General features: G+C 73.0%; 52 protein-coding genes (2 of these 52 cut by a window edge). 19 read left to right on the top strand and 33 right to left on the bottom strand.

What is annotated here, in order from left to right; all coding sequences use genetic code 11:
• Nucleotides 1-733, bottom strand: the 5' portion of a protein-coding gene (locus ACZ5GP_RS10970) for an AAA family ATPase (protein WP_468750543.1). The gene continues 137 nt to the left of window position 1, outside the view; 733 of the gene's 870 nt are visible here — the first part of the coding sequence; its start codon is at nucleotides 731-733; the stop codon falls past the left edge of the window.
• 936 nt (nucleotides 734-1669) lie between these two features.
• Here ACZ5GP_RS10970 and ACZ5GP_RS10965 point away from each other — a divergent pair.
• Nucleotides 1670-1945 (top strand): hypothetical protein, encoded by a 276-nt coding sequence (locus ACZ5GP_RS10965; RefSeq protein ID WP_468750542.1) that lies wholly within the window; start codon nucleotides 1670-1672, stop codon nucleotides 1943-1945.
• A gap of 45 nt (nucleotides 1946-1990) precedes the next feature.
• On the opposite strand, the gene ACZ5GP_RS10960 is transcribed toward ACZ5GP_RS10965, so the two are convergent.
• The 3 genes from ACZ5GP_RS10960 to ACZ5GP_RS10950 form a co-directional block, all read right to left on the bottom strand.
• The gene (locus ACZ5GP_RS10960) at nucleotides 1991-2431 is read right to left on the bottom strand and encodes a nitroreductase family deazaflavin-dependent oxidoreductase (protein WP_468750541.1); all 441 of its coding nucleotides are present in this window, start codon (nucleotides 2429-2431) and stop codon (nucleotides 1991-1993) included.
• Nucleotides 2432-2536: 105 nt separating this feature from the next.
• Nucleotides 2537-2944 (bottom strand): CoA-binding protein, encoded by a 408-nt coding sequence (locus ACZ5GP_RS10955; protein ID WP_468750540.1) that lies wholly within the window; start codon nucleotides 2942-2944, stop codon nucleotides 2537-2539.
• A gap of 55 nt (nucleotides 2945-2999) precedes the next feature.
• Complete coding sequence (locus ACZ5GP_RS10950) at nucleotides 3000-3575, bottom strand: TerD family protein (RefSeq protein WP_361082143.1); 576 nt, start codon at nucleotides 3573-3575, stop codon at nucleotides 3000-3002.
• 154 nt (nucleotides 3576-3729) lie between these two features.
• Here ACZ5GP_RS10950 and ACZ5GP_RS10945 point away from each other — a divergent pair, with 154 nt between their 5' ends.
• Nucleotides 3730-4140 carry a BlaI/MecI/CopY family transcriptional regulator gene (locus tag ACZ5GP_RS10945; RefSeq protein WP_468750539.1) on the top strand — a complete coding sequence of 137 codons (411 nt, stop codon included), beginning with the start codon at nucleotides 3730-3732 and terminating at the stop codon, nucleotides 4138-4140.
• A gap of 23 nt (nucleotides 4141-4163) precedes the next feature.
• Nucleotides 4164-5096, top strand: a complete 933-nt coding sequence (locus tag ACZ5GP_RS10940; protein ID WP_468750538.1) for a M56 family metallopeptidase — start codon at nucleotides 4164-4166, stop codon at nucleotides 5094-5096.
• A 40-nt stretch (nucleotides 5097-5136) separates the two neighbouring features.
• Here the strand turns inward: ACZ5GP_RS10940 and ACZ5GP_RS10935 are convergent, their stop codons facing one another.
• Genes ACZ5GP_RS10935 through ACZ5GP_RS10910 form a run of 6 tightly spaced genes read right to left on the bottom strand, consistent with a single transcriptional unit; the run spans nucleotide 5137 to nucleotide 10252 of the window.
• Nucleotides 5137-5592, bottom strand: coding sequence for a tellurite resistance TerB family protein (locus ACZ5GP_RS10935; RefSeq protein WP_468750537.1), 456 nt, complete (start codon nucleotides 5590-5592; stop codon nucleotides 5137-5139).
• 45 nt (nucleotides 5593-5637) lie between these two features.
• On the bottom strand, nucleotides 5638-7554 hold the full coding sequence (locus tag ACZ5GP_RS10930; protein ID WP_468750536.1) for an ABC transporter ATP-binding protein: 1917 nt from the start codon (nucleotides 7552-7554) through the stop codon (nucleotides 5638-5640).
• Nucleotides 7551-7994 (bottom strand): lasso peptide biosynthesis B2 protein, encoded by a 444-nt coding sequence (locus tag ACZ5GP_RS10925; protein ID WP_468750535.1) that lies wholly within the window; start codon nucleotides 7992-7994, stop codon nucleotides 7551-7553. The genes ACZ5GP_RS10930 and ACZ5GP_RS10925 overlap by 4 nt, the downstream gene beginning before the upstream one ends.
• On the bottom strand, nucleotides 7991-8245 hold the full coding sequence (locus ACZ5GP_RS10920) for a lasso peptide biosynthesis PqqD family chaperone (protein WP_468750534.1): 255 nt from the start codon (nucleotides 8243-8245) through the stop codon (nucleotides 7991-7993). Before ACZ5GP_RS10920 ends, ACZ5GP_RS10925 begins: the two co-directional genes overlap by 4 nt.
• Nucleotides 8246-8276: 31 nt before the next feature.
• Nucleotides 8277-10115, bottom strand: coding sequence for a lasso peptide isopeptide bond-forming cyclase (locus tag ACZ5GP_RS10915; protein ID WP_468750533.1), 1839 nt, complete (start codon nucleotides 10113-10115; stop codon nucleotides 8277-8279).
• A 26-nt stretch (nucleotides 10116-10141) separates the two neighbouring features.
• Nucleotides 10142-10252: a keywimysin-related RiPP gene (locus tag ACZ5GP_RS10910; RefSeq protein ID WP_358584124.1), complete on the bottom strand. Its 111-nt coding sequence runs from the start codon at nucleotides 10250-10252 to the stop codon at nucleotides 10142-10144.
• A 574-nt stretch (nucleotides 10253-10826) separates the two neighbouring features.
• Here ACZ5GP_RS10910 and ACZ5GP_RS10905 point away from each other — a divergent pair.
• Together ACZ5GP_RS10905 and ACZ5GP_RS10900 are read left to right on the top strand one after the other, a co-directional pair.
• Complete coding sequence (locus tag ACZ5GP_RS10905; RefSeq protein ID WP_468750532.1) at nucleotides 10827-12281, top strand: APC family permease; 1455 nt, start codon at nucleotides 10827-10829, stop codon at nucleotides 12279-12281.
• Between the two features lie 85 nt (nucleotides 12282-12366).
• Nucleotides 12367-13989: an amidohydrolase gene (locus tag ACZ5GP_RS10900; protein WP_468750531.1), complete on the top strand. Its 1623-nt coding sequence runs from the start codon at nucleotides 12367-12369 to the stop codon at nucleotides 13987-13989.
• Here ACZ5GP_RS10900 and ACZ5GP_RS10895 read toward each other — a convergent pair.
• On the bottom strand, nucleotides 13968-14651 hold the full coding sequence (locus ACZ5GP_RS10895) for a 4'-phosphopantetheinyl transferase family protein (protein WP_468750728.1): 684 nt from the start codon (nucleotides 14649-14651) through the stop codon (nucleotides 13968-13970). The two genes, ACZ5GP_RS10900 and ACZ5GP_RS10895, sit on opposite strands and share 22 nt — an antisense overlap.
• 160 nt (nucleotides 14652-14811) lie before the next feature.
• Here ACZ5GP_RS10895 and ACZ5GP_RS10890 point away from each other — a divergent pair, with 160 nt between their 5' ends.
• The 4 genes from ACZ5GP_RS10890 (at nucleotide 14812) to ACZ5GP_RS10875 (ending at nucleotide 20792) form a co-directional block, all read left to right on the top strand.
• Nucleotides 14812-15438 (top strand): YigZ family protein, encoded by a 627-nt coding sequence (locus tag ACZ5GP_RS10890; RefSeq protein WP_468750530.1) that lies wholly within the window; start codon nucleotides 14812-14814, stop codon nucleotides 15436-15438.
• A gap of 95 nt (nucleotides 15439-15533) precedes the next feature.
• Entirely contained in the window at nucleotides 15534-16697 is a 1164-nt protein-coding gene (locus ACZ5GP_RS10885; RefSeq protein WP_468750529.1) for an exonuclease SbcCD subunit D, read from the top strand.
• Nucleotides 16694-19744, top strand: coding sequence for an AAA family ATPase (locus ACZ5GP_RS10880; protein WP_468750528.1), 3051 nt, complete (start codon nucleotides 16694-16696; stop codon nucleotides 19742-19744). Before ACZ5GP_RS10885 ends, ACZ5GP_RS10880 begins: the two co-directional genes overlap by 4 nt.
• A 136-nt stretch (nucleotides 19745-19880) precedes the next feature.
• Nucleotides 19881-20792 (top strand): glutaminase, encoded by a 912-nt coding sequence (locus ACZ5GP_RS10875; protein WP_468750527.1) that lies wholly within the window; start codon nucleotides 19881-19883, stop codon nucleotides 20790-20792.
• A 53-nt stretch (nucleotides 20793-20845) separates the two neighbouring features.
• Here the strand turns inward: ACZ5GP_RS10875 and ACZ5GP_RS10870 are convergent, their stop codons facing one another.
• Nucleotides 20846-21292, bottom strand: coding sequence for an Lrp/AsnC family transcriptional regulator (locus ACZ5GP_RS10870; protein WP_125510884.1), 447 nt, complete (start codon nucleotides 21290-21292; stop codon nucleotides 20846-20848).
• A 94-nt stretch (nucleotides 21293-21386) separates the two neighbouring features.
• Here ACZ5GP_RS10870 and ACZ5GP_RS10865 point away from each other — a divergent pair, with 94 nt between their 5' ends.
• Nucleotides 21387-21923 carry a rhodanese-like domain-containing protein gene (locus tag ACZ5GP_RS10865; protein WP_468750526.1) on the top strand — a complete coding sequence of 179 codons (537 nt, stop codon included), beginning with the start codon at nucleotides 21387-21389 and terminating at the stop codon, nucleotides 21921-21923.
• A gap of 79 nt (nucleotides 21924-22002) precedes the next feature.
• Here the strand turns inward: ACZ5GP_RS10865 and ACZ5GP_RS10860 are convergent, their stop codons facing one another.
• Together ACZ5GP_RS10860 and ACZ5GP_RS10855 are read right to left on the bottom strand one after the other, a co-directional pair.
• A complete protein-coding gene (locus tag ACZ5GP_RS10860; RefSeq protein WP_468750525.1) occupies nucleotides 22003-23709 on the bottom strand; it encodes a DUF885 domain-containing protein in 1707 nt (568 codons plus the stop codon).
• 35 nt (nucleotides 23710-23744) lie between these two features.
• Nucleotides 23745-24257, bottom strand: coding sequence for an Lrp/AsnC family transcriptional regulator (locus tag ACZ5GP_RS10855; protein ID WP_468750524.1), 513 nt, complete (start codon nucleotides 24255-24257; stop codon nucleotides 23745-23747).
• A gap of 60 nt (nucleotides 24258-24317) precedes the next feature.
• On the opposite strand from ACZ5GP_RS10855, the gene ACZ5GP_RS10850 reads away from it, so the two are divergent.
• Entirely contained in the window at nucleotides 24318-25562 is a 1245-nt protein-coding gene (locus ACZ5GP_RS10850; RefSeq protein WP_468750523.1) for a trans-sulfuration enzyme family protein, read from the top strand.
• Here ACZ5GP_RS10850 and ACZ5GP_RS10845 read toward each other — a convergent pair.
• Together ACZ5GP_RS10845 and ACZ5GP_RS10840 are read right to left on the bottom strand one after the other, a co-directional pair.
• Nucleotides 25468-26955, bottom strand: coding sequence for a GNAT family N-acetyltransferase (locus ACZ5GP_RS10845; RefSeq protein WP_468750522.1), 1488 nt, complete (start codon nucleotides 26953-26955; stop codon nucleotides 25468-25470). The two genes, ACZ5GP_RS10850 and ACZ5GP_RS10845, sit on opposite strands and share 95 nt — an antisense overlap.
• 112 nt (nucleotides 26956-27067) lie before the next feature.
• The gene (locus tag ACZ5GP_RS10840) at nucleotides 27068-28648 is read right to left on the bottom strand and encodes an alkaline phosphatase D family protein (protein ID WP_468750521.1); all 1581 of its coding nucleotides are present in this window, start codon (nucleotides 28646-28648) and stop codon (nucleotides 27068-27070) included.
• Between the two features lie 306 nt (nucleotides 28649-28954).
• Here ACZ5GP_RS10840 and ACZ5GP_RS10835 point away from each other — a divergent pair, with 306 nt between their 5' ends.
• Nucleotides 28955-29365: a VOC family protein gene (locus tag ACZ5GP_RS10835; protein WP_468750520.1), complete on the top strand. Its 411-nt coding sequence runs from the start codon at nucleotides 28955-28957 to the stop codon at nucleotides 29363-29365.
• A 35-nt stretch (nucleotides 29366-29400) separates the two neighbouring features.
• On the opposite strand, the gene ACZ5GP_RS10830 is transcribed toward ACZ5GP_RS10835, so the two are convergent.
• Entirely contained in the window at nucleotides 29401-30231 is an 831-nt protein-coding gene (locus ACZ5GP_RS10830; protein WP_468750519.1) for an alpha/beta fold hydrolase, read from the bottom strand.
• Nucleotides 30232-30419: 188 nt separating this feature from the next.
• On the opposite strand from ACZ5GP_RS10830, the gene ACZ5GP_RS10825 reads away from it, so the two are divergent.
• Nucleotides 30420-31325, top strand: coding sequence for an RNA polymerase sigma-70 factor (locus ACZ5GP_RS10825; protein ID WP_468750518.1), 906 nt, complete (start codon nucleotides 30420-30422; stop codon nucleotides 31323-31325).
• 293 nt (nucleotides 31326-31618) lie between these two features.
• The gene (locus ACZ5GP_RS10820) at nucleotides 31619-32380 is read left to right on the top strand and encodes a GntR family transcriptional regulator (RefSeq protein WP_468750517.1); all 762 of its coding nucleotides are present in this window, start codon (nucleotides 31619-31621) and stop codon (nucleotides 32378-32380) included.
• 24 nt (nucleotides 32381-32404) lie between these two features.
• Here ACZ5GP_RS10820 and ACZ5GP_RS10815 read toward each other — a convergent pair whose 3' ends face one another.
• Nucleotides 32405-33562, bottom strand: coding sequence for an ROK family transcriptional regulator (locus tag ACZ5GP_RS10815; RefSeq protein WP_468750516.1), 1158 nt, complete (start codon nucleotides 33560-33562; stop codon nucleotides 32405-32407).
• Nucleotides 33563-33676: 114 nt separating this feature from the next.
• Between ACZ5GP_RS10815 and ACZ5GP_RS10810 the strand changes: the two genes are divergently transcribed.
• On the top strand, nucleotides 33677-34144 hold the full coding sequence (locus ACZ5GP_RS10810) for a hypothetical protein (protein WP_468750515.1): 468 nt from the start codon (nucleotides 33677-33679) through the stop codon (nucleotides 34142-34144).
• Here the strand turns inward: ACZ5GP_RS10810 and ACZ5GP_RS10805 are convergent.
• The 5 genes from ACZ5GP_RS10805 to ACZ5GP_RS10785 all read right to left on the bottom strand — a co-directional run bounded on the left by ACZ5GP_RS10805 (nucleotide 34122) and on the right by ACZ5GP_RS10785 (nucleotide 41248).
• Nucleotides 34122-35189 (bottom strand): enoyl-CoA hydratase/isomerase family protein, encoded by a 1068-nt coding sequence (locus ACZ5GP_RS10805; protein WP_468750514.1) that lies wholly within the window; start codon nucleotides 35187-35189, stop codon nucleotides 34122-34124. The genes ACZ5GP_RS10810 and ACZ5GP_RS10805 overlap by 23 nt on opposite strands.
• Nucleotides 35190-35234: 45 nt before the next feature.
• Entirely contained in the window at nucleotides 35235-36242 is a 1008-nt protein-coding gene (gene meaB, locus ACZ5GP_RS10800) for a methylmalonyl Co-A mutase-associated GTPase MeaB (protein WP_468750513.1), read from the bottom strand.
• Between the two features lie 18 nt (nucleotides 36243-36260).
• Complete coding sequence (scpA, locus tag ACZ5GP_RS10795) at nucleotides 36261-38468, bottom strand: methylmalonyl-CoA mutase (RefSeq protein ID WP_468750512.1); 2208 nt, start codon at nucleotides 38466-38468, stop codon at nucleotides 36261-36263.
• The gene (locus ACZ5GP_RS10790; RefSeq protein ID WP_468750511.1) at nucleotides 38468-40315 is read right to left on the bottom strand and encodes a methylmalonyl-CoA mutase family protein; all 1848 of its coding nucleotides are present in this window, start codon (nucleotides 40313-40315) and stop codon (nucleotides 38468-38470) included. Before ACZ5GP_RS10790 ends, scpA begins: the two co-directional genes overlap by 1 nt.
• Nucleotides 40316-40459: 144 nt before the next feature.
• Entirely contained in the window at nucleotides 40460-41248 is a 789-nt protein-coding gene (locus ACZ5GP_RS10785) for a GNAT family N-acetyltransferase (protein WP_468750510.1), read from the bottom strand.
• Between the two features lie 463 nt (nucleotides 41249-41711).
• Here ACZ5GP_RS10785 and ACZ5GP_RS10780 point away from each other — a divergent pair, with 463 nt between their 5' ends.
• Together ACZ5GP_RS10780 and lysA are read left to right on the top strand one after the other, a co-directional pair.
• Nucleotides 41712-42137 carry an SAV_915 family protein gene (locus ACZ5GP_RS10780; RefSeq protein ID WP_468750509.1) on the top strand — a complete coding sequence of 142 codons (426 nt, stop codon included), beginning with the start codon at nucleotides 41712-41714 and terminating at the stop codon, nucleotides 42135-42137.
• A 25-nt stretch (nucleotides 42138-42162) separates the two neighbouring features.
• Nucleotides 42163-43548, top strand: a complete 1386-nt coding sequence (lysA, locus tag ACZ5GP_RS10775) for a diaminopimelate decarboxylase (protein ID WP_468750508.1) — start codon at nucleotides 42163-42165, stop codon at nucleotides 43546-43548.
• A 63-nt stretch (nucleotides 43549-43611) separates the two neighbouring features.
• On the opposite strand, the gene purB is transcribed toward lysA, so the two are convergent.
• The 7 genes from purB to ACZ5GP_RS10740 all read right to left on the bottom strand — a co-directional run bounded on the left by purB (nucleotide 43612) and on the right by ACZ5GP_RS10740 (nucleotide 52538).
• Nucleotides 43612-45054: an adenylosuccinate lyase gene (purB, locus tag ACZ5GP_RS10770; protein WP_468750507.1), complete on the bottom strand. Its 1443-nt coding sequence runs from the start codon at nucleotides 45052-45054 to the stop codon at nucleotides 43612-43614.
• Between the two features lie 102 nt (nucleotides 45055-45156).
• A complete protein-coding gene (locus tag ACZ5GP_RS10765; RefSeq protein WP_468750506.1) occupies nucleotides 45157-45936 on the bottom strand; it encodes an SGNH/GDSL hydrolase family protein in 780 nt (259 codons plus the stop codon).
• Nucleotides 45937-45990: 54 nt separating this feature from the next.
• Nucleotides 45991-47004: a hemolysin family protein gene (locus ACZ5GP_RS10760; protein WP_468750505.1), complete on the bottom strand. Its 1014-nt coding sequence runs from the start codon at nucleotides 47002-47004 to the stop codon at nucleotides 45991-45993.
• A complete protein-coding gene (locus ACZ5GP_RS10755; RefSeq protein ID WP_468750504.1) occupies nucleotides 47001-48332 on the bottom strand; it encodes a hemolysin family protein in 1332 nt (443 codons plus the stop codon). Before ACZ5GP_RS10755 ends, ACZ5GP_RS10760 begins: the two co-directional genes overlap by 4 nt.
• 186 nt (nucleotides 48333-48518) lie before the next feature.
• On the bottom strand, nucleotides 48519-48944 hold the full coding sequence (locus ACZ5GP_RS10750; protein WP_468750503.1) for a GNAT family N-acetyltransferase: 426 nt from the start codon (nucleotides 48942-48944) through the stop codon (nucleotides 48519-48521).
• 143 nt (nucleotides 48945-49087) lie between these two features.
• Nucleotides 49088-51652, bottom strand: a complete 2565-nt coding sequence (locus tag ACZ5GP_RS10745; RefSeq protein ID WP_468750502.1) for an ABC transporter permease — start codon at nucleotides 51650-51652, stop codon at nucleotides 49088-49090.
• 13 nt (nucleotides 51653-51665) lie between these two features.
• Nucleotides 51666-52538, bottom strand: coding sequence for an ABC transporter ATP-binding protein (locus ACZ5GP_RS10740; protein ID WP_468750501.1), 873 nt, complete (start codon nucleotides 52536-52538; stop codon nucleotides 51666-51668).
• Nucleotides 52539-52702: 164 nt separating this feature from the next.
• Here ACZ5GP_RS10740 and ACZ5GP_RS10735 point away from each other — a divergent pair, with 164 nt between their 5' ends.
• Together ACZ5GP_RS10735 and ACZ5GP_RS10730 are read left to right on the top strand one after the other, a co-directional pair.
• Complete coding sequence (locus tag ACZ5GP_RS10735) at nucleotides 52703-53002, top strand: antitoxin (protein WP_468750500.1); 300 nt, start codon at nucleotides 52703-52705, stop codon at nucleotides 53000-53002.
• Between the two features lie 4 nt (nucleotides 53003-53006).
• Entirely contained in the window at nucleotides 53007-53378 is a 372-nt protein-coding gene (locus tag ACZ5GP_RS10730) for a fic family toxin-antitoxin system, toxin component (RefSeq protein WP_358584676.1), read from the top strand.
• A gap of 37 nt (nucleotides 53379-53415) precedes the next feature.
• Here the strand turns inward: ACZ5GP_RS10730 and ACZ5GP_RS10725 are convergent, their stop codons facing one another.
• The 3 genes from ACZ5GP_RS10725 to ACZ5GP_RS10715 all read right to left on the bottom strand — a co-directional run.
• Nucleotides 53416-54087, bottom strand: a complete 672-nt coding sequence (locus ACZ5GP_RS10725; protein WP_468750499.1) for a class I SAM-dependent methyltransferase — start codon at nucleotides 54085-54087, stop codon at nucleotides 53416-53418.
• Nucleotides 54088-54325: 238 nt separating this feature from the next.
• Nucleotides 54326-55066, bottom strand: a complete 741-nt coding sequence (gene bioD, locus ACZ5GP_RS10720; protein ID WP_468750498.1) for a dethiobiotin synthase — start codon at nucleotides 55064-55066, stop codon at nucleotides 54326-54328.
• Nucleotide 55067: 1 nt separating this feature from the next.
• Nucleotides 55068-55507, bottom strand: the 3' portion of a protein-coding gene (locus ACZ5GP_RS10715) for an adenosylmethionine--8-amino-7-oxononanoate transaminase (protein ID WP_468750497.1). 841 nt of this gene lie beyond the right edge of the window; only the last 440 of its 1281 coding nucleotides appear in the window; its start codon lies beyond the right edge, outside the window; its stop codon occupies nucleotides 55068-55070.

The raw sequence follows: 55507 nt of genomic DNA, 5'->3' as shown, positions 1-55507 counted from the left end.
CGATGGTCTCGGCGACCGAGGGCACCTTGCGCAGGTCCATGGCGCGCAGCGCGCCCACCACCCGCACCACCGACTCGGCGAGCGCCTCGTCCAGGCCCGACACCTTCAGGGAGACGATGCGGCGCTCCAACTCCTCCTCGGGGAACCCGATGTGCAGGAACAGGCAGCGCCTGCGCAGCGCCTCCGACAGTTCCCGACTGGCGTTGGAGGTGAGCACCACGAACGGGCGGCGCTCCGCGCTGATCGTGCCCAGCTCCGGCACCGTGACCTGGAAGTCGCTCAGGACTTCCAGGAGCAGGCCCTCCACCTCGACGTCGGCCTTGTCGGTCTCGTCGATCAGCAGGACCTTCGGCTCGGCGCCGCGGATCGCCGTCAGCAGCGGGCGCGGGAGCAGGAACTCCTCGCTGAAGATGTCCGTGCGCGCCTCGTCCCACGACTCGTCGCGGCCGGCCGTGATGCGGAGCAGCTGTTTGGCGTGGTTCCACTCGTACAGCGCGCGGGACTCGTCGACGCCCTCATAGCACTGGAGTCGGACCAGGCGGGCGCCCGCGACCCGGGCGACGGCCTTCGCGAGCTCCGTCTTGCCGACGCCGGCCGGGCCCTCCACCAGGAGCGGCTTGCCGAGCCGGTCGGCCAGGAAGACGGTCGTGGCGACCGCGGGCGAGGCCAGATAGCCGCTCTCGGCAAGGCGGGCCGCGACGTCGTCGACGGATGTGAAGTACCCGGTCGTCATGGTCAGTTCTCCTGGTTCGTCCATCCGGCCCGCGCCGCGCTGCCCTCGTGCGGCTCGCCCTCGATCCGCCACTGGTACCTGATCAGCTCCGAACGCCGCCCACAACACGCGGACGCGGTTTGCGGCGCACGTCACGGTCGGCGGCATGACCCGGCACCTCGACCGTGCAGTAGTTCGGCAGAAGTGCAAGCGTCATGAGTCTTTCGCTGATCTCGTGCGCGGCTAGACCACAGGGATCCGCTTACGGACAGCCCTACCGACACCGTCGGCGACGGCCGACACCCCCGCACCGACCGCCTTCTCTGAAGGCCCTTCCCGGCCTCGACGGCATTAACTGTCTTGCGCGCACGACGTGACGAGGACGGTGTCGCACGCCGGGAGCCCCGCAGTACCGGCGGGTACCACCTCGTCGCGCTGGCCCTCGCGGCGTTGTGCGACGGCCAGAATGCGGACACGGCCGGCCGCCTCAAATCCTGGCACAACCCCAGGTGCAGCGTCACCTTCGAAGCCCAGGGGAACGCCGCGAACCTACAGGTGTGCCAGGCCCTCCGGCATTGCACCCCGACACCTGACGTGACTGTCGCGCCTGCCTCTGGGCTTTCGGCATGAGGTAGGTTCGCCGGGTGTGCCGCAGCCGCCGTCTGCTGAACGGTCGGCGCCAGGTGTGGACGTATGGTTGGGACGCTGAGGACCGACTCACCTCCGTGACGACGCCGGACGGGGCGACCTGGCGCTACATGACGACCCCCTGGGGCGCCGTGTCTCCAAGCAATTGGTCGGCGAGGACGGCACAGTCACCCGGTGCATCACCTTCATCTGGGACGGTAGCCTGCTCGTCGAACAGGCTGCTGCCGACGGCACCGTGACAACCTGGGACTACGAGCCGGATTCGCACCGGCCACTGACCCAGGTCGACCGACACAGGACGACTACGACGTGCGATTCCACGCCGTTGTCACCGATCTGGTGGGCACCCCTACGGAACTGGTCACCACCGGTGGTGATATCGCGTGGCAGGCGCTCACCACCTTGTGGGGATCGGATCTCCGGCCTATGTCGACGATTTCCCACGCGGACTACGAAGCGTCGATCGACTGGATGGAGGCCATCACTGTCCTGCTCGACGAAGTGCTGCCCCATGAGGACGGCATCGAGCACCGGACCGGGCTGACGGACGCGACGATCACGGTGACGTGGGAGACCTCGCCCTGACAGGCGCTCAGAATGTGACGGCCGCTCTCCGGACGAGATCTGGACTCAGGACTCGACGGGGGTCAGGACGAAGACCGGGATCTCGCGGGTCGTCTTCTTCTGGTAGTCGCCGTAGTCCGGCCACACCGAGACCGCCCGCTCCCACCACGCCTTCCGCTCCTCGCCGGTGACGACGCGCGCGTGGTAGTCCTTCTTCACCGGGCCGTCCTGCAGTTCCACGAGCGGGTGGGCGACGAGGTTGTGGTACCAGGCCGGGTGCGCGGGGTCGCCCCCCTTGGAGGCCACCACCGCGTACTCCCCGTCGTGTTCGACGCGCATCAAGGGGTTCTTGCGCAGCTTGCCGCTCTTGGCGCCGACCGACGTCAGGACGATGACGGGCTTGCCCCGCATCGTCGTGCCCTCGGTGCCCCCGGAACTCTCGTACAGCTCGGCCTGCTTGCTGACCCAGTCCCACGTACCCGGCTCGTACTCTCCAGTCAAAGGCATGCCCTGCTCAACGGAGCGGTGGGCGTTCCGTATTCCCCGCGGGCGGAAAGACATCGGCCCACAAGACGGCAAGAGCGGGCGGAACGCTTCGGACCGCGGCCGGCCTCAGCCCAGCCGCGGGATCTCGATGGCGGGGCAGCGGTCCATGACCATGGCCAGGCCCGCCGCGCGTGTCCGCGCGTAGGCAGCCTCGTCGATCACGCCGAGCTGGAACCACACCGCCTTGGCGCCGGCCGCCACCGCCTCGTCGGCCACCTGGCCCGCCAGGGAGCTGTTGACGAACACGTCGACCACATCCACCTGGAACGGCACGGCGGACAGGGACGGATAGCCCTGTCCGCCGTGGACCGCCGCGGCCTTCGGGTGGATCGGGACGACGCGCTTGCCGAAGCGCTGCAGGACGGCCGCGACGCCGTACGCCGCCCGGTCGCGGTTGTCGGACAGGCCCACCACGGCCCAGGTGTCGCCCAGCCCCGTCAGGATCTCGCGCACCGTCTCCTGGTCGCCGTACATGACCTGCCTCCTCGACACTCGAACACCCGCGGCCGGATGCCGCCCGGGACCTCGGTCAGACGTTCACGCCGAAGTCCGACGCGATGCCCCTCAGCCCACTGGCATAACCCTGGCCGACCGCACGGAATTTCCACTCGGCGCCATGGCGGTACAGCTCGCCGAAGACCATGGCGGTCTCCGTCGAGGCGTCCTCCGAGAGGTCGTAGCGCGCGATCTCGACGCCGTCCGCCTGGTTCACCACGCGGATGAAGGCGTTGCGGACCTGGCCGAAGCTCTGGCCGCGGTTCTCGGCGTCGTGGATCGACACGGGGAAGACGATCTTCGAGATCTGGGCGGGCACCTGGGCGAGGTTCACCTTGACCGCCTCGTCGTCGCCCTCGCCCTCGCCGGTGAGGTTGTCGCCCGTGTGCTCGACCGAACCGTCCGGGCTCGTCAGGTTGTTGTAGAAGACGAAGTGCTGGTCGGAGACGACCTTGCCGGAGTCGTCGCAGAGCAGCGCGCTGGCGTCCAGGTCGTAGTCCGTGCCGGTCGTGGTGCGCACGTCCCAGCCCAGGCCGACCAGGACGGCGGTGAGGCCCGGGGCCTCCTTGCTGAGCGAGACGTTGCCGCCCTTGGCCAGGGAAACTCCCACGATGTCCTCCTGAGATCCGAGTTCCGGGTGCTTGCTTTCGTAGAATCTGAGCACGGAATCTACAGGAATGTAGAAGCGGGTGGGGTGCTCATGGCCCGTTACGATGTGGCGTTCCCGGCCGCGGAGCACCATGAGGCTGGAGGGAGAACCGGGCATGGAGCGTGACGACCACGAGCGCGAGGAGCGCCGGCCACGGCTGCGCCGCCGCGCGCAGGGCGAGCTGGAGCAGCAGGTGCTCGCCGCGCTGCACGCCGCCCGCGGCCCCGTCAGCGCCGCCTGGGTGCAGGAGCGGATCGGCGGCGACCTCGCGTACACGACCGTGATGACGATCCTCACCCGGCTGCTCGCCAAGGACGTGGTGAGCCGGGAGCGCGCGGGCCGGTCCTTCGCGTGGACCTCCTCCTCGGACGAGGCGGGTCTCGCCGCCTTCCGGATGCGCAAGGTGCTCGACGCCGAGAGCGACCGCGAGGCGGTCCTCGCCAGCTTCGTCACGACGCTGACGCCCGACGACGAACAGCTCCTGCGTGAGCTGCTCGGGCGGGCGGGCGCCGGAACCGACGACTGACGGCCGATGGGAGCCTGTGCCTGATGGGCGTCTTCGTCTTCCTGCCCCTCGTGCTGCCGTTGACCGCCTGGCCCGTCGCCCGCCTCGCCGAGCAGCATCTGCACCCGCGCACCGCCACGCGCGTGCTCACCGCCGTCGCCGGTGTGATGGCCCTGTGCAGCACGCTGTGCCTGGCCCTCCTCATGGTCGTCGGCACGGCCCAACTGCCGGGCAACCCCTTGCCGGACGGCTGGTCGGACCCCGAGGTGCGCGCCGCCGTGCCCTACGACGAGTTCGCGGGAAAGGCCGCGATCCCCGCGCTGCTCGCCGTGTGCGCCGCGTGCGCGCGCACCCTGCTGCGGCACGCGCGTGTCCGGCGCCGGGGTCATCGCGCGCTCGCCGCGCTCCCCGGTACGTCCGTCGCCGTGCTGCCCGACGAGGCCCCCTACGCCTACGCCCTCCCCGCGCGGCGCGGGGGCCGCGTCGTCGTCACCACCGGCATGCTGGCCGGGCTCGCGGCATCCGAGCGGCGCGCGCTGTTCGCGCACGAACGGGCTCATTTGGCGGCCCGTCACCACCGGCATCTGCTGATCTCCCAACTGGCGGCCCGCGCCAATCCCTTCCTGCGGCCGCTGCGCACCTCCGTCGCCTTCACGGCGGAGCGGTGGGCCGACGAGACGGCGGCGCTCGCCGTGCGGGACCGGCGGGTCGTCGCCCGCGCGATCGGCAAGGCGGCCCTGGTCTCGCGGGGCGTCCCCGCGCCGGCCCTCGCGGGATTCGCCGCGCCGGGGCCCGTGCCGCGCCGCGTCGCCGCGCTGCTCGCCCCGGCGCCCGCCGCGCGCACGCGCCCCTCCTTGTTCACCGCCGTGGGACTCGCCCTGTGGGGCGCGGCGTTCGGCACCGCCGTGTCCGCCATGTCCTCGGCGAACTCGGCGGTCACGATGGTGCTCATCCTGCGCGCGGCCACGCCGCTGTGAAGGGGCCCGCCGCCGGGCCGACGCGACGTACGACTGACGCCTACAGGTCGAACTCGTGCGGCGGCAGGTCGAGCGCGAAGCACGCCTCGCGCACCACGGCCTGCTCGTCCTTGTCGAAGTCGCCGTCGGCGCCGCCGATGACTATGCCGATCTGAATGACGGCACGGGCCTCCGCGGGCTTCTTCCTCGCCTTGGCGACCTCCTGGAGGAGGCTCACCTTGCCGAACGCGAAGTCGGCGGTCAACTTGTCGACACAGGCGTCGAAGCGGCGGCGCAGGTCGTCCGCCGGGAAGTTCTGCAGCACCTCGTTCGTGCCGATGAGCTGCGCCACGCGCAGGCGTTCGGCGGCGTCCACGGTGCCGTCGGCGGCCGCCACCAGGGCGCACATCGCCATGCTCGCGTCGCGGAAGGCGCCGCTCTTCAGGTCGTTCTTCTTCGCCATCAGCTGGGTCTGCATCGTCGACGCGGACTCCTTGAACCGGTCCCACAGGGCCATGAGGAACTCCCCAAACATATCGGTGTTTCTACAACACTGTAGAAACTAGCAGTCGGGCCGAGAAGTTCCCGACCCGGCCGACGGCCTGGGGGCCCACTCATCCTTCTCATCCTTGGGTGCGGCGGCCGGGTGCAGCATCTGACCGGCCGCCAGTTCGCGGTACAGGGGGCTGACGGCGAGCAGCTCCTCGTGGCCCGCGCACGCGGTGGCGCGGCCGTCCTCCAGGACGACGATCTGGTCCGCGTGTTGGACCGTGGAGAGCCGGTGCGCGATCACCAGCAGGGCGCATTCCCGCGCGGCGTCCCTCAGTACCGCGGTGAGCGCGGCCTCGTTGATGGCGTCGAGGTGGGAGGTGGGCTCGTCGAGCAGGAGGAGTTCCGGGCGGGCGAGCAGGGCGCGGGCCAGGGCGACACGCTGGCGCTCACCGCCCGAGAGGGTGTTGCCGCGCTCGCCCAGCATGCCGGACAGGCCGCCCTTGAGCCGCCGTACGACAGCGTCGAGCTGGGCGAGTTCGACGACACGCCGCACCTCGGACTCGGGGGCGTCGGGCACGGCGTAGGTGATGTTGTCGCGCAGAGTGCCGTGCACGACGTGGGTGCTCTGGTCGACGACGGCGATCCGCTCGCGGCATTCGGCGCGGGTCAGGTCGGTGGAGGGCCGCCCGTCGAAGAGGAGGGCCCCGGAGTCCGGTTCGTAGAACCTCGCCACCAGGGCGAAGATCGTGCTCTTGCCGGCCCCCGACCGGCCGACCAGCGCCGTGTGACGTCGGTGGGGGACGGAGAAGCTGACGCCGCGCAGGACGGGCCGGCCGGGGTCGTAGCCGAAGGTGAGGTCGCGCAGCGCGAGGGCGGGCACGCCGTCGGAGGCGGTTCGCCGCGTCGCCTCCCGAGTGCGCGCCCGTACGGTCCGGAGGCCGGGGTCGACCTGGCCTCCGGGCCTCTCCCCGCGCTCCGGATCGGTCCGCCGTCCGGCGGGGGAGGGCTCCGCGGGCAGGTTCAGGGCCTGCTCGATGCGCTGGTAGGCGCCCATGCCCCGCTGGATCAGACCGGCCGCGCGGAACACCGACGACAGGGGTAGGACGAGGTAGGAGGCGTACAGCAAGAAGGCGACGAGGTCACCGAGGGAGTTCGCGCTGCCGGTGACGCGCAAGCCGCCGATGACCAGGACGAGCAGGAAGGAACCCTGGACCGCCAGTTCGACGGCCGGACTCATCAGGGAAGCGAGCCTCGCTGTCCGTACGCCCGCCTCGTACGCGGAGTCGACGCGCTCGCCGACGCGCCGGGCCTCGCGGTCCTCGGCCCTGTGGACGCGGACCATCGGCAGTGCCCCGAGGGCGCGTTCGAGGTCGGAGGCGATCGCGCCGACCGAACCCTGCATGTGCTCGGAGGCGGCACGGATGCCCTTCAGGAGCGAGGCGACGACGCCGGCCGCGACGGCCACGGTCAGGGCGACCAGGACGAGCAGCAGCGGATCGAGCCACATCATCAGGGCGATCGCGCCGGCGGCCACGAGAGCGCCCGTGACGAGGTCGACGAGGGCCTGCGAGACGACCTCCCTGAGCAGGGTGGTGTCGGCGGTCACGCGGGAGATCAGGTCGCCGGTGCGATGCCGGTCGTACTCCCGCATCTCCAGCCGCAGCAGCCGCGCGACCAGGCCGTGGCGGAGCTGTCGCACGACTCTTTCGCCCATGCGTTCCAGGACGAAGCGGCCGACGGCGCCCGTGGCCGCCTCGCCGACGAACAGGGCGGCCAGAAGCAGCAGAAGGGGCCAGTACGCCCGTCCGTGGTCGCCCGCGTCCACGATGTGCTTGGCGACGAGGGGCTGGGCGAGCCCGAGCGCGGAGCCCACGAGGGTGAGCGCGCTCGCCACGGTGACGGAGGCCCGGTGCCCGCTGGTGAGCCCGTACATGGTGGCCACCGCGGCCCGTGTCGAGCGGTCGGGCGCCTTCGCGGCCGCTGTCATGGGCGGCGCGACCGGCTCGTGACCAGGGGGCTGACCGCCAGCAGCCGCGCGAAGTAGTCGTCCGGCATGTCCTCGCCGACGGGCCGGCCCTCCGCCTCGATCCACGCGTGCGCGTTGAACGGCGGGACCACGCTCGCCCCCGTGCACCACGTGGCCCAGCCGCCCGTCAGCCGGCACAGCAGGACCGCGCCCAGCGAGCGGGGCAGGCACCCTTTGGGCCCGGCGCACAGCAGGCTGACCGCGCACATCGCGTCCCGGGCGTTCTTCGCCTGCGCGGCCGTGGCCGGCGCGGCTCCCCGGCGTGCGACAGCCAGGACGGCGCGGATCCTGCGCGGGGGCAGCAGCGACAGCACGACGGCCGGCAGCAGGACGAGGCGAGCCCCCAGGCGCCGGGTGAAGGGCACGCCGGTGGGCCGCACCAGGGCGCTCGGCGTCGTCATGACACCAACCCCGACTCCCGAAGCCCCCGCACGAGATCCGCGACGTCCTGCTCCGCGCGGGTCCGGCTGATGTCGAACTCCGCGACGAGCGCGTCGACGGCCGCCGCTTCCCCGCCGCCGTCCAGGAGGGTCCGCACGACCAGGGTGCCGGTGGGGTTGAGTTCCCAGTAGTCTCCGCTGCGCTGATCCAGCAGGACCGTGCCGTAATCGGTCTTCGTGGTGCAGACGTCGGGGCCGAACCGCAGTGCCATGGTGGGTGTCTGCCTTTCTCCGGGGGCGTGCCTAACGGGTACGGGCGGGGGACAGGCCGCGCAGCCATACTTCGGCGGCGATGGTGGAGTACAGGATGGCGTCGCGCAGCCCGGGAGCGGAGGGCCGCTGCGCGAGGCGGCGCAGCGCGTCGCCGTCGACCAGGCCGAGCTCCTCCAGCCGGGAGTTCTCCCACAGGGACAGCAGGTCGGCGCGGTGCCGGCGCAGACCGTCGGCGGCGTCCATCGCGGCGGCGGCCTTGGTGGTGCGCCGCAGGCACGCCTCGGGCACGATGCCGCGCATCGCGCTGGTGAGCACGGGCTTGTAGGCCCAGGGCGTGACGCGTTCCTCCGGCCGGATCGCCAGGCACGCCTCGATGACGCGGTCGTCGAGGAACGGCGAGGCCATCGGCACGCCGGCGCGGGCCGCCATGCGGTCCCACTGGCGGATGATGCGGGTGCAGGAGCGGATCTGCTCCAGATCGGCGTGCATGCCCCGGTCCGGGTGCAGCGGGGCGACCGTCGAGGCGGCCTCGCGCAGCGCCCGTTCGGCCATGCGTCCGGCGTCGGGTGTCACCCAGTCGAAGAGGCGCGGCGGCATGCCCCAGCCGAGGCTGGTGGCGACCGACGCGGGGAGCGGGTCGCGCAGGTGACCGGCGGCGTCGGCGAGGCATCGCCCGTACGGACGGGAGTCGGCGAGGGCGCGGACCGTCCCGCCGAGCGGCCACTGCCACAGGGCCCGGAAACCGCGGAGCTGCCGCAGCGCGAGGAGCGGACGGGCGCGCGCCAGCCGGTGGTAGTACGCCTCGGAGCACCAGGCCACGTGGTCACCGCCGATGCCCGTCAGGTGCACCCGGCTGCCGCGCGCCGCCATCGCCGGCAGGTGGCGCAGCACCCGCGAGCGGTCCATGACGCCGATGGTCGGTTCGTCCAGCAGGTCGTCGATGCCCAGGAGGTCGTCGTAGACCAGCGGCGAGGCGTCCGCGTCCCACACCACGTGCTCGACGTCGGGCAGATGTTTCGTCGCCTGCTGGGCCCAGTACAGATCGGTGTCGGCGGGATCGCGCCCCGGCCAGGTACTGGCCACGACCTTGGCCGGGGACCGGTCGGCCAGGAAACAGACGGAGGTCGAGTCCAGGCCGCCGGACAGGTCGCAGCTGACCACGCCTCCCCGGCGGGTGCGGGCGCTCACGGCGGCGCCGAGCGCCTCGCGCACCAGCGGGGCGCCGTCGGCGAGCGTACGGACCGGACGCGGCGGATGCCACCACCGCGAGTGGCGCACGGTCCGGCCGTCGGCGGCGACGACCAACGCGCTGTCCGGCGGGACAGCGGTGACCTCGCGCCAGAGGGAGGTCTCGAAGAGCGGGTAGGGGACCGGCCACAGCAGCCGGACGGCGAGCCGTTCCACATCGGGTTCGCTGCCCAGCGCGGCGGCGAGGACATCGGCACGGGTGGCGGCCACCGGCACCCCGTCCACGACCGCGTGGAACACCAGCCGGAGCCCGGACGCGGTGCCCTGCACCCTGAGCTGCCGGTCCAGGGCGGCGACGAGGTGGAAGCTGCCGGGCAGCGAGCGGGCCAACGCGTCCAGTTCGGCCAGATCGCGCAGCCGCCGGGCCCGGGCCTCCAACTCGGCGGCCTCGACGGGACAGCAGCCGATGACGGCCAGCGCGGCACGGCCGGCGCGGACCGTGACGATCTCCTGGTCGTCCCACTGGCCCACCAGCCATGGCCGGCCTGAAGGGTGGTGGAGGGTCCGTGTTCCGGGGCGGGCGAAGGTGCGGGCCACGGCGGCCGCCTCCGCACGGTCGTGGAAGACCGTGAAGTGCGTGTCGCCGGGGCCCGTCCCCGCACTCTCGTGCAGTTCAGTCATGACGTCGTGTCAGAACCGTCGCTCCGTCAGTTCTTGCTCAGGATGAGCCGGTCGTTGCCGGAGCGCGCCAGGAGCCCGGTCTTCTTCCGGAACGTTCCGAGCCGGACGAGTGCCGGTGCTTCGTAGGCCTTCTTCATGACCCCTCCTCGGGTTGCGGATCGACACCCCTTCCCTCGGCGGCGGTGCGCTGGGGCTCCGTCGGCCTGCCCTGGCCCCATCGGGGGCCGGGGCGAGGAAGTGGGCGCACCAACCAGCTAGGTGCATGACCGGAAGGTGCGGCAAGAGCATGAAAGAAAGTGTGACGATACGAAAAAGGCATATGTGGGCCGGTGTTCGCGTCGCCACTCGCGGATCGAGTCGGAACCGGACAACGTGTCGACCGCGGGCGGACAAGTGGAGACAAAACGTTTCCACCTGCGCATCGGACAACCCCTGCGATGGTCCGGTCGCACGGGGACGACAGCCGGGTCGGGAGGGGAGCCGCCGGGGCGCATTCGCCGGCGCCGTCGCGCTCCATCTTCTTCGGCCCCCGCCGTGACCCGGGCGGCCGTCGAGATCCCCGACCCACGGCTTCTGCCCCGGACCCACTCTCCGGTGCCCTCTTCCCAGGCACGCGTGCCGCGGAGTACGGTCCAGCGAGCCCGGGCAGGAGCGTGTGGTCTCCCGGCGATTCCGCCCGCGTCGGCGGTGACGGACTCGGGGAGGACACGCGTGACCGGACCCACTTCCCCCGCGCCGTCCACTCATCGCCTGAGCGAGGGCGCGGTCGGCACCGGGGACCTCGTCTTCTTCGTGGTGGCGGCCGCCGCGCCGCTGACGGTCATGGCGGGCGTGGCCCCGCTGGCCATCGGCATGGCGGGCCCGGCGGCACCACTCGGCTACCTGCTCTCGGGGCTTTTGCTGATCGTCTTCGCCGCGGGGTTCACCGCGATGAGCCGCTACGTGCGCAACGCGGGCGCCTTCTACGCGTACATCGGCCGGGGCCTCGGCCGCGCCGCGGGAGCGGGATCCGCCTGCGTCGCGCTCTTCTCGTACAACGCGATCGAGGTGGGGCTGCTCGCCGCCTTCGGCTGGTTCACGGAAGGGGGCTTCGCGGACCTGACCGGGGCCCATGTGCCCTGGTGGGTCTGGTCATCGGGCGGGCTCCTCGCCATCGGCGTGCTCGGGTACCTCAAGGTCACGCTCAGCGCCAAGGTCCTCGGCATCGCCCTGCTCCTCGAAGTGCTGGTGCTGCTCGTCTTCGAGGCGGGCGTCCTCGCGGACGGCGGCGGTCCGCGGGGGCTGGACCTCGGGACGCTCTCGCCCGCCCACCTCGGCGCCTCCGGGACGGGCGGCATGTTCGTGCTGGCAGTCGGCGCCTTCATCGGCTTCGAGGCCACCGCCCTCTACGCCGAGGAGGCACGGCGGCCCGAACGGACGGTGCCGCGCGCCACGTACATCGCCGTCGCGTTCCTCGCGCTCTTCTACACCTTCACCGTCTGGACGATCGTCGACGCGTACGGCGCGGACCGCGTCCGGGCGGTCGCGAACGGGGAGGGCGGCGCCGACATGGTGTTCACGGCGACCGAACGCTTCGCAGGGGCCTGGGCAGCCGACTCCATGCACGTACTGATCATCACCAGCACCTTCGCCGCCACCCTGGCCTTCCACAACGGAGCGGCCCGCTACTTCTACGCGCTCGGCAGGGAAGGGCTGCTCCCCGCCCGCCTCGGCACCGTCTCCGCGAGGACCCGGGCGCCGGGCGCCGCCGTGGTCGCCCAGTCCCTCGTCGCGCTCGCCGTGATCGTCGTGACGATGATCAGCGGGGCGGATCCGTACACGGTCACGTTCCTGTGGAGCAACGGCTCCGGCATCCTCGGCGTGATGCTCCTGCAGGCGCTCGCCGCGCTCGCCGTCCACGGATTCTTCCGGCGGGACCGGCGCGCGATGCCGGCCTGGCGCGTCACCGTCGCCCCGCTCCTCGCCTGCGCGGGCCTCACCGTCATGATCGTCCTCGTCTGCGCCCACCTCCACCTGCTCACGGGTGCCTCCACCGGAGTGAACGCGGCCCTGATCCTCCCCCTGCCCGCGCTGTTCGTCGCTGGGGTGGTATCGGCGCTGCGGATCAGGGGGCGCGACCCGGTGGCGTACGAGCGGCTGACGACCGTCGACGCCGAGCGCGCCTGACGGCGCACCCCCGAACAGACCGGGCGGCGCCACCGCGGGCGCCGATGCCCCACCGACCGAACGCGAACAAGGAGAAATCGACGGCATGACGGCGACGACCCTGGTCTTCCTCGGCCCCACCCGCACCGGCGGCCACGCCCACCGGGACACCACGGCGCTCGCCGTGCGGGCCGGCCGGATCCTCGCCCTCGGCGACGAGGCACGCGCTCTCGCCGCCGACGCCGACGAAGTCGTCCGCATCGGGGACGGGCTGCTGATGGCCGCCTTCGGAGACGGCCACGCCCATCCGCTCTTCGGCGGCCTGGAGAGCTTCGGACCGCAGATCAAGGAGCTGGACTCCGTCGCGGCGATCGTCTCCGAAGTCGGCCGGTGGGCCAAGGAGCACCCCGGGACCGAGTGGATCGTCGGCGCCTCCTACGACCCCGCACTCGCGCCCGACGGCGCGTTCGACGCGCGCTGGCTGGACGCCGAGGTCGCCGACCGGCCCGTCGTCCTGCGCGCGCAGGACTACCACACCCTCTGGTGCAACACCGAGGCACTGCGCAGGGCCGGGGTGAGCGAGAGGACGCCGGAGCCCCGTCTCGGCCGGATCGTGCGCCGCCCGGACGGCACACCCCTCGGCACACTGCGGGAATGGCACGCCTGCGACCTCGTGCTCGACCAGATCCCCGCCCGCGCGACGGACGAACTGGTCGAGGCGCTGCGCCGCGCCGGGCACGCGTACGCGCGCGCGGGCGTCACCTGGGTCCAGGACGCCTGGGTCGAACCGGACATGATCGACGCCTATCTCACCGCCGTCCGACGCGACGCCCTGGCCGTCCGGGTCGACCTGGCCCAGCGCGCCGACCCCGACCGGTGGCGCGCGCAGCTCGAGCCGTTCGTCGAGGCCCGCGCGCGGGTGGCCGCCGAGGGCGGGGACCTGCTGAGCGCGCGGACGGTGAAGTTCTTCAGCGACGGCGTCATCGAGGGCGGAACGGCCGCGCTGCTCGCCCCCTACCTCGACGCGCCGCACAGCTGCGGCATGCCCGTGTGGGAGCCCCGCGCGCTGGCCGAGGCCGTGCGGGCCTTCGACGCCATCGGCTTCCGGACGCACATCCACGCGATCGGCGACGCGGGCGTGCGCGCCGCGCTCGACGCGATCGAGGCCGCGGGCGAGGCCAACCCGGCCTGGGACCGGCGCCCGGTGATCACCCACGTCCAGCTCGTCGACCCCGCCGACCTGCCCCGGTTCGCCGCGCTCGGCGTCATCGCCAACTTCGAGCCGCTGTGGGCGCAGCCGGACCCGGTCCAGACCGAGCTGTCCGTCCCGCGCATCGGCGCGCACCGGGCGGACCTCCAGTACCCCATGGGGGAGCTGGCGCGGGACGGCGTACGCCTGTCGTTCGGCAGCGACTGGCCCGTCAGCTCGCACGTCCCGCTCGAAGGCGTCCAAGTCGCCGTCACCCGGCGCACGTTCGCGGGAGAGCCGCGAGAGGGCTGGCTCCCGCACCAGCGGCTCACCGTCGAGCAGGCGCTGACGGCCGCCACCACCGCGGTCGCCCACCAGGCGGGCGCCGACGAGCGGCTGAACCTCGCGCCGGGCGCCCCCGCCGACCTGGTCCTGCTCTCCGCCGACCCGCGCACCGTCGACCCGATGGAGATCCGCCACGCGCGCGTGCTGGGCACCTGGCTGGCGGGCCGCCCCACCTATCGCGCGACGGCCGCCTGACGTACGCCGACCGGCAGGACGATCGCCGTGGCGGCTACCCCGTCGCGGACCGTCCACCGGCCGGAGAACACCGTCAGCTCGGCGCCCTCCACCACGGGCCCCGCCACGAGCAGCCGCGCGGTGAACGTGCCGGCCGGGTCCAGCTCCAACCGGGCGTCCTCGAAGCCGAGCCAGCGCCCGGTCAGGGGGAACCACGTCTTGTAGACCGACTCCTTGGCGCTGAACAGCAGCCGGTCCCAGGGCGTGCCCGGATACCGGGCGCCCAGCGCGGCGAGCGCGGCACGCTCCGTCTCGTCGGCGATCAGGTTCAGGACATCGGGGTCCCGCAGCGGCTCGCCCGGCTCCGCGTCGATCCCGAGCGAGATCACCTCGCCGGCGCGGGCCACGACGGCCGCGCGGTACCCCGCGCAGTGCGTCATGCTCCCGACGACCCCGGACGGCCAGCGGGGCGCCCCCCGCTGCCCCGGCAGGATGGGGGCGGGCGGCACGCCGATGTGCCGCAGCGCGGCGCGGGCGCAGTGCCGCACGGTGGTGAACTCGTGGCGCCGCTTGGCCACCGCGTTCGCCACCACCGCCTCCTCCTCGGGGAAGAGCACGGCGTCGGCCGGGTCGTCACGGGTCTCGACGACGGTGACGGGCGCGGCGGCCAGCAGGGATGCCAAGGGGCCGGGGGATTCCGGGACTTGGCGCACGGATATCGAAGGGGACGTCACGAGAGATCACCGTACCCGGCCGGGGTGCCCTCGCGCGGGGACAGTGACGTGTGCCACCCGGCGCCGCTGCCGGCTCGGGCGGCGCCCGCCGAGCGCCTACGCTGGCGTGATGCAGGACGAGTACCGCACAGTGGCCCGCGAGGGCGTGCACGAGACCGAGATCAACCGCTCGCGATTCCTGTGCACCCTGGCGCCCGCGGCCACCGAGCGGGAGGCGCAGGACTTCGTCGCGCGCGTCCGCAAGGAGCACCCGACGGCCACGCACAACTGCTTCGCGTACGTCATCGGGGCCGACGCCGCGATCCAGCGGGCCAGTGACGACGGCGAGCCCGGCGGCACCGCGGGCGTCCCGATGCTCCAGATGCTCACCCGCCGGGACATGCGCTACGTCGCCGCCGTCGTCACCCGCTACTACGGCGGCGTCAAGCTCGGCGCGGGCGGTCTCATCCGCGCCTACGGAGGAGCCGTCGGCGAGGCGCTCGACGCCCTTGGCACCGTCACCCGCCGCCGCTTCCGCCTGGCCACCGTCACCGTCGACCACCAGCGCGCCGGCAAGGTCCAGAACGATCTGCGGTCGGCCGGCCGCGAGGTGCGTGACGTTCGTTACGGCGAAGCCGTCACCATCGAGATCGCTCTGCCCGACGCCGACGTCGCCGCCTTCCGGGGCTGGCTGGCCGACGCCACCGCGGGTACCGCCGTGTTCGCACTCGGGGGAGAGGCGTACGGGGACGCATGACGTCGCGGGTGCCCCCGGGAGCCGGGGCACAGGAGGCGTACGGATACGGCGGTAGCCGCCCGTGATGTCCGACCCGCCCGTTAGTCTCGGGGATCATGAGGCTGCTGCACACGTCCGACTGGCACCTGGGCCGCTCGTTCCACCGCGTGAACATGCTCGACGCCCAGGCCGCGTTCATCGGTCACCTGGTGGCGACCGTGCGCGAGCGCGAGGTCGACGCCGTCCTGGTGGCCGGTGACGTCTACGACAGGGCGGTGCCGCCGCTCGCCGCGGTCGAACTCTTCGACGACGCCCTGCACCGGCTCGCGGACCTCGGCGTGCCCACCGTGATGATCTCCGGCAACCACGACTCGGCACGCCGCCTCGGCGTCGGCGCGGGCCTCATCGACCGTGCCGGCATCCACCTGCGCACCGCCCCCGCCGCCTGCGCGGACCCCGTCCTCCTCACCGACGACCACGGGGACGTGGCGTTCTACGGCCTGCCCTACCTCGAACCCGTCCTGGTCAAGGACGAGTTCGGGGTGGACAAGGCGGGCCACGAGGCCGTCGTCGCAGCCGCCATGGACCGCGTGCGGGCCGACCTCGCCACCCGCGTGCCGGGCACCCGCTCCGTCGTGCTCGCCCACGCCTTCGTCAGCGGCGGCCGGGCCAGCGACAGCGAGCGGGACATCACCGTCGGCGGGGTGGCGTCGGTGCCCGCCTCGCTCTTCGACGGCGTCGACTACGCCGCGCTCGGTCATCTGCACGGCAGCCAGACACTGGGCCCGCGCGTGCGCTACTCCGGCTCGCCGCTGCCGTACTCCTTCTCCGAAGCGGACCACCGCAAGAGCATGTGGCTGATCGACCTCGGCCCCGAAGGGGAAATAGCGGCCGAACGTCTCGACTGCCCGGTGCCGCGCGCGCTGGCCCGTATCCGGGGCACCCTGGACGAGCTGCTCGACGACCCCGCCCTCACCCGGCACGAGGAGGCGTGGATCGAGGCCACCCTCACCGACGCCGTGCGCCCCGACGACCCCATGGCCCGGCTCTGCGCGCGCTTCCCCCACACCCTCAGCCTTCTCTTCGACCCGGACCGGGCCCCCGACGACCCGGACCTCTCCTACGCCCGGCGCCTCGAGGGCCGCAGCGACCAGCAGATCGCCGAGGACTTCGTGGCCCATGTGCGCGGCGCCGGGCCCGACCCGTACGAGCGGACGGTCCTGCGGTCCGCCTTCGACGCCGTCCGCACCGACGACACCGTCCACGAGGTCGCGCGATGAGACTCCACCGGCTGCGCCTCACCGCGTTCGGGCCCTTCGGCACCACCCAGGACATCGACTTCGACAAGCTCTCCGCCGCCGGCCTCTTCCTGCTGCACGGGCCGACCGGCGCGGGCAAGACCTCCGTCCTGGACGCCGTGTGCTACGCCCTGTACGGCTCCGTGCCGGGCCCCCGCCAGGGCGGCGGACAGGGCATGACGCTGCGCAGCGACCACGCGCGGCAGGACACCCGCACCGAGGTGTGCCTCGAACTCACCGTCGCCGGGCGCCGCCTGGAGATCACCCGCATGCCGCCCTGGGCACGCCCCAAGAAGCGCGGCACCGGCACCACCACCGACAAGGCCCAGAGCTGGCTGCGCGAGCGCACTCCCGAGGGCGGCTGGAAGGACCTGAGCCGCTCCCACCAGGAGATCGGCGAGGAGATCACCCAGCTGCTCGGCATGAGCAAGGAGCAGTTCTGCCAGGTCGTGCTGCTGCCCCAGGGCGACTTCGCACGTTTCCTGCGCGCGGACGCGGAAGCGCGCGGCAAGCTGCTCGGCCGCCTCTTCGACACCCGCAGGTTCGCCGCCGTCGAGCAGCGGCTCGCCGAGCAGCGGCGCACCACGGAGACCGAGGTCAAGGACGGCGACGCGGCACTCCTCGCCGACGCGCACCGCATGCAGCAGGCGGCCGCCGGCGACGGCGGGGAAGCCGAGCTGCCCCTGCCCGACCTCGCGCCCGGCGACCCGGGGCTGGCCGCCGAGGTCCTCTCCTGGGCCGCCGTGGCCCGCGCGAGCGCCCGCGAACGCCTCACCATCGCGCGGTGCGCCCTCACCACCGCCGAATCCGCGCAGGCCGCCGCCGAGCGCCGGCTCGGTGACGTACGCGAACTCGACCGGCTGCAGAACCGCTTCGCCGAGGCACGGGAGCGCGCGGCGCGGCTCCGGGCCCGCGAAGAGGAGCGGCGCGAGTACGAGCGGCGCCTGGAGCGGGCGCGCAAGGCCGAGACCGTGGCCCCCGCGCTCGCCCTGCGCGACGCCGCCGAGGCGGAACACCGCCGGGCCGCCCAAGAGGAGACACACGCGCGGGGCCGCCTCCCCGAGACGTTCGCGCAGTCCGGCGCGTCGGGGCTGGCCGCCGCCGCGCGCAAGGCGGCCGAGGAGCTGGGCGGCCTCGGCGCCGCCCGGCGCGCGGAGCAGCGGCTCGCCGACATCGCCGCCGAACGCGCTGCGCTGGACCGGCAGGAGCGCGCCGACGACGACCTGCTGCGGGACGCCTCCGGCTGGCTCGACGGCTGGGAGGGGACCCGGGCCGCCCTCCAGGAACGCGTCGAATCCGCGCGGGAGGCCGGGACACACGCCGAGCGGCTGGCGGGCCGCCTCGAACCGGCCCAGGACCGCCTGGACGCCGCCCACCGCCGCGACCACCTCGCCCGTGAAGCGGCGGCGGCCCACGAGCGCGCCCTGACCGCGCGCGAACACGCCGGGGCCACCCATGAGCACTGGCTCGCTCTCAAGGAACAGCGCCTGACGGGCATCGCCGCCGAACTCGCCGCGCGTCTGACGGACGGCGAACCGTGCGCCGTGTGCGGGGCCACGGAGCACCCCGCCCCGGCCGGCAAGAGCGCCGGACACGTGGACCGGCGCACCGAGGAAGAGGCGCTCACCGTCCACCGCGCCGCGCTGGAAGCCCGCACGGCCGCCGAGCGCGCGCTCGGTGACGTCCAGGCCTCCCTGACCGCGGCCACGGAGGCGGCACGCGGTGGCGCGGGGCGCCGGACCACCGGCGAACCCGGGGAGGCGGAACCGACCGTCGAGGAACTCGACCGGACCGTGGGGGAGTTGCGGCGGGCGCACGCCGAGGCCCGCGACCGCGCCTCAGGGCTGCACGCCGCGCGGGAGGCGCTCGCGCGGGCCGAGCGCGAATACGACCGCAGGACCGCCGAGCAGCAGAAGGCCGCCCGCCGCGCCGCGTCCCGCGCCACCCTGCGCGAAGCACTCGACCGCGAACAGGACGCGCTGGAAGCCGAGTTGACCCGGGCACGCGGCGCCACCGGCAGCGTCGCCGCCCGCGCCGCCCAGCTCGAACGGCAGACCGCGCTGCTCACCGAGGCGGCCGACGCCGCACGCGTCGCCGACGACACCGCCGAGCGCCGCAAGGCGGCGGACGCGCGCCTGGCCGACGCCGCCTTCCGCGCCGGCTTCGACACACCGCGGGCGGCGGCCGAGGCCCTGCTCGACGACGCCCACTACCGCGAGCTGCAACACCGCATCGACGCCTGGCGCGACGAAGAGGCCGCGGTGCGCTCCGTCCTTGCCGAACCGGACACGGCCGCCGCCGACCGGCAGCCGCCCGCCGATCTGCCGGCGGCGCGGGCCGAGGCCGGGGCCGCGGCACGGCGGCTGCGGACGGCGGCCTCCGCGCGCGACGCCGCGGCACGCCGCTGCGCCGAACTGGACCGGCTCTCCGCCCGCACGGCCGAGGCGACGCGCGAACTGGCGCCGCTGCGCGCCGCCCACGACCGCGTGGCCCGGCTGGCCGGCCTCGCCGCGGGTACCTCGGCGGACAACGAACGCCGGATGCGTCTGGAGTCGTACGTGCTGGCCGCCCGCCTGGAGCAGGTGGCCGCCGCCGCGACGGTCCGGCTGCGTCGGATGTCGTCCGGGCGCTACACCCTCGTGCACTCCGACGACCGTACCGGGCGCGGGCGTTCGGGCCTCGGTCTGCACGTGATCGACGCGTGGACGGGCCGGGAGCGCGACACGGCGACCCTCTCGGGCGGCGAGACGTTCTTCGCCTCGCTGGCGCTGGCGCTGGGCCTCGCGGACGTCGTCACCGACGAGGCGGGCGGCGTACGGCTGGACACGCTCTTCATCGACGAGGGCTTCGGCAGCCTGGACGACCAGACCCTGGACGAGGTCCTGGACGTCCTGGACTCACTGCGTGAGCGGGACCGCAGCGTGGGCATCGTCAGCCACGTCGCCGACCTGCGCCGCCGGGTGCACGCGCAGCTGGAGGTGGTGAAGGGGCGGGGCGGGTCGGTGGTGCGGCAGCGGGGCGTGGGATGAGGCGGAAGGGCGGCCCGGCCCCGCCGAGGGTGCGGCCCGGGCAGGCGCTATCCTGACCGCGGCCGCCGACATACCCCGCAATCAGCGGATTTTCGGGTCGAAACGGCCACCCCCGTACAGGCAGAAAGCGCAGGTTGTGGACTACCAGGCCGTTCTCGAGGAAGTCGCCGCCTTCGCCCGGCCGCTGGTGGGCCGCGGTCAGGTCGCCCGCTACATCCCGGCGCTCGCCGACGTGGACGCCGAGCGGTTCGGCATCGCGGTCGCCGACGTCGACGGCGAGGTGCACGGGGTGGGGGACTGGCAGGAGCCGTTCTCCGTCCAGTCCATCTCCAAGGCCTTCAGCCTCGCGCTCGTCCTCGCGGAGGGCGGTGAGCGGATCTGGGACCGGGTCGGCACGGAACCGTCCGGCAACCCCTTCAACTCGCTGGTCCAGCTCGAGTACGAGAACGGCATCCCGCGCAATCCCTTCATCAACGCCGGCGCGCTGGTCGTCACGGACCGGCTGCAGAGCCTCACCGGAGACGCCGGCGCGACGATGCTGGAGTTCCTGCGCGCCGAGAGCGGCAACCCGGACGTCGCCTTCGATCCGGTGGTGGCCGCCTCCGAGGCCGAGCACGGCGACCGCAACGCCGCCCTGGCCCACTTCATGGCGAGCTACGGCAATCTCGACAACCCCGTCAGCACGGTGCTCGACCACTACTTCCGGCAGTGCGCGATCCGGATGAGCTGCCGCGACCTCGCCCTCGCGGCGGCCTTCCTCGCCCGGCACGGGCTGCGTAACGACGGCACGCGTCTGCTGCCCGCCCGCGAGGCGAAGCAGGTCAACGCGGTCATGCTCACCTGCGGCACCTACGACGCGGCGGGCAGCTTCGCCTACCGCGTCGGGCTGCCGGGCAAGAGCGGCGTCGGCGGCGGCATCGTCGCGGTGATCCCCGGACGCTGCACCCTGTGCGTCTGGAGCCCAGGCCTGGACTCGTACGGCAACTCGGTGGCGGGCGTGGCGGCGCTCGACCACTTCACCACCGTGACGGGCTGGTCGGTGTTCTAGCCGCCGCACCCGGCGCACCCGCCGCACCCGGCCTGCCCGAGGTGACAGCGCCGTCAGCGTCCCAGCGGGCGTCTCGGCAGGGGAGAGGAGTAGACGACGCTCGTCGTCACCGAACCCAGGGCGCCGATCCGGCCCGAGACCTCTTCGAGATGGTTCATCGACCGCGCGGCGACCTTGATCACGAAGCAGTCGTCGCCGGTGACGTGATGCGCCTCGAGTATCTCCGGGGTGGCCTCCACCAGGTCGTGAAAAGGCTTGTAATTCCCCGTCGGGTAGCGCAGCCGCACGAACGCGAGAATCGGCAGCCCCAGCCGCTCCGGGTCGACCACGGCCGCGTAACCCTGGATGACGCCCGCCTCCTCCAGGCGCCGCACGCGCTCGGTGACGGCGCTCGCGGACATCGAGACGGCGCGCGCCAGTTCGGCATAGCTGGCGCGGCCCTCGCGCTGGAGGACGTCGAGGATGCGCCAGTCGGTGGCGTCCGTGGAATAACCGGTCATGCCCGAGAGGAAACAGGGAAATCCCCGGCTGATCAAGAGGGATGCCGGGGATCGCCGCTTCAGCCTTCCGGCCGCGGCACCTAGATTTTCTGCCATGGACACCACGAATGTGCAGGTCAGCGCCCCTTCCTTCCCTTCCGCCACCTCCGCCGCCGCACTCCCCGCCGCCGTGAATTCCGTTCTGCGGATCCCGCCCGCCTCCCCGGCCGCGGCCGCCGCGTATTTCGGGGCGAACCTCGCCTTCCACGCCGATGTCTCCGACGTGGCCGCCGCTCTCGCCGAAGGCGGCGACCCCGGCTTCGTGGTGATCGACACCCGCAGCACCGCGTCGTGGGACCAGGGGCACATCCCGGGCGCGCTCCACCTGCCCACCGCACTCATCCCCGAGCAGGCCGAGGCGCTCCTGGACAAGTCGGTGCCGGTGATCACCTACTGCTGGGGCCCGGGCTGCAACGGCGCCACCCGGGCGGCCCTCGCCCTCGCCCGGCTCGGCTTCCCGGTCAAGGAGATGCTCGGCGGCTTCGAGTACTGGGTGCGGGAGGGTTTCGCGTTCGAGACGTGGGAGGGCCGGGAGCGACGCGCCCCGGACGGCCTCACGGCGCCGGTCGACGCCGCCGACTGCGGCTGCTGACCCTGAGGGCGGTGGACGGAGGCGGAACCACGGCCGCCCACCGCCCCCTTGGTCACAGCCGGGACAGCTCATCCACTGGTCACAGCCGGGACAGCTCGTCCACCAGGTCGTCCAGACCCAGCGAGCCCTGGGAGAGCGCCGCCATGTGCCACGCCTTCGCGTCGAACGCGTCGCCGTGGCGCCGGCGCGCGTTCTCGCGGCCGAGCAGCCACGCCCGCTCGCCCAGCTTGTAGCCGATGGCCTGGCCCGGGATCGTGAGGTAGCGCGTCATCTCGCTCGCCACGTACTCCGTCGGGCGGCTGCAGTGCGCGTCGTAGAACTCCTGGGCCAGGTCCGGTGTCCAGCGCTCGCCCGGGTGGAAGGGGGAGTCCGCCGGGATCTTCAGCTCCAGGTGCATGCCGATGTCGACGATGACCCGCAGTGCGCGCATCATCTGGGCGTCCAGATAGCCGAGCCTGCGCTCGGGGTCGGTGAGGAAGCCCAGCTCGTCCATGAGCCGCTCGGCGTACAGCGCCCAGCCCTCCGCGTTCGCGCTGACGGTGCCGACGGTCGCCTGGTAGCGGGAGAGGTCCTGCGCGACATGGGCCCACTGGGCGATCTGGAGGTGGTGGCCCGGCACACCCTCGTGGTACCAGGTGGAGACCAGGTCGTAGACGGGGAAGCGGGTCTCACCCATCGTCGGCAGCCAGGTGCGGCCGGGGCGCGAGAAGTCCTCGGACGGGCCCGTGTAGTAGGGGGCCGCCGCGCCGCCGGGCGGGGCGATGTGGGACTCCACCTTGCGGACGCGCTCGGCGAGTTCGAAGTGCGTGCCGTCCAGCGCCTCGATCGCCTCGTCCATCAGCTCCTGAAGCCACACCCGCACCTCCGCCACGCCCTCGATGTGCGTGCCGTGCTCGTCCAGGTGCGCCAGCGCCGCCCAGGGCGTGGCGGCCCCCGGCAGGACCTTCTCCGCCTCGGTGCGCATCTCCGCGAGCAGCCGGTGGAACTCCGACCAGCCGTACGCGTACGCCTCGTCGAGGTCCAGGTCGGTGCCGTTGAAGTAGCGGGACAGCAGGGCGTAGCGCTCGCGGCCCACGGTGTCGGGGGAGCCCTCGATCGTGGGCGCGTAGACGTCCCGCATCCAGTCGCGCAGCGAGACCACCGAGGCGGTGGCGGCCCGCGCCGCGTCGTCCAGCTCGGAGCGCAGCGCGTCCGGCCCCGCGGCGGCGAACTCCTCGAACCAGCCGCCCTTGCCCGGTTCGCCCGCCCACTCGGTGAGCTGCTCGACGAACGTGGCCGTGGGGCGCGGTGCCCCGAACAGCTTGCGGTCCAGGCCGAGTTCGAGTGAGGCGCGATAGCCCTCCAGGGCGGTGGGTACGGCCCGCAGCCGCTCGGCGATGGCCGCCCAGTCCTCCTGCGTCTCCATGGGCGTCACGGTGAAGATCTCCCGCACCTGGTGCGGCACCGTGTGCAGATTGCCGACCCAGCGCAGGCCCTCCCCGGCGTCGTGCACGGCCAGCTCCGCGGTGAGCCGCTCGCGCAGCAGCCTGCCGCAGCGGCGCTCGATCTCCCGGTCCGCCCCGGGCCGGGCCTCCGCCTCGGCCAGCCGGACGAGGGTCGTCCGTGCCAGCCGGGCGAGCGCCTCCTGACCGGCGGGCGAGGTGTCGGGGAGCCTGCTGTCGCTCTCCCGTACGCCGAGGTAGGTGCCGGTGATGGGGTCGAGGGCGATGAGCTCGTCGACGTACGCGTCGGCGACCTCGCGGGGCAGGGGGCCGGCGTTCGGATGTGGGTTCTTCGTCACTGACATGCGGACATCCTCGTACGAGGGGACGGTGCGCGTCATCAAGGTTTGGCGGGATTCTCGCGTGGTCCGGCGCCGGCGTCCTCGGCCGGCAGCAAGGGGCCGCACTCCCACTGCTGGAAGATCAACCTCGTCTCCACGCGGGCCACTTCGCGCCGCGCCGTGAACTCGTCGAGCACGAGCCGCTGGAGATCCGCCGGGCCGGCCACCGCCACATGCACCAGGAAGTCCTCCGGGCCCGTGAGGTGGAACAGCGACAACGACTCGGGCAGGGCCCGGATCCGTTCCACGAAGGGCACCACGAGGTCGCGGCGGTGCGGCCGCACCTGCACCGAGAGCAGGGCTTGGAGGCCGCGCCCGAGTTTCGCCGGATCCAGGCGCAGCTGGTGGCCGAGTATCACCCCCGAGCGCCGCAGCCGCGCCACCCGGTCGAGGCAGGTGGACGGCGCCACGCCGACCTGCGCCGCGAGGTCGCGGTAGGTGGTCCGGGCGTCGTTCTGCAACAGCCGCAGAATGTGGAGGTCCACCGGGTCCAGTGCGACAGAGTCGGCCATCGGGCGAACGTAACACGGGATGTGCCGCCGTTGGTCCGGGTCCTGTTCAGCCTGTGGGGCATGGACGCGAACACGGAGAAAGCCATGCGGGAGGCACCGCGTGCCCTGGCCACCGAGGCCGTGCACGCCGGGCGGGACGATCTGGCCGAACTGGGCCTGCACGCCCCGCCGATCGACCTCTCCACGACCTACCCCTCCCGCGACAGCCGCGGCGAGGCCGCCCGCATCGACGCCTTCGCCGCCGAGGGGGTCCTCGACGACGGGCCGCCCGTCTACGCCCGGCTCGGCAACCCGACCGTCGCCCGATTCGAGACCGCGCTGGCCCGCCTCGAAGGCACCGAGAGCGCCGTCGCGTTCGCCAGCGGCATGGCCGCCCTCACCGCGGTCCTGCTGGTGCGTGCCGCCGCCGGCCTGCGGCACGTCGTGGCGGTGCGGCCGCTGTACGGCTGCAGCGACCACCTGCTCACGGCGGGCCTGCTCGGCACCGAGGTGACGTGGGTGGACACGGCCGGCATCGCGGACGCCGTCCGTCCCGACACCGGTCTGGTGATGGTCGAGTCACCGGCCAACCCGACCCTCGCCGAACTCGACCTGGCCGCCGTGGCCCACTCCTGCGGCGAGGTGCCGCTGCTCGCCGACAACACCTTCGCCACCCCCGTCCTCCAGCGGCCCACGGAGAGCGGCGCCCGCCTGGTGCTGCACAGCGCCACGAAGTACCTGGGCGGCCACGGTGACGTCCTCGCCGGAGTCGTCGCGTGCGACGAGGAGTTCGCGCGGCAGCTGCGCCAGGTGCGGTTCGCCACCGGAGGGGTGCTGCATCCGCTCGCCGGGTACCTGCTGCTGCGCGGCCTCGCCACGCTGCCGGTCCGGGTGCGGGCGGCGTCGGAGAACGCGGCGGAGCTGGCGCGGCGCCTCGCCGGGGACCCGCGTGTGGCGCGCGTCCACTACCCCCGGCTCGGCGGCGCCATGGTCGCCTTCGAGGTGTGCGGCGACCCGCACGAGGTGATCGCCGGGGTCCGGCTGATCACCCCGGCGGTCAGCCTCGGCAGTGTCGACTCGCTCATCCAGCACCCGGCGTCCATCAGCCACCGCGTGGTGGACGCCGCGGACCGGCACTCGTCCGGCGTCAGCGACCGCCTGCTGCGCATGTCGTGCGGTCTCGAGGACGTCGAGGACCTGTGGCGCGACCTGGACCAGGCCCTCGGCCCGGTCAGCGCTCCGCCCGCTGATGCCGCTCGGCCCGGCCGTCGTGCGACCGTGCCCCCTCGTGCGGGTGGGCCTCGCCGTGCGGCTGCCGCGCGCTGACGGACGGCGCGTCGAGGCGGGCGGTGATCACCAGCGTGCCCTCCTCGATCTGGTAGTCGAGCGGCAGACCGAGACCCCGCATCGCGGCGACCATGCCCGTGTTGGACGCCTGTGTCACCGCGTACACGCTCTCGCAGCCCGCCTCGGCCGCCATCGCCACGAGCCGGCCGAGCAGCTGTCCGCCGATGCCGCGCCGCTGCCACTCGTCCTCCACGAGCAGCGCGATCTCGGTCTCGTCGCCGTCCCAGAGCAGATGGCCGACGCCGACGATGCGGCCGGAGGCCGTCTGCACCGCGAGGGTGCGGCCGAACCGCGGGCTGAGCAGGTGGCCCAGATAGCGGTCGGCGTCCCGTACCGGGCCGTGGTAGCGCATGCTCAGGGTGCGCTGCGAGCAGCGGTCGTGCATGGCCTTGGCGGCCTGGATGTCGGCCGTGTCGGCCCGGCGCACGGTGATGGAGTTGCCCTCGGGCAGGGTCAGCACGTCCTGGCTGCGCGGGACACGCGGACCGAGTCGTGTGTCGAGTTCCACCAGGGCACGCGCGCGGGCGAACTCCGTCGGGGTGAACGGCAGATGGGGCCGCTCGACGGTGATCACCTCGCCGTCCGGGCCGTTCAGGCGCAGCACGGTCCCTTCGAGCGCGCCGTCCACCGGTGCCGCGGGCGGCGTCGGGGTCTGGCGTCCCACGGCTCGGGAGGTGGCGGGCAGCGAACGGATGGTGCAGCGGCCGAGAAGCTGTCGCAGGGCGAGCGGCAGCTCGGCGGCGTCGAGCGCGGTGCGGGTGGCGAGGCCCAGGATGCGGGTGGGGGCGTCCACCAGGTCGTGGGTGTCGGCCCGTTCGATCCAGGTGCCCGCGCCGCCCGCGCGGGCGATCGACCGGGTGATCTCGGCACCGGCCAGGGCTTCTGGGGCGCGCAGCAGGAACTCGTCGACCGTGCCCACGGCCAGGGGGTGTGCCTGGAGGCTCAGGATGTCCACCCCCAGCTCGGCGAGCGCCCCGCAGAGCGCGGCCAGGGAGCCCGGCTCGTCCCGTACGGTCGTACGCATCCGCCACAGCGTCGTCGCTCCGGGCGTGGCCGGGTGGCTGCTCGGCGAGGTGGTGGCGGGCCCGGCCTGCTCCGCCTCGGCGGGTGGCCGGGCGCCGATATCGGGTGCCGGCGGGGCGTGGTTGTGGCGCCGTGCCCACCAGAGGTGGAACCCGGTCGTGGCGAGGAGTACCACGGCCGAGATCACGAGCAGGGCAGGCCCGTCGGGGCCGTGCCCGATCATGTTGGCCACCGCGTCCGCCACCGCGACGGCCGTGAAGAGAGCGGCCAGCTCGACCACGTCGCGCCGCCAGTGATGAACGGGGCGGCCGTGCTTGGTGCGGGTCACATCGGTCGGTTCAGTTCGCATGCGACCACTGTGGGCGACCGGTGTTGCGTGATCACGAACGTCGTGTGACTGATGGGTTAAGAGGCCATCTGTCCTTTTCGTGCCCTTCGCCGGACTGTGTCGCCGGGCCGGGTCACTGCCCCACCCGGCCCGGCCGCAGGACCTTCGTGAACAGGACGCCGCCGCCCTCCTGCCGCAACCGGACGGTCAGGTCCCCGCTGCCCCCGTCGATGTCCACCTCGCCGAAGTACTGCGGTGTCTCGGCCGGCGAGGTGTTCGCGCGGCTCGGCGCCTTGACGTACTTCTGCTCGGGACCGAACGTCGCGTCGAGCTTCGTCGCGGGGAACCCACCGGCGGCCAGCGGCCCGGACACGAACTCCCAGAACGGCGCGAAGTCCTTGAACGCCGCGCGCGAGGGGTCGTAGTGCTGCGCCGAGGTGTAGTGCACGTCGGCGGTCAGCCACAGCGTCCCGGTGATCCTCCGGTGCTTGATGTGCCGCAGGAGCTCGGCGATCTGCAGCTCGCGGCCCAGTGGCGCGCCGGGATCGCCCTGCGCGACGGCCTCGAAGTTCGCCCTGCCGTCCGGCACGACGAGCCCCAGGGGCATGTCGGAGGCGATGACCTTCCACACCGCCCGGGACCGCGACAGCTCCCGCTTCAGCCAGGCCAGCTGCCGGGCGCCGAGGATGCCGCTGGCGTCGTCGGGCTGCCTGTTCGGCGAGTTGGCGTTGCGGTACGAGCGCATGTCCAGGACGAACACGTCCAGGAGCGGCCCGTGCCGCAGCACGCGGTACACCCGCCCCTCCTCGTCGCCCGGCGGCAGTGTCGAGACGGGGAAGTACTCGCTGAACGCCCGCAAGGAGCGGCCCGCCAGGACGTTCACGTCCTTCTCCGTGTAGCGGGCGTCGTCCAGGATCTGGCCCGGATACCAGTTGTTGCGCACCTCGTGGTCGTCCCACTGCACGAGGGAGGGCACCTGCGCGTTGAACCGGCGCAGGTTCTCGTCGAGGAGGTTGTAGCGGAACGCGCCGCGGAACTCCTTGAGGGACTCGGCGACCTTCGACTTCTCCTCCGTCGTGACGTTCCGCCACACGGAGCCGTCGGGAAGGGTGACGCTCGGCTGGATCGGCCCGTCGGCGTAGATGTTGTCACCGCTGCACAGGAAGAAGTCGGGGTCGCGGCGGCGCATCTCCTCGAAGACGCGGTAGCCGCCCCGGTCCGGGTTGATGCCCCAACCCTGGCCCGCGATGTCGCCCGACCACAGGAAGCGCACCCCTTCCTTGCGGCTCTTGGGCGTCGTGCGGAAGGTGCCGGTGACCGGCCGCCCGGTGCGGCGCGGGTCGTCGGGGTCCGCGAGCAGCACCCGGTAGTGGATCTGCTCGTCGGCCGGCAGCCCCCGCAGCCGGGTCGTCCCCGTGAAGTCCGTATCCGGTCCGAGCAGCGGCCCGCGCCAGCGCCGCGCGTCGCGGAACGACTCCGTGGCCGCCGTCTCCACGATCATCCGGGCCGGACGGTCGGACCGGACCCAGACGAGCCCCGCGTGCGCGGTCACGTCCCCGGCCTGCACGCCCCACCCGGCCTCCGGGCGGCCGGACCTGGCGAACGCGGGAGCGGCCCCGGCGAGCCCCGGCACGGCGAGCGCCGCCGGTGCGGCCAGCGATCCGAGCAGCAGGCTGCGGCGGCGGGGGGACGGGCTCGGCTGACGTCGTGACATGAATGCGCCTCCAGTTGACGGGTGCGACCAGTGTGCGCGCCGCTGACCAGGGGCGCGCCACAGCGCCCACACGAACCACAAGTGAACAACTCCCGCCCGCCCCAGGGAACCGGCGCGCACGGAACACCTGGGCCCGGTCCGGAGTCGCGGGCCTTCGGGCGGATGCCGGGAGACCTGCGCACGAGGACGTACGACCGATGTCCTGATGATCGACGGCGACTACGCTCATGGCGTCAGGGCGTGCGACCGGCGCGCTCCCACAGCCGTCGGGCACGCGTTCCGTGCCGCACCCCGAAGGGGCCCCACATGCCTGTCAACGGTCGGAGCCACATCCGGATCGCCCGCCCGTCCCGGGACCTGGCGGCGGCGGAGCGCTTCTGGGTCGATGGGCTCGGGCTCACGGTGCTGTACCGGGCCGAGGGCGGCGACGCCACCGGGGAACACGATTTGCTCATGGTGGGGTGGCCCGACGCCTCCTGGCACCTCGAACTCGTCCATGACTCCGCCGCTCCCGTCGGGCCACGGCCCACCGAGGAGGACCTGCTCGTCGTCTACGTCGACGGGGAGGTCCCCGAAGAGCTGGTGGCGCGCCTGGAGGAACGCGGCGGCAAGCGGGTCCCGTCCCCCAACCCCTACTGGAACGAGTGGGGCATCACGGTCGAGGACCCCGACGGCTACCGCTTGGTGCTCTCGACGCGCGGCTGGTCCAACTCCTGACGACGCGCGTCCGGTCGCGGCGGTGGGCCCCCGCCTCAGCGGCAGGTGTCGCGGATGACCCGGGCGACCAGGGCCGGGTCGTCGTTCATCGGGACGTGCCCGCAGCCGGGCAGCCGTACGAGCCGTGCGCCGGGGATGACGTGCTTGGCCCGTATTCCCTGGCGGCGCAGGAGCACCCGGTCCCGGGTGCCCCAGGCGACGGTGACCGGCAGCCCCCGCACGTCGTCGCGGAAGAGGACGTCCCGGCCGGCCGTCAGCGTCGCCTCGAAGCCCGGGGCATGGCGCAGGGCGAGCGTCTCGGCGACGACCGCCTCCGGTGAACGGCGCCCCGGACGGGCGTAGATGGCACCAGTGAGCACCGCGCGACCGGCCGCGCTGCTGGACAGCCTCTCGATCATCGGCAGCGGCAGCAACCGCGCGCCCTGCCGCAGCGCGAGCAGGGTGTAGAAGGCGTACCGGCGTTCGGCGGCCGACCAGAAGCCGCCGGGCGACAGGGCGGTGACGGAGCGCACGAGTCGCTCGCGGCCCAGCTCCAGGGCGAGCAGCCCGCCCAGGGAGTTGCCCGCCACATGGGGGCGCTCGATCTGCAGGGCCGCACACAGCGCACCGAGCGCCGAGACGACTGTGGAGAGGCCGTACGTCAGCCCGTCCGGCAGTGCGGGCGACTCCCCGAAGCCCGGCAGGTCCACGGCGATCACGTCGTGGTCGGCGGCCAGGATCCGCGTCACCGGCTCCCAGGCCTGGCGGTGGTGGCCTATGCCGTGCAGCAGGAGCAACGGCTCACCCGCGCCCGACCGTTCGTAGGCGATCGTCATGGTGCGCGGGCCGCCGGGCGACGCGACCTCGAAGGACACCTCTGTGGACATGGCTGCTCCTGTTCCCGTCGCGGGACGACGGCTCCTCAACTGCGTTAGACACGTTGTCAGCAACAATTACCGCCCAGTAGCCCGCACTTCAAGAGGCGGCCCCCACTTCACGAGGCGACCTTGCCCGCTTCAAGGGGCCGCGCGGATTCCTCCTGGACAGCGGATCTTCCGTGAGCTGGGATGGAGAGGTGGCTACCGACAGCGCGACCGACCTCTTCGAACAGCACCGCCCCGTCCTGATGGGTGTCGCCTACCGCATGCTCGGCCGGGTGGCCGACGCGGAGGACGTCGTCCAGGAGGCCTGGCTCCGCTGGTCCGCCGCCGACCACGGCCAAGTGCGCGAACCACGCGCCTACTTGGTGCGCGTCACCACCCGCCTCGCCATCGACCGGCTGCGCCACGTGCAGTCCCGGCGCGAGGCGTACGTGGGACCGTGGCTCCCCGAGCCCTATGTCACCGACTTCGGCCCCACTGTCCCCGACACGGCCGAGCGGGCCGTCCTCGCCGAGTCCGTCTCCCTGGCGGTCCTCGTCGTCATGGAGTCCCTCTCGCCCCTGGAGCGCGCCGTCTTCGTGCTGCGGGAGGCCTTCGGATTCCCCTACGCCGAGATCGCGCACACCCTGGACCGCGGCGAGGCCGCGGTGCGCCAGCTCGCGGGGCGCGCCCGCAAGCACGTCGAGGCGGGCCGCCCCCGCTATGAAGTGGACCCGGCCGAGCGCCGAGACCTGACCGAACGGTTCCTGGCGGCGGCCGCCGAGGGCGACCTGGAGGGCCTGGTGGCGCTGCTCGCCCCGGACGTCCGTCTCGTCGGTGACAGCGGCGGCAAGGCCAAGGCGCCGTTGCGCGTCGTGGAGACCGCCGAAAAGGTGGGCCGCTTCCTGCACGGCGTCGCCGCCAAGGGCCTCGCCCCCGGGGCCGAGCTGGAATTGCGGTTCCTCGAACTCAATGGAGCCGAATCCGTGCTCCTCCTGGCCGACGGGAAGCCGGACAGTGTCCTCCAGGTGGACACCGCCGACGGCCGCATTCAGCGCGTCTACATCATCCGCAATCCGGACAAGCTCCTGCTGCTCGCCCGCCACGAGCGCGGCGAATAACCGACCGGGACAGCTCACGACCCCTCGGAAGCAAGCCCTCACCCGGCGGTGGGGGCTTCTTTCCGAGGAATCCTCGCGCCCCTCTCCACGGGTATGGCCGATTACGCCTGCTTGGCCCCGTGCGAACTCCGCATGAATGCTCTGTGGCATCAACCCTGTGCGGGCTGTAACGGATCCAGGATTGGTCTTGACCAAGGGTGGGCGCAGGCCTATGGTCGCAGGGATAGTGCAGGAACCTTTAATAAACAAGGGCGCTAAAAAGCCGCCGGTCAACGGCGATTGCGGAGGACAGGGTGGGGACCACGCAGCTCGAATCGGTGCCGGAGCCGAAGTACTGGCACCTGAAGACCGTGCTCAGTGAGGCGCTCGACTCCGAGTTCGCGGTGGGGGAGATCCTGCCGAACGAGCGTGAGCTGGCCGCCCGCTTCGGCGTCGCCCGCGCCACGCTCCGCCAGGCACTCGAACAGCTCGAACTGGAAGGGCGGCTGCAGCGCCGCCGCGGCGTGGGCACGACCGTGGCCCCGCCCCGGATGGGTGTGGCCGTCGGCTCCGCGCAGGGCACCTGGCCCGGCGCGGCCGGCGACGCCTGGCAGCCCGCCGACTGCGCTCCGGCTCTCCCGCCCGCGGCCGTCGCCCGCATGCTGGAGACCCTCCCCGACGAGCAGGTCCACATCGTGCGCCGCACCCGCGTCTCCCAGGGGCAGCCCGTCGCCGCCGAACTGCTGTACGTCCCGATGTCCTCGGTCGCCGAGCTGACCGGCATGGACGCCCCGTCCGGCGCCGCCCGCGCGCGCGTGGTGCTGCGCGAGCTGGCCCGGCTCGCCCTCGAAGGACAGGACAGGGCCGTCGAACTGGGCTCGGCCCGCGCGGACGACGCCAAGGCGCTCGACCGGCTGCCGGGCGCACCGGTCCTCCTCGTGACGACCCGCTTCTTCGCCGAGGGCCGCACGGCCGCGGTCTCCGTGGCGACCTACCGCGCGGACACCTGCCGGCTCACCTTCGGCGACGCCGGCGGCGTCGAGATCCACCACGGCCCGGAGCGCCGCGCTTCCTGACCGCCGATTGGCACCGTCCGCCCCTCACCGGCGGGCGGTGACCGTGCCCTCCACGGCGAACAGCTGCTCCTCGACGTGGTCGAGCGCCAGCCGCAGCGCCCCCGTCGCCACCGCCGCCTCGCCGAGCGCCGACAGCGCTACGCGGGGCGGCCGCAGGCAGTAGCGCGCCAGCTCCCGGCGCAGCGGCTCCAGTACGCCGTCCAGCCCCGCCGCCCAGCCGCCCACCACGACCAGTTCGGGGTCGAGGGCGAGCACGAGGGCCGCGACATCGTGCACCAGGCGCTGGATGAAGCGTTCCACCGCCGCCCGCGCGCGTTCGTCGCCTTCCTTGGCATGGGCGAAGACCTCGGCGACCGCCTGCTCGTCCAGCGGGTGCAGCGGCTCGTCCGTGGTGGAGAGCAGCGTCTCCGGGGTGACCTCGCGGCCCAGCAGATGCAGCGCGCCGATCTCGCCCGCCGCGCCGCCGTAGCCGCGGTGCAGCCGGCCGCCGATCAGCGAACCGGCCCCCGGGCTCAGCCCCGCGAGGACGAACACCACGTCGTCGGTGTCGGTCGCCGCGCCCTTCCAGTGCTCGGCCACGGCCGCCGCGTTGGCGTCGTTCTCCACCAGGACCGGGCACTTGAAGGAACGGCGCAGCCGCTCACCGAGCTGAAGGCCCGTCCACTCGGGCAGCGCCGTGCTCAGCCGTACCGTGCCGTCCGCCTCCAAGATGCCGGGGCTGCCCACCCCGACCGCCCGCAGCGAGCTGCGGGCTATTCCCGCGCGGCGCAGCAGCTCGGCCACCGTGGTGCGCAGGCGTTCGAGCCGCTCGTCCGCGGGAGCCTCCTCGGAGACCTCCTTCGAGGCCGTGCCGAGGACCTTGCCGTGCAGGTCCGAAAGGACGGCCGCGACCCGGTGCGGGCCGATCTCCAGGCCCAGCAGATGACCCGCCTCGGCCCGGAAGCGGAACTTCCGGGCGGGCCGCCCCTGGCGCCGGGCGCCGCTGTCCTCGGCCGCGGACTCCACCACGAGCCCGGCCTCGATGAGCCCCTCGACGACCCCCTCGACGGTGGGCCGGGAGAGCCCGGTCACTCGGGTGATCTCCGTGAGCGTCGCCAGATCCGCGGCGCGCAGCGCGTGCAGCACCACCGCGGAGTTGATCCGCCGCAACAGAGAGGGATCCCCGCCGGTCAGCTGCCCCAACGTACGTCCTCCCAGCTCGTGCGCGTGATGGCCGGATCGTACTCGTAACAGGGGGCAGCGGCGAGCGCAGGGCCCGCTGACCCGTTGTCAGTGGCGCCCGCTTTACTGGGCGTCATGAGTACCGCACAGCATCTCGCCGCGATCGACCTGCTGCGCTCACGGGAGTTTCCCGCGGAGCACGGCAGGTCGGAGTGCGGCTGCGAGGGCCCCGGGTACCACGAGGCGGAGTTACTGACGAGCGACTCCTTCTGGGAGGACGACGGTACGCGTCGCCACCTCGCCGAGGAGCAGTACGAGGCGGAGCGGGACGGGCTGACGGTCCTGCTCACCGACCGCTGGGGCCCACCCCAGCGGTTCAGCCTGGCCAGTGTCTTCGAGCGGACCTTGGACACAGCCCCGCCGGCCGGGGGCGACGCCGGGGCCGAGGAGATACCGGAGCCGTGGGCCCGGCTCAGCGCGTCCGTGCCGGACCTGCACCTGTGGCACGTGGACGGCCGCTGGATCGCCCTCGGCATCGCCCGGTGGGACAAGGAGCTGCCCTTCCAACTCCTCGCCGTCGTCACCGAGATCGACCCGCCCTGAGGTGCGGAGCCGCCGTGTCGACGTCCTCGAAGAAGCGGGCCACGTCCGCCGGCGTCACCTGGTCGAGTCCGGCGGGCGACCAGCGCGGCCTGCGGCTCTTGTCGATGACCTGGGCCCTGATGCCCTCCGGAAGGTCGGGCAGGGCGAGCGCGGTACAGGACACGCGGTACTCCTGGTCGAGTACGGCCTCCAGGGAGGGCAGTTCGCGGGCCCGGCGCAGCGAGGCCAGGGTGACCTTCAGCGCGGTCGGCGACCGCGTCAGGATCGTCTCGGCCGCCTCCTTCGCCTGCCGCTCACCACAGGCGTACAGCCGTTCGATGATCTCCTCGACGGTGTCCGCTGCGTAGCAGTGGTCGATCCACTCCCGGCACGCGGCGAGTTCGCCCGCCGGAGCCGGCCGCCCGAAGCGCCGTACGGCCTCGGACACCTCGGTGTCGCCGAGCGCCGCGGTGAACTCCGTCAGGAACCGCGAGGGCACGTAGTGATCGGCCAGTCCGCACAGCAGCGCGTCACCCGCGCCCACGGCCGTGCCGGTCAGCGCGAGATGCGTGCCCAGCTCGCCGGGGGTGCGCGTGAGCAGGTAGGTGCCGCCCACGTCGGGCACGAAACCGATGCCGGTCTCCGGCATCGCGACCCGCGAGCGCTCGGTGACCACCCGCACGTCGCCGTGGGCCGAGACGCCCACGCCGCCGCCCATCACGATGCCGTCCATGACGGCGACGTACGGCTTCGGGTAGCGGGCGATCCGGGCGTTCAGGCGGTACTCGTCCCGCCAGAACGCGGCCGACGCGCTCCCGTCGCCCGCCTTCACGTCGTCGTGGATGGAGCGGATGTCGCCGCCCGCGCACAGCCCCCGCTCCCCGGCGCCGGTGAGGACCACCGTCGCGACCGACGCGTCGTCCTCCCAGGCGGTGAGGGCGTCGGCCAGCAGCCGCACCATGGCGTGGTCGAGGGCGTTGATGGCCCGCGGCCGGTTCAGGACGACATGCCCGGCGCGGCCCGCACGGCGGACCAGGACGGGGGAGTCGGCGCGGGGGTCGTTCATGGTGCGGGTGGCTCCGATCGGTGGGGGGAGGGCGGCGGACCCCGTTCAGTCCGGCGGCGCCGGACGGCCGCCGCCCTGGAACGCGTCGAGGATCCGCTCGGCGGCCGACGTGGCCGTCAACGTACCCTCCCGCACGCGCTGCTCGAGCTCGGGGGCCACCCGCCGCACCTCCGCGTGCGCCAGGAGCCGGCCGAGCAGCTCGTCCCGCACCGTCGACCACGTCCAGTCGACCTGCTGGTCACGGCGCTTGGCCGCCAGCCGGCCGGTCGAGTCCAGGAGCGTGCGGTGCTGCTCGACGCGCTCCCACAGCGTGTCCAGGCCGCTGGACTCGCGGGCACTGCACGTGAGGACCGGAGGCGTCCACGCGGCGTCGGCCGGGTGCATCAGCCGCAGCGCGCCCGCCAGTTCCCGGGCCGCCGAGCGCGCGTCCCGCTCGTGCGGGCCGTCCGCCTTGTTCACGGCGATCACGTCCGCGAGTTCGAGGACGCCCTTCTTGATGCCCTGCAATTGATCACCCGTGCGGGCCAGGGTCAGCAGCAGGAACGTGTCGACCATGTTCGCGACCGTCGTCTCCGACTGGCCGACGCCCACGGTCTCCACCAGCACCACGTCGTAGCCCGCCGCCTCCATCACCACGATCGACTCCCGCGTCGCCTTGGCGACCCCGCCGAGTGTCCCGGCGGAAGGGGAAGGACGCACGAACGCGGCGGGATCCAGCGAAAGCCGCTCCATCCGCGTCTTGTCACCGAGGATGGAACCGCCCGTGCGCGTGGACGACGGGTCGACGGCGAGCACCGCGACCCGGTGGCCGAGCGAGGTGAGCATCGTGCCGAGCGCGTCGATGAACGTGGACTTGCCGACGCCCGGCACCCCGCTGATGCCGACCCGCCGGGCCCGCCCGCTGTGCGGCAGCAGCGCGGACAGCAACTGCTGGGCCGGCGCGCGGTGCTGCGGCCGGGTCGACTCGACGAGGGTGATGGCGCGCGCGACAAACGCGCGCTTCCCGTCGAGGACGCCCTTCACGTACGCGTCGATGTCGATCGTCACAGGCATGGGTCGGCGCTCACCGGCTCACAGGTCGTGGCCGAGGTCGGCCGCCAGTCGGTTCACCAGGTCGTACGCCGCGTCCGGGATCACCGTGCCGGGCGGGAACACCGCGGTGGCACCCGCCGCGTGCAGCGCCTCGACGTCCTGCGGAGGGATCACCCCGCCCACCACGATCATGATGTCCTCGCGGCCCTCGGCGGCCAGTTCCTCGCGCAGCGCCGGTACGAGGGTCAGGTGCCCGGCGGCCAGCGACGAGACGCCCACGATGTGCACGTCCGCCTCGACCGCCTGACGGGCGACCTCGGCCGGGGTCTGGAAGAGCGGGCCGACGTCCACGTCGAAGCCGAGGTCGGCGAAGGCGCTGGCGATCACCTTCTGGCCGCGGTCGTGGCCGTCCTGGCCCATCTTGGCGACCAGGATGCGCGGCCGGCGCCCCTCGGCCTCGTCGAAGGCGTCCACCAGCGCGCGGGTGCGCTCGACGGAAGGGGACTGGCCTGCTTCGGTGCGGTACACACCGGAGATCGTACGGATCTGGCCCGCGTGCCGCCCGTACACGCTCTCCAACGCGTCGGAGATCTCACCGACCGTCGCCTTCGCGCGGGCCGCGTCGACCGCGAGCGCCAGCAGGTTGCCCTCCAGGCCGGAGCCGGCGCCCGGGCCGCGCTCGGCCGCCGCGGTGAGCGCCCGCAGCGCGTCCTGGCAGGCCGCCTCGTCGCGCTCCTCGCGCAGGCGCCGCAGCTTGTCGATCTGCTGGGCACGCACCGAGGAGTTGTCGACGGCCCGGACGTCGATCCGCTCGTCGGTCTCCACCCGGTACTTGTTGACGCCGATGACGGGCTGGCGCCCCGAGTCGATGCGGGCCTGCGTGCGCGCGGCGGCCTCCTCGACGCGCAGCTTCGGGATGCCGGCGTCGATGGCCTGCGCCATGCCGCCCGCCGCCTCGACCTCCTCGATGTGCTGCCAGGCACGGCGGGCCAGGTCGTACGTCAGCTTCTCCACGTACGCGCTGCCGCCCCACGGGTCGATCGTCCGCGTCGTCCCCGACTCCTGCTGGATCAGCAGCTGGGTGTTGCGGGCGATCCGCGCGGAGAAGTCGGTCGGCAGGGCGAGCGCCTCGTCGAGGGCGTTCGTGTGCAGGGACTGGGTGTGCCCCTGCGTGGCCGCCATCGCCTCGACACAGGTCCGGGTGACGTTGTTGAACACGTCCTGCGCGGTCAGCGACCAGCCCGACGTCTGCGAATGGGTGCGCAGCGAGAGGGACTTGGCGTTCTTCGGGTCGAACTGCCTGACCAGCTTCGCCCACAGCAGGCGCGCCGCGCGGAGCTTGGCGACCTCCATGAAGAAGTTCATGCCGATCGCCCAGAAGAAGGAGAGCCGGGGCGCGAACGCGTCGACGTCGAGGCCCGCCTCCTGCCCGGCCCGCAGATACTCCACGCCGTCGGCGAGCGTGTACGCCAGCTCCAGATCGGCCGTCGCACCCGCTTCCTGGATGTGGTACCCGGAGATGGAGATGGAGTTGTAGCGCGGCATCTTCTGCGAGGTGTACGCGAAGATGTCGGAGATGATCCGCATCGAGGGCTTCGGCGGATAGATGTAGGTGTTGCGGACCATGAACTCCTTGAGGATGTCGTTCTGGATGGTCCCGGCCAGCTTCTCCGGCGGCACACCCTGTTCCTCGGCCGCCACGATGTACAGCGCGAGCACGGGAAGCACGGCGCCGTTCATGGTCATCGACACCGTCATCTTGTCCAGCGGAATGCCGTCGAAGAGCTGACGCATGTCATAGATGGAGTCGATCGCCACACCCGCCATGCCCACGTCACCGGTGACGCGCGGGTGATCGCTGTCGTACCCCCGGTGCGTCGGCAGGTCGAAGGCGACCGACAGGCCCTTCTGACCCGCCGCGAGATTGCGGCGGTAGAAGGCGTTGGACTCCTCGGCCGTGGAGAACCCCGCGTACTGCCGGATCGTCCAGGGCTGGTTCACGTACATCGTCGGGTAGGGCCCGCGCAGATACGGGGCGACCCCGGGATAGGTGTCCAGGAAGTCCAGGCCCTCCAGGTCGGCGCCCGTGTACAGCGGCTTGACCGCGATGCCCTCGGGCGTCTCCCACAAGAGGTCGCTCTCGGACCTGCCCGTCGTCTCCTTCACGGCGGTGCGCCACTGGTCGTCGGAGCCCTTCGCGCCCGAGCCGGGCCCGAGGTCGACGGAGGAGAAGTCGGGGATGCGCATTACGCCACTCCCATGCGGTCGAGGGTGGAGGAGAGCACGGCCACGGCGTCACAGCCGGCGAAGACCTGCGTGTCGACGCCGGGGTGGTCACCGCGTCCCGCGAGGAACACGTGGTCCGCGCCCGCCTCCCTGAGCGCCAGGGCGACCGCTTCGGCCTGCTCGGCGTAGAGCGCGTCGCTGGAACACAGGCACGCCACGGAAGCCCCGCTCGCCTTGAAGGCGTCGGCGGCCGTCGCCGCGTCCACGGTGGCCGGTTCGTGCACGGCCTCGATGCCGCCCGCCTGGAAGAGGTTGGCGGCGAAGGAGGCCCGCGCGGTGTGCGCGGCGGCGGGGCCGAGCGCGGCGAGGAAGACCCTGGGGCGCGCGCCGGTCGCCGCCAGGTGCGCGTCCGAGCGGGTACGCAGCTCCTCGTACGCCTCGTCACGGCGCACCCGCGGCAGACCGCCGGCCGGCGCGGCCGGTGCGGCCTCGCGCGCCACGGGCCGCTCCGCGAGGTGCGGGAACTCGCTGACACCGGTGATCGGTTCACGGCGCCGGGCGAGCCTCGCGCGGCGCTCGGCCCAGGTGGCGGCCAGCCGCTCACCGATCATCCCGGAGCGCAGGGCCGCCGACTGGCCGCCCGCGCGCTCGATCTCCTGGAAGAACTCCCAGGCGGCATGCGCGAGTTCCTCGGTGAGCCGCTCCACGTACCAGGAGCCGCCCGCCGGATCGATCACCCGGGCCAGATGCGACTCCTCGATCAGGATCGTGGACGTGTTGCGCGCGATGCGGCGCGCGAACGCGTCGGGCAGGCCCAGCGAGTGGTCGAACGGCAGCACGGTGACGGCGTCGGCGCCGCCGACGCCCGCGCCCAGACACGCCACCGTCGTGCGCAGCATGTTCACCCACGGATCGCGACGCGTCATCATCACCGGCGAGGTCACGGCGTGCTGACGCTGCGCTCCGGCGGAGGGCGCCCCGCACACCTCGGCGACGCGCGCCCAAAGGCGCCTCGCCGCACGGAACTTGGCGATGGTCAGGAACTGGTCGGCGGTGGCCGCGTAGCGGAACTCCAGCTGCGCGCACGCCTCTTCGACCGACAGCCCGGCCCCGGTCAGCTCCCGCAGGTAGGCCACGCCCGTGGCGAGGGAGGCGGCCAGCTCCTGCGCGGCCGAACCGCCCGCCTCGTGGTACGGCAGCGCGTCCACGGCCAGGGCGCGAAGACCCGGGTACTCCCGCCCGCACAACCGCGCCAGCTCGACGGCCTCGGACGGCTCCATCGCCTCGCCGGTACGGGCCTCGTGGCCGAGCACATCCGCCCCGAGCGTGCCGCGCGCCGACTCCTTGGGGACGCCCGCCGCCTCGTACAGGCGCAGCAGCTCGCGCGCGGCGGACCCGAACTCGGCGCCGGCGTCGAGCGCGACCGGCGCCAGGTCGAGATAGACGCCGTCCAGCGCCCGGGCCAGCCCGGACACCGGTACGCCGCCGGCGCCCACGCCGAGCCACAGTGAGGTGACGCCGTTCTCCAGGTCGCCGAGCACGGCTTCGTTCATCCGGGCGGGATCGGTGCTCGCGTGCCGCTGGCGCACGTCCCAGCCCGTGGCGGCGTTGCCGCCGGGGGTGCCGCCCCGTACGAAGGGGGCGAAACCGGGATGGCCGGCAGCGGGCGCGGCGTCGCGGGAGGTGTACAGGGGGCGGGTGGTGAGCCCGTCCTCCAGGGAGGTGGACAGCGCTTCCTCGGCCGCCGCTCCCGATGCTTCTCCACCCGACTTGCGCAGCACGCCCTCCACCAGGCGCTGCCACTGCTCATGGGTCGCATCAGGGAACTCGGCGGCCAGGGAAAGCCCGTCGTCAGGCAGGACCGTCATGCCCTGATGCTAGGGCGCAACCCATGGCACGCGGTGCCACCACGGGCTGTGACCTTGCCCTCTTCTGATCGCTCTTGATCTCGAACGAGCGGACGGCTATTACCGGCCATCCGTGCGGCGGGCATGGACACGTCGGAGCACGCCTCACGCGGAGGCACGCGGTGAGGACTGCGGCCGGGCGGCGGGTTCTCCCGTCGCGTACCGGACGTACTCATGGTGCAGTCGGAACCCCGCGGTCCAGGCCAGCAACCGGCTCGGCCGGTCGTGGCGCCCGCACGACCAGCTCGCGAGGCGGCCGCGCTCGACGATGTCCGCGCACAGGGCGGTGACACAGGCCAGCGCCAGATGCTCGCGGCGCCGCTCGGGGGTGGTGAGCACGGCCACGTCCTCGTACGCCTCACCCACGAAGTATCCGCAGGCGACGGCGGCGATCCGGCCGCCCCGGTCGAACGCGGCCCACCCGTGCCCGGAGGCGGCAAGACCGGCCGGACCACCCCAACTGGCGTGGATCCAGGCGGCGCCGGGGGAGAGGCCGGCGAGCGCGGGGGCGTCGTCGGGCACCAGCCGGCGCACGCCCACACCGCGTGGCGGACGCGGTGCGGCCACCGGTTCCCGGTGCACGTACACCATGCGCTCGGCCGGCAGGACCCGGTCGAAGGCGGCGCCGAGCACCGGCAGGAAACGGACGGGCGCCTCCACCTGGCTGTGCGCGAACGGGGTCAGGAACGCGGGGTCGACGCTCCCCGGGTCACCGTCCAGGAGTACGTGACCCGCGCACGAGACGGCCATGGCGCGCGGTCTCGGCGCGCGGTCGCCCCACCAGGTGCCCACCCCGGTGGCGGCGACGTGCTCGGGCAGGCACGCGGGCCCGGGTGCCCCGGCGGCGAACCAGCTGGGCGCGGTGGTCAGGCGGTGCGAGGGAAGCCGAATCATGAGCCGCTCCTCCGTAGTGAGACCTTCGAGCGAGACCTTCGGGTGATCTTTGAGCGAGACCTTCCGGTGAGACCTTCGGGTGAAAAATTCGAGCGGGCGGAGCGAGCGCCGCTGGCCCGCGCCGCCCCCGGAGCACGCCCTTCCACCGGGCTGCCCCCTCACGCCGGGTTCCCATCCCGGCGGCTCCGCAACGGAACCGGTGCGCGCGCTCGCGGCCGGGCCGCGCACCGCGCCCCCCGCCATCCAACTGGCTCGTGTAAGCGCGTTCAAGAGGGCCTGGTCACGGTTGACGCGCCCCTGATGCGGGTGGTGCCGGTGGTGCCGGCGCGCCAGGATCGCGTCAGCGCGCGGCACTGCCGCGTCAACGACGCGTTATCGACGGTCGGTTGGCACTCAGTGCCGGGCATAACGTCTCCGTACGTCTTCTCTCTCCACCTTGCTTCTCTCTCACCGGAGGAACCCCATGGCAGAGCTTCTGTGCGGCGAGGACCCCGAGCCCTGTGAAACCGGCCCGGCCGGGCCGCTGTACGTCCCCGCCTGGCCGGGGCCCGCGGGCCGCGTGGCCCGTCTGTTCCGCACGCCCGTCGGCGAGCGCACCGCCGTCGCCTTCACCAGCGCGGTGCGCCTGAGCGACGCCCTCGGCCCCCGGCAGGCGTGGATCAGGCTCTCCGAACCCGCACTGCGCTCCCTGGTCGTGCCCTTGGGCGTGCGCGGCATCGTCGTCGACCCGCGCCTGGCCGCGCAGCCCGTCGGACCGGCGGCCATCCGCCCCGGCGAGCGGCATGACACCGGTCGGCACCGGCGCGAGCCGCGACCGGCGCCCGCGCCACAGACCCGTACGGCGGACACGGCGACGCCGGCCGGCGCACAGCCCCTCCGGATCGGCTGAGAACGAGGCGAAAGGGATGCCTGCCATGAAGACCCTCCCCGAACTCCCGTCCCCGCCCCTGACGGCCCCCCTGCCCGAGGCCCCCGGCGCCCCGGCCGACGGGGACCAGGCCGACGGGGACCTGGCCGTATGGCCCACCACCAGCGCACCGCTCGCGCACGGCGACATCGCCGTCGGCGGGGTCGCGCTCACCGACGTGGCCGAGCGGTTCGGCACCCCCGTCTACCTCCTCGACGAAGCCGATGTGCGGGCCCGGTGCCGCCGCTATCTGCGGGCCTTCGAGGGCGCCGAAGTGCTCTACGCCGCCAAGGCGTTCCTGTGCCGTGCCATGGCGCACTGGATCGACGAGGAGGGCCTCGGACTCGACGTCTGCTCGGCGGGGGAGCTGGAACTGGCCGTCACCACGGGCTTCCCACCGGAGCGCATCGTGCTGCACGGCAACGCCAAGAGCCCGCACGACCTGCGGGCCGCGCTGCGGCTCGGCGTCGGCCGCATCGTCATCGACAGCGCGTCGGAGATCGCACGCCTGGCCGCCGCCGTGCCGCCGGACGGCCGTCAGAAGGTGATGGTGCGCGTGGTGCCGGGCATCGCGGCCGGCGGGCATGTGAAGATCCGGACGGGAACGGACGACCAGAAGTTCGGCCTGTCCCTCACCGACGGCTCGGCGCAGCACGCCATCGCCCGCATAGTCGGCCAGCCCACGCTGGACCTGGTGGGCCTGCACTGCCATCTCGGCTCGCAGATCACCACGGACAAGCCCTACCTGTGCGCGGTCCGCCGGCTGGTCGGGCTGATGGCGCGGATCAAGGACCAGCACGGCTTGACCCTCCCCGAACTGGACCTCGGCGGCGGCCACGGCATCGCGTACCGCCCGGGGGAGGAGTCGCTCGACATCACCTCCCTCGCCCGCAAGGTCCGCGCCGAGCTGGTGGAGAGCTGCGCGGCGGCGGGCCTGCCCGTGCCGCGGCTCGTCGTGGAACCGGGGCGGGCGATCGCCGGACCCGCCGGGGTGGTGCTCTACCGGGTGCTCGCGGTCAAGCGGACCGGCGGGCAGACCTTCGTCGCGGTCGACGGCGGCATGAGCGACAACCCGCGGCCCGCGCTGTACGGGGTGCGGTACGCGCCCCGCCTGGTCGGCCGGCGCACCGCGGCCGGGCCGGAGGCGATGACGGTGGTCGGGCGGCACTGCGAGGCGGGCGACATCCTCGCCTCGGGCGTACCGCTCCCGGGCGACACGCGGCCCGGCGACCTGCTCGCCCTCCCGGTGGCCGGCGCGTACCACCTGTCGATGGCGTCCGGGTACAACCTCGTCGGCCGCCCGCCCGTGGTCGCGGTGGCCGACGGCCACGCCCGGCTGCTCGTCCGCCGCGAATCACTGGAGGACTTCCGCAGGAGGGACGTGGGGCTGTAAACCCTTGGGCACGCGCGCGGCCCCGGGGCAGCACACCCCGGGGCCGCCGCGACGGCAGGAGCCCTAGAGAATCGCGCCCGGCGTGTACGCCGCCGCCTGCGGGTGCTCCTTGAGCAGCGCCTCGATCTGCGTGACGACCGCGGCGACCTGGTCGCTCGCCGCGCCCGTGAAGGACAGCTTGTCGGCCATCAGCTCGTCGAGCTGCGCGCGGTCCAGCGGAATGCGGGAGTCCGCGGCGAGCTTGTCGAGCAGTTCGTTGCGCTCGGCGCCCTGCTCGCGCATGGCGAGCGCGGCGGCGACCGCGTTCTCCTTGATGGCCTCGTGGGCCTCCTCCCGGCCGACGCCGGCGCGCACCGAGGCCATCAGGACCTTGGTGGTGGCGAGGAAGGGGAGGTAGCGGTCCAGCTCACGCGCGACGACCGCCGGGAAGGCACCGAACTCGTCGAGCACGGTCAGGAAGGTCTCCAGGAGGCCGTCGAGCGCGAAGAACGCGTCGGGCAGCGCGACCCGGCGCACGACGGAGCAGGAGACGTCGCCCTCGTTCCACTGGTCGCCCGCCAGCTCGCCGGTCATCGAGGCGTAGCCGCGCAGGATGACGGTGAGGCCGTTGACGCGCTCGCAGGAGCGGGTGTTCATCTTGTGCGGCATCGCGGACGAGCCGACCTGGCCCGGCTTGAAGCCCTCGGTGACCAGCTCGTGCCCGGCCATCAGCCGGATCGTCTTGGCGAGCGAGGACGGCGCCGAGGCGACCTGCACCAGGGCGGTGACGACCTCGTAGTCCAGCGACCGCGGGTAGACCTGGCCCACCGAGGTGAACGCGCGCTCGAAGCCGAGGTGCCCGGCGATGCGGTCCTCCAGCTCGGTCAGCTTGCCCGCGTCGCCGCCGAGCAGGTCGAGCATGTCCTGCGCGGTGCCGACCGGGCCCTTGATGCCGCGCAGGGGATAGCGGCCGAGGAGGTCGTCGAGGCGGCGGTAGGCGACGAGCAGCTCGTCGGCGCCGGTCGCGAAGCGCTTGCCCAGCGTGGTCGCCTGCGCGGCGACATTGTGCGAGCGGCCGGCCATGACCAGCTCGGCGTACTCGCCGGCGAGCTTGCCGAGCCGTGCGAGGACCGCGACGGTGCGCGAGCGGATCAGCTCCAGGGAGAGCCGGATCTGGAGCTGCTCGACGTTCTCGGTGAGGTCGCGCGAGGTCATGCCCTTGTGCACGTGCTCGTGCCCGGCGAGGGCGTTGAACTCCTCGATGCGGGCCTTCACGTCGTGGCGCGTGACCTTTTCGCGTTCGGCGATGGAGGCCAGGTCGACCTGGTCGAGGACGCGCTCGTAGTCGGCGATGGCGGCGTCCGGGACGTCGATCCCGAGGTCCTTCTGCGCCCGCAGCACGGCGAGCCAGAGCTGACGCTCCAGCCTCACCTTCTGCTCGGGCGACCAGAGGAGGGCGAGCTCGGCGGAGGCATAACGTCCCGCGAGGACGTTCGGGATACGGGGCTTTGCAGGCGCGGCAGTCACGTGTACGGATTCTACTGGGCGTTCATGCAGGCCAGCGCCACGCCCCCGTTCGTCGGAAGCTACGAGAGCCGACGGGGGAGAGCTGAGACGCGAGGGGAGCCGCTAGAAGAGCGGGCCGTCGTAGGGGAGCAGCTCGGGACGCTTGGGCGGGCGGCCGTCACCGGAGGAGCGGCCGGTGAGGCGGCGGCCGATCCACGGCACGAGGTGCTGCTTGGCGAACCGCGCGTCGGCGATGCGGCGCCTGGCCCAGGTGAGGGGCACGGCGGCCGCCAGCGGCGTACGCCAGTCCTCCTCGGGCGGGTGGCCGAGGGCCTGCCACACGGCCTCGGCGACCCTGCGGTGCCCCTCGGCCGTCAGGTGCAGCCGGTCCACGTCCCACATGCGCTGGTCGCCGAGGGCCGGGGCGCCGTAGAGATCGACGACCAGCGCGTCGTGGCGGGAGGCCAGGTCGTCGATGTGGGCGAACAGCTCCTCCATGCGCGGCCGGAACCGCTCCATCACGGGGCCGTTCCGGCCGGGGCTGCGCATCAGGACGAGCTGCTTGCAGGACGGGGCGAGGCGTTCGACGGCCTCCTCCAACAGGTCGCGCACGCGGTGCATGTCGCACTTGGGGCGCAGTGTGTCATTCAGCCCGCCCACCAGGGTCACCACGTCGGCCCGCATCGCGGCCGCCACGTCCACCTGCTCGGCGACGATCTGGCCGATCAGCTTGCCGCGCACCGCGAGGTTCGCGTACCGGAAGCCGGGGCTGTGCGCCGCCATGCGGCCGGCGAGGAGGTCGGCCCAGCCGCGGTAGGTGCCGTCGGGCTGCAGGTCCGACATGCCCTCGGTGAAGGAGTCGCCGACCGCGACGAGACTGGTGTAGTTGGCATTCATCTGCATGGCGAGAGAGATCGTATCCCGCCTCCGTGGGCCGGGGCCCCGGAGGCGGGTGGGTCAGACGGGCTGGCCGAACAGCTCCCGCAGGACGTCCTCCATGGTGACCATCCCGGCGAGCCTGCCGTCGGAGCCGAGCACCGCCGCGACATGCGTACGGCTGCCCCGCATCGCGGTCAGCACGTCGTCGAGCGGCGTCGTCTCGCGGACCTGGGCGATCTTCCGCATGTCGGGCACCCGGAACGGCAGGTCGCGCGGCGCCCGGTCCAGGGCGTCCTTGACGTGCAGATAGCCGACGATGCGCCGGCCCTCGTCGACGACCGGGAAGCGGGAGAAGCCGGACTCGGCCGACAGGCTCTCCAGCTTCTCCGGAGTGACGCCCACGCGCGCGTAGACGACGTCCTCCAGCGGCAGGACCACGTCCTTGACCGGGCGGCGGCCCAGCTCCAGCGCGTCGTGCAGGCGCTCCTGCGCGCGGCCGTCGATCAGGCCCGCGTCACCGGAGTCCTTGACCATGCGGGCCAGGTCGTCGTCCGAGAAGCTCGCCGAGACCTCGTCCTTCGCCTCGACCCGCAACAGCTTCAGCAGGCCGTTGGCGAACGCGTTGATCGCGAAGATCACCGGGCGCAGCGCCCGGGCGAGCGCCACGAGGGGCGGACCGAGCAGCAGCGCGGTGCGCACCGGCTCGGCGAGCGCGATGTTCTTCGGGATCATCTCGCCGAGCAGCATGTGCAGATACGTCGCCAGCGCCAGCGCGATGACGAACGAGATGGGGTGCACCAGGCCGTGCGGCACGCCGACCCCGTCGAACACGGGCTCCAGGAGGTGCGCGATCGCGGGCTCGGCGACGACGCCGAGGACGAGCGTGCACAGCGTGATGCCCAGCTGGGCCGCGGCCAGCAGCGCCGAGACGTGCTGGAGGCCCCACATCACGCTCTTGGCGCGCCGGTCGCCCTCCTCGGCGTGCGGTTCGATCTGGCTGCGGCGTACGGAGATCAGGGCGAACTCGGCGCCCACGAAGAAGGCGTTGACGACGAGTGTCGCGAAGCCGATCAGCAGTTGGATGACGGTCATCGGGCGTCCTCCGCCTCGTCCTCGGTCAGCGGGGCGTGCAGCAGCACGCGGGCGGCGCGGTGTCCGGCGGCGTCCGTGACGTCGAGCCGCCAGCCACCGACCTCCACGCTGTCGCCGACGGCCGGGATGCGGCCCAGCTCGGTCGCGACGAGTCCGGCGAGCGTCTCGTACGGCCCGTCGGGCGCCCGCAGGCCTACGCGCGCGAGCTGGTCGGTGCGGGCGGCGCCGTCCGCGGAGTAGAGCGTCCTGCCGTCCTCGTCGGCCCCCGCGGTGGCGATGTCGGGCGTCTCGTGCGGATCGTGCTCGTCCCGCACCTCGCCGACGACCTCCTCGACGATGTCCTCCAGGGTGGCGACACCGGCGGTGCCGCCGTACTCGTCGATGACCACGGCCATCGTCCGCTTGCCCGAGAGCCGGTCGAGGAGCCGGTCCACGGTCAGCGACTCCGGCACGAGCAGGGGCTCGCGCATCAGTTCGGCGACCGATACCCGCGGCCTGCGTTCGGCGGGCACGGTGAGCACGTCCTTGATGTGCGCGACGCCCACGACCGAGTCGAGGTTGCCGCGGTAGACGGGGAAGCGGGACAGGCCGGTCGCCCGGGTGGCGTTCGCGACGTCCTCGCAGGTGGCGTGGACGTCGAGGGCCATGACCTGGACGCGCGGCGTCATCACGTTCTCCGCGCTGAGGTCGGCGAGGTTCAGCGTGCGCACGAACAGCTCGGCGGTGTCCGCCTCCAGCGCGCCCTCCCGCGCCGAGTGCCGGGCCAGGGCCACCAGCTCCTTGGGGCCGCGCGCGGAGGCCAGCTCCTCGGCGGGCTCGATGCCGAAGCGGCGTACGGAACGGTTGGCCGTGTTGTTCAGATGCGCGATGAACGGCCGGAACGCGGCGCTGAACAGCCGCTGCGCCGTCGCCACGCGCTTGGCGACGGCGAGCGGCGAGGAGATCGCCCAGTTCTTGGGGACCAGCTCACCGATGACCATCAAGAAGACCGTCGACAGTGCCGTGCCGATGACGAGGGCCACCGAGGACGCGGCCGAGGCGGGCAGGCCGAGGTCGCGCAGCGGGCCCGCGATCAGCTTGGCGATCGAGGGCTCGGAGAGCATGCCGACCACGAGATTGGTGACGGTGATGCCGAGCTGGGCGCCGGAGAGCTGGAAGGTCAGGTTCTTGACGGCCTTGAGGGCGCCGGCGGCGCCGCGCTCGCCACGTTCGGCGGCCCGTTCGAGTTCGCTGCGCTCGACCGTGGTGAGGGAGAACTCCGCCGCGACGAAGACACCGCATGCCACACAGAGCAGCACCGCCACGAGGAGCAGGAGCACTTCGGTCATCGGGTCACCTCCGTCCCATGATCGGGCAGGGGCGGGAGGAATGCGCGATGTCGGGTACTGGGAGGCTCGCCCATGGGCGGACGCTCACACCTTTCAGTGGGATACGAGTGATGCGCCCATGGTAAAGGATCAGCAAAGGCGCTTGCGAACGCCGGGGGAGGCGCCGGGGGTGCCGCATGGCGGTGCTCAGTCCGTGAGGGGCTTCACCCAGCGGCTCCACTGCGGCTCGGGGGCGTAGCCGGCCGCGCGCCAGGTGTGGTGGGCGAGTTCGTTGCCGTCGAGGACCATCGCGTCGCCGCGCCGCCCGCCGAGGCGTACGAACCGCTCCTCGGCGGCGGCCAGCAGCGCCGAGCCCACGCCTTGGCGGCGGTGCTCCGGGTGCACGGCGAGGCGGTAGAGGTGGCAGCGCCAGCCGTCGAAGCCCGCGATGACCGTGCCGGCGAGTTCCCCGCCGCGCTCGGCGAGGATCAGCGCCCCGGGGTCACGGGCCACGAGGCGCTCCACCCCGGTGCTGTCGTCACTGATGCTCGTGCCCTCGGCGGCCACCTTCCAGAAGGCGAGCACCGCGTCCAGGTCCTCGGGTGCGGCGGCCCGTATGCGCAGATCGTTCATGGCTCCATCTCATCATCGGCCCCGGGACGGCGGGCACGGGTTTCGGGATGCGGACCGAGGGGTGCTCGGTGGCGTCCTGGTACCCCCTCACCCCCGGAACTCACGCGAAACAGACCCGCGCCCACCCCGTCGTGCCGCCGCCCTCACTCGTGCGCGATGGCCGCCAGCACGTTCATGCGGGAGGCCCGCAGGGCGGGCAGCAGCGCCGCCACCAGGCCCACGACCACGGAGCCGACCACCACCGCGACGATCGTCGTCCACGGGAAGGCGAGTTCCGCCATGCCCTGGAGGGCGAGCACCTGCTGCACGGCGACGCCCCAGACGAGGCCGAGCGCGAGACCGAGCAGGGCGCCGAACACCGCGATCACCACCGACTCCAGGCGGATCATCCGGCGCAGTTGACGCCGCCCGAGTCCGATGGCGCGCAGCAGCCCGATCTCGCGGGTGCGCTCCACGACCGACAGCGCGAGGGTGTTGACCACGCCCAGCACCGCGATGACGATCGCGAGGCCCAGCAGCGCGTAGACGAGGTAGAGCATCACGGCGATCTGCTGCCGGATCAGCTCCTTGTAGTCGGCCTGGTCACGCACCTGGACCTGCGGATACGGGTCGAGGGTCTTCTCCAGGCGTGCGCGCAGGGTGTCGGCGTCCGTGCCGGCGGCCGCGTTGACGTACACCGCGGAGTCCTGTCCGTCCGGCACGTGCTTTTCGAGCGTGCCGAGCCCGAGGAACAGTCCTCCCTCGACGCCGAACCCCTTGGGTGAGCCCTGATCGGTGAACGCCCCCACGGTCAGCTTCGCCTCGCGTCCGCCGGGGAACGTCGCCCTCAGCACGTCACCGACGCGCACCCGGTGTTTCTGCGCGAATTCCCTGTCCATGCCGAGGTGCCCGGGCGCCAGCGCGGCCCGCGAGTTCCCCTTGGCATAGGTGACGTGGGCGATGTCGTCGAGCCGGGGGTCGTAGCCCGCCGCGGTCGACTCGACGTGCCGGCCGTCGGGCAGCGCCAGTTCCAGGGGGCTGAAGCGCTGGCGTACGACGAGACCCGCGCCGTCGGTGTCCTCGATCTTCCCGGTGACCTCCGGTGAGAACGGCATGAAGTTGCTGTTCTGCACCACGAAGTCCGCACCGAGCGTCTCGTCGATCCGCCGGTCGAACGACGCGGTCATCGAAGCGCTCGCCACCGAGAGGCCGCCGACCAGCGCCAGCCCCACCATCAGGGCGGCCGCCGTGGCCCCCGTGCGCCGCGGATTGCGCAGCGCGTTGCGCTGGCTCATCCGGCCGACCGGACCGAACACGGCGGGGAAGGCGCCGCCCAGCACCCGGATCACCGGGCGCACCAGGAGAGGGCCCGCGATGACGGTCGCGACCAGGGTCAAGACGATGCCGAGCCCGAGGAAGGACGCCGCCGAGGACGCCTCGTCGGCGGCCGCGCAGCCGACCAGCGCGGCGGCCCCGGCCGCCCCGACCACGCAACCGGCCACCGCCCGCACCCTCAGCGGCCGCCCCACCCCGGCGATCTCGGCGTCCGCGAGCGCCGCCATCGGCGAGACATGGGCGGCCCGGCGCGCCGGGAGGTACGCCGCGACGAAGGTGACGCCGACCCCGACGACGTACGAGGCCACAGGGGTCGCCCAGGTGACGACCAGCTCCGTCGACTTGAGGTTCATCCCGAGCAGGCCCAGCAGCTCGATGAGGCCGAGGGCCAGGCCGACGCCGGCGGCCAGCCCCAGTGTCGAGCCGAGCAGGCCGAGCAGCAGCGCCTCGACGAGCACGGAACGCCGCACCTGCCTGCGGTCGGCGCCCAGCGCGCGCAGCAGGCCCAGCTCCCGGGTGCGCTGCGCGATCAGCATCGAGAAGGTGTTGACGATGAGGAAGACGCCCACCAGCACCGCGACACCGGCGAAGCCGAGCATCACGTACTTGACGACGTCCAGGAAGCCGCCGAGCGAGGCGGCGGCGGAGTCGGCCTGCTCGTCGGCGGTCTCCAGCTCGTAGCCCGAGCCGACCGCGGCGGTGATCCTGCGCTTGAGGGTGTCGTCGTCGACGCCCTCGGCGGCGGTCACCGAGATGCTCGTCGCCGTGTCCGCCGTGCCGAGGAGCCGGCGCTGGGCCGTCGGGGTGTCCAGGAAGACGAGGGCGGCGCCGGGGTTGGTGGTGGTGAAGGTGGCGATGCCGACGACCTCGACCTCGAACGAGCCGGGGCGGGCGAGGATCGTGAGGGTGTCGCCGATCCCGACGTTCTTCTTGTCGGCCGTGTCCGCGTCGAGCATCGCCTGGCCGGCGCCGTGCGGGGCACGGCCCGAGGTCAGCTCCACGGGGCTGCGGTCGGTGGGGTACCAGTTGGTGGCGACGGTCGGCGCGCCGGTGGTCGGACCCACCGACTCGTTGTCGCGGTCGACGACGGTGACGTTCTGGACGGACACGTCGATGTGGGCGTCCGCGACACCACTGACCTTCGCGACCTTCTCCTTCAGGCCGGCCGGGACGGTCGGCGTGCGCCCGGAGGGCACCGCCTCTTTGAGATCGTCCTTCGGCGCGACCATCACGTCCGCCGAAGTGGAGGCGAACAGCCGGTCGAAGGTACGGGTCACCGTGTCCGAGAAGATCAGGCTGCCCGCCACGAACGCGACCGACAGGATGACGGCGAGTGCGGACAGCACGAGCCGGCCCTTGTGCGCGAGGAAGCTCCTGAGCGTCGCCTTCAGCACCGCGTCCCCCGTCTCAACTCGGCCCGGACGAGCCGTCGGTGGGCGTGTGCCGGGTGGCTCTGTCGTGCGCCTCGCGACTCTGCCGGCCTCCGAGGGGGTCGGGCGCCTTCGCGTGCAGGGTGTCGAACCGCTTCATGCGTTCGAGTACGGCGTCGGCCGTCGGCCGCTCCATGTCGTCCACGATCCGCCCGTCGCCGAGGAAGAGCACCAGATCGGAGTGGGCCGCGGCGCCCGGGTCGTGCGTCACCATGACGACGGTCTGTCCGAGCTGGTCGACCGCCTCGCGCAGGAAGCCGAGGACCTCCAGACCGGCCCGCGAGTCGAGGTTGCCCGTCGGCTCGTCGGCGAAGATCAGCTCGGGCTTCGACGCCAGCGCCCGCGCGCAGGCCACCCGCTGCTGCTGCCCCCCGGACAGCTGCGCGGGACGGTGCCGCAGCCGATCGCGCAGACCCAGCGTGTCGATCACGTGGTCCAGCCACTGAGGGTCGGGCCGCTGCCCCGCGATGTCCATCGGGAGCGTCATGTTCTCCAGCGCGTCGAGCGTGGGAATGAGGTTGAACGACTGGAACATGAAGCCGATGCGGTCGCGCCGCAGCCGCGTCAGCTCCCGCTCCTTGAGCCCGGTGATCTCCGTGTCGCCGAGCCAGACCTGGCCCGCCGAGACGCTGTCGAGCCCGGCCAGGCAGTGCATCAGCGTGGACTTGCCCGAACCCGAGGGGCCCATGACAGCGGTGAAACGCTCGCGCGCGATGTCCACGTCGACCGAGTCGAGAGCGAGCACGGTCGTCTCGCCCGAGCCGTACGCCTTCGTCAGACCGCGGGCGCGCGCGGCGGTCCCGGCGCGGCCCGAGCGGCCGGTGGACGGTGCCGAAGCAGGTGTGGACAAGGCCGCCTCCTGGGTTGTGCCCGTGCCAACTCCCTTGATTTTGCAGAGAGTAGTGGGACGGACCGGCCTCGCGGTATCCCTCCGAGGTCGGGGCCCAAGGCGTTTGTAAGGGGCATGGTCCCAGCGCCCTTGTCGCGCTAGCACGCCGACGCTAGCGTGAAGGCATGGCGAAGACTCAGCTGAACGTGCGGGTGGACGAGGACACCGCCCGGGCCGCGCGCGAGCGCGCCCTGGCCCGAGGCATGAGCGTGAACCGCTACATAGAGGAACTCGTGAAACAGGACGCCGGCGAGATCGGGCACACGTTCGTCGAGGCGGCGGCCGATTTCATGAAGCAGTACGAGTCCGTCTTCGCGGAGGAGTTCGGCGCCGAGCGTGAGGGCACCAGGCCGCTCCGCGAGCCCGTCCGCCCCGTGCGCACGCTCCAGGAGAGCGCGCGGCCGCTCGGTGAAGGTCGACGTTGAGCCGTTGAACGTCAGAATCGATCTTGCCTGGCTGCTGATGATCGCCGAACACAAGACGCCCGGAGACCCCCAGGTCACCGACTGGGGCGCGCTCGTCGCCGCCCTCAGCCGGTACGAGGCGGAGATATTCGGCACACCCGTCTACGAAACCCCGCACGACCGGGCCGCGGCGCTCCTCCAAGTGCTGCTCCACATCCCCGCGTTGGAACGCTCCAACGCGCTCTTCGCCTCCTCCGTCGCCTACGCCTACCTCGTCTCCAGCGGCCTGAAGGTCGTCACCTCGCCCGAGCAGGTGCGCGACCTCGCCCGCCTGGTGAAGGAGGAGGGCGCGAGCGTGCACGCCATCGCGGAGCGGCTGCGGCAGTGGAGCCTGTGACCCGCCCTCCCGCGGGGGCTTCGCCCGGTTCCGGACGTCAGGAGTCCGCCGGGCGGCGCGCCGTGCCGAGCACGCAGTACGAGGTGGGCAGGCGCGGCCCCTTCGCGGGCACCAGGACATGCCGGTAGGCGCCCAGTTCGAAACCCGCCTCGCGCAGGGCTCCCAGCGTGTCCCGCGAGACATGGCAGCCGCCGAAGAGCGGGGGCCACACCGTGCGGTCCAGGACCCGCTGGACGGCCGCCATCCCGGGGCCCGGCGCCCGGCCGTGCTCGAAGAAACGCAGCTCACCGCCGGGCCTCAGGACCCGGCGCAGCTCCCTGAGGGCCCGCCGCAGGTCACGCACGCTGCACAGCACGAGCGAGACGACGGCCGCGTCGAACGCCTCGCTCTTGACGGGGAGCGCCTCGGCGGCGCCCGGCACCACGTCGACCGGGACATCGGCGCGCAGGGCCGCCGCCACGGCCAGCCGCCGCAGGACGCGCTCCGGTTCGACGGCGACGACCTCGCCGACCGCTCGCGGATAGTGCGCGAAGTTCAGTCCGTTGCCCGCCCCGACCTCGATCACCCGGCCGCCGAGACCGGCGAGGAGTTCCCTGCGGTGGACGGAGATCACGGGCTCGGCGGCGACGCTCTGACGGGCGTAGAAGCGCGCGAAGACGGGGTGGTGCACGGCGTCACGGGACGCCGGCTCGGCGGAGCGCGGTGACATGGGGCCCTCCTCGGCGGGGCGACGAGCGGAGACCGCGCCGCACCGCGACGCGGATACCGCCATGGTGCCCCGGTGCGGGGCATTCCCCTCCTCTCCCGTCCGCGACGGCGAGTCCCGCGCGGAAGCGGGCGGGGAGGGCGCCGCTGCGTGCGACCGGGCGTGGCGCGCGGACCTCACGGTGCCCCGGGCCCACCCGGCCGACCGACACCGGCTCGACCGTGCCCGGGGCGCCGGCGCCTCAGCTCGCCGCCGCGCCCGCCCCCGGCGCCTCACGGCGGGTGAAGGACTCCGCGTCCCACGTGCCGCCCAGCGCGGGGCCGAGCCAGTTCGGTGCCGAGGTGCGGAAGGAGGGGCCGGTCAGGGAGCCGGCGCCTTCCGGGACCGCGCCCAGCAGCGGCACGGTCGCCGACGCGGGGAGGTCCGCGAGGTTGCAGCGGGACGCCAGGTCGGGGTTTGTCGGCCAGCTGCCGATGACGACACCCAGGCTCTCCACGCCGCGCGCCCGCAGCGCCTCCGCCGTCAACGTCGTCGTGTTCAGCGTGCCGAGGCCCGCCGTCGTGACCACCAGGACCGGCGCGCCGAGCAGCCTCGCCGCGTCGGCCAGCGTGCCGCCCTCGTCATCGAGGCGGACGAGCAGCCCGCCCGCCCCCTCGACCAGGACCAGGTCGTATTCGGTGGCCAGCTTCGCCGCGGCGTCCGCCACGTCGCGCGGGCGCACCGGTGCCATCCCGGCCCGCCGCGCCGCGGTGTTCGGCGCCAAGGGCTCGGGGAAACGGGCGAGTTCGAGCGTGGTGACGCCCTCACCCGCCAGCCGCGTCACCTCCTGCGCGTCGCCAGGCTCGCCGGGCCCGACCCCGGTCTGCGCGGGCTTGAGCACGGCGACACTGCGCCCCGCGGTCAGCGCGACCGCGGCCACCGCCGCCGTCGTCACCGTCTTGCCGATCTCCGTGCCCGTCCCGGACACCACGATCACCGTCATGTCAGCCCTCCCTGGCCGCCGCGCACACCGCGCGGGCGATTCGTGCCACGTCGTCGTCGCCGGTGATGAACGGCGGCATCGTGTAGATCAGGTCGCGGAACGGCCGCAGCCACACGCCTTCGCGCACCGCGGCCCGCGTCGCCGCCCGCATGTCCACCGCGTGGTCCAGCTGGACGACACCGATCGCCCCGAGGACCCGTACGTCCGCTACCGAGGGGTGCTCGGCGACCTCGGCCAGGCCCTCTCGCAGGCCCGACTCGATGCGCTTGACCTCGGTCTGCCAGTCCTGCCCAAGAAGCAGGTCGATCGAGGCCCCCGCCACCGCGGCGGCCAGCGGGTTGCCCATGAACGTCGGCCCGTGCGCCAGGACCGGCACTTCGCCCCGCGAGATGCCGTCCGCCACGCGCGGGGTGCACAGCGTCGCCGCCAACGACAGATAGC

The organism is Streptomyces sp. NPDC031466 (assembly GCF_055581265.1).
The sequence above is the reverse complement of the archived record's forward strand: the minus strand, read 5'-3'. Positions and strand labels throughout refer to the sequence as shown.

Bases quoted from the DNA above. Each gene is read 5' to 3' on its own strand.
- ACZ5GP_RS10960 (WP_468750541.1), bottom strand. From the start codon at position 2,431: ATGCCTTTGACTGGAGAGTACGAGCCGGGTACGTGGGACTGGGTCAGC.
- ACZ5GP_RS10955 (WP_468750540.1), bottom strand. From the start codon at position 2,944: ATGTACGGCGACCAGGAGACGGTGCGCGAGATCCTGACGGGGCTGGGC.
- ACZ5GP_RS10945 (WP_468750539.1), top strand. From the start codon at position 3,730: ATGGAGCGTGACGACCACGAGCGCGAGGAGCGCCGGCCACGGCTGCGC.
- ACZ5GP_RS10940 (WP_468750538.1), top strand. From the start codon at position 4,164: ATGGGCGTCTTCGTCTTCCTGCCCCTCGTGCTGCCGTTGACCGCCTGG.
- ACZ5GP_RS10935 (WP_468750537.1), bottom strand. From the start codon at position 5,592: ATGGCCCTGTGGGACCGGTTCAAGGAGTCCGCGTCGACGATGCAGACC.
- ACZ5GP_RS10930 (WP_468750536.1), bottom strand. From the start codon at position 7,554: ATGACAGCGGCCGCGAAGGCGCCCGACCGCTCGACACGGGCCGCGGTG.
- ACZ5GP_RS10925 (WP_468750535.1), bottom strand. From the start codon at position 7,994: ATGACGACGCCGAGCGCCCTGGTGCGGCCCACCGGCGTGCCCTTCACC.
- ACZ5GP_RS10920 (WP_468750534.1), bottom strand. From the start codon at position 8,245: ATGGCACTGCGGTTCGGCCCCGACGTCTGCACCACGAAGACCGATTAC.
- ACZ5GP_RS10915 (WP_468750533.1), bottom strand. From the start codon at position 10,115: ATGACTGAACTGCACGAGAGTGCGGGGACGGGCCCCGGCGACACGCAC.
- ACZ5GP_RS10910 (WP_358584124.1), bottom strand. From the start codon at position 10,252: ATGAAGAAGGCCTACGAAGCACCGGCACTCGTCCGGCTCGGAACGTTC.
- ACZ5GP_RS10900 (WP_468750531.1), top strand. From the start codon at position 12,367: ATGACGGCGACGACCCTGGTCTTCCTCGGCCCCACCCGCACCGGCGGC.
- ACZ5GP_RS10890 (WP_468750530.1), top strand. From the start codon at position 14,812: ATGCAGGACGAGTACCGCACAGTGGCCCGCGAGGGCGTGCACGAGACC.
- ACZ5GP_RS10885 (WP_468750529.1), top strand. From the start codon at position 15,534: ATGAGGCTGCTGCACACGTCCGACTGGCACCTGGGCCGCTCGTTCCAC.
- ACZ5GP_RS10880 (WP_468750528.1), top strand. From the start codon at position 16,694: ATGAGACTCCACCGGCTGCGCCTCACCGCGTTCGGGCCCTTCGGCACC.
- ACZ5GP_RS10870 (WP_125510884.1), bottom strand. From the start codon at position 21,292: ATGACCGGTTATTCCACGGACGCCACCGACTGGCGCATCCTCGACGTC.
- ACZ5GP_RS10865 (WP_468750526.1), top strand. From the start codon at position 21,387: ATGGACACCACGAATGTGCAGGTCAGCGCCCCTTCCTTCCCTTCCGCC.
- ACZ5GP_RS10860 (WP_468750525.1), bottom strand. From the start codon at position 23,709: ATGTCAGTGACGAAGAACCCACATCCGAACGCCGGCCCCCTGCCCCGC.
- ACZ5GP_RS10855 (WP_468750524.1), bottom strand. From the start codon at position 24,257: ATGGCCGACTCTGTCGCACTGGACCCGGTGGACCTCCACATTCTGCGG.
- ACZ5GP_RS10850 (WP_468750523.1), top strand. From the start codon at position 24,318: ATGGACGCGAACACGGAGAAAGCCATGCGGGAGGCACCGCGTGCCCTG.
- ACZ5GP_RS10845 (WP_468750522.1), bottom strand. From the start codon at position 26,955: ATGCGAACTGAACCGACCGATGTGACCCGCACCAAGCACGGCCGCCCC.
- ACZ5GP_RS10840 (WP_468750521.1), bottom strand. From the start codon at position 28,648: ATGTCACGACGTCAGCCGAGCCCGTCCCCCCGCCGCCGCAGCCTGCTG.
- ACZ5GP_RS10835 (WP_468750520.1), top strand. From the start codon at position 28,955: ATGCCTGTCAACGGTCGGAGCCACATCCGGATCGCCCGCCCGTCCCGG.
- ACZ5GP_RS10830 (WP_468750519.1), bottom strand. From the start codon at position 30,231: ATGTCCACAGAGGTGTCCTTCGAGGTCGCGTCGCCCGGCGGCCCGCGC.
- ACZ5GP_RS10810 (WP_468750515.1), top strand. From the start codon at position 33,677: ATGAGTACCGCACAGCATCTCGCCGCGATCGACCTGCTGCGCTCACGG.
- ACZ5GP_RS10805 (WP_468750514.1), bottom strand. From the start codon at position 35,189: ATGAACGACCCCCGCGCCGACTCCCCCGTCCTGGTCCGCCGTGCGGGC.
- meaB (WP_468750513.1), bottom strand. From the start codon at position 36,242: ATGCCTGTGACGATCGACATCGACGCGTACGTGAAGGGCGTCCTCGAC.
- scpA (WP_468750512.1), bottom strand. From the start codon at position 38,468: ATGCGCATCCCCGACTTCTCCTCCGTCGACCTCGGGCCCGGCTCGGGC.
- ACZ5GP_RS10790 (WP_468750511.1), bottom strand. From the start codon at position 40,315: ATGACGGTCCTGCCTGACGACGGGCTTTCCCTGGCCGCCGAGTTCCCT.
- ACZ5GP_RS10785 (WP_468750510.1), bottom strand. From the start codon at position 41,248: ATGATTCGGCTTCCCTCGCACCGCCTGACCACCGCGCCCAGCTGGTTC.
- ACZ5GP_RS10780 (WP_468750509.1), top strand. From the start codon at position 41,712: ATGGCAGAGCTTCTGTGCGGCGAGGACCCCGAGCCCTGTGAAACCGGC.
- lysA (WP_468750508.1), top strand. From the start codon at position 42,163: ATGAAGACCCTCCCCGAACTCCCGTCCCCGCCCCTGACGGCCCCCCTG.
- ACZ5GP_RS10765 (WP_468750506.1), bottom strand. From the start codon at position 45,936: ATGCAGATGAATGCCAACTACACCAGTCTCGTCGCGGTCGGCGACTCC.
- ACZ5GP_RS10760 (WP_468750505.1), bottom strand. From the start codon at position 47,004: ATGACCGTCATCCAACTGCTGATCGGCTTCGCGACACTCGTCGTCAAC.
- ACZ5GP_RS10755 (WP_468750504.1), bottom strand. From the start codon at position 48,332: ATGACCGAAGTGCTCCTGCTCCTCGTGGCGGTGCTGCTCTGTGTGGCA.
- ACZ5GP_RS10750 (WP_468750503.1), bottom strand. From the start codon at position 48,944: ATGAACGATCTGCGCATACGGGCCGCCGCACCCGAGGACCTGGACGCG.
- ACZ5GP_RS10735 (WP_468750500.1), top strand. From the start codon at position 52,703: ATGGCGAAGACTCAGCTGAACGTGCGGGTGGACGAGGACACCGCCCGG.
- ACZ5GP_RS10725 (WP_468750499.1), bottom strand. From the start codon at position 54,087: ATGTCACCGCGCTCCGCCGAGCCGGCGTCCCGTGACGCCGTGCACCAC.
- bioD (WP_468750498.1), bottom strand. From the start codon at position 55,066: ATGACGGTGATCGTGGTGTCCGGGACGGGCACGGAGATCGGCAAGACG.